The 57,404-nt window shown below is 54.9% G+C and carries 67 protein-coding genes; all 67 read left to right on the top strand.

Annotated features, from left to right (window positions below; translation table 11 throughout):
- Positions 1-90 precede the first annotated feature (90 nt).
- The gene (locus tag IPI56_10905) at positions 91-366 is read left to right on the top strand and encodes a hypothetical protein (GenBank protein ID MBK7546231.1); all 276 of its coding nucleotides are present in this window, start codon (positions 91-93) and stop codon (positions 364-366) included.
- Between the two features lie 41 nt (positions 367-407).
- Positions 408-644, top strand: a complete 237-nt coding sequence (locus IPI56_10900) for a hypothetical protein (protein MBK7546230.1) — start codon at positions 408-410, stop codon at positions 642-644.
- 9 nt (positions 645-653) lie between these two features.
- Positions 654-1,034 (top strand): VRR-NUC domain-containing protein, encoded by a 381-nt coding sequence (locus IPI56_10895; protein ID MBK7546229.1) that lies wholly within the window; start codon positions 654-656, stop codon positions 1,032-1,034.
- Positions 1,031-1,342: a hypothetical protein gene (locus tag IPI56_10890; protein MBK7546228.1), complete on the top strand. Its 312-nt coding sequence runs from the start codon at positions 1,031-1,033 to the stop codon at positions 1,340-1,342. The genes IPI56_10895 and IPI56_10890 overlap by 4 nt, the downstream gene beginning before the upstream one ends.
- A gap of 85 nt (positions 1,343-1,427) precedes the next feature.
- Positions 1,428-2,453, top strand: a complete 1,026-nt coding sequence (locus tag IPI56_10885; GenBank protein MBK7546227.1) for a DNA adenine methylase — start codon at positions 1,428-1,430, stop codon at positions 2,451-2,453.
- Between the two features lie 41 nt (positions 2,454-2,494).
- Positions 2,495-2,650, top strand: coding sequence for a hypothetical protein (locus IPI56_10880; GenBank protein MBK7546226.1), 156 nt, complete (start codon positions 2,495-2,497; stop codon positions 2,648-2,650).
- 620 nt (positions 2,651-3,270) lie between these two features.
- Complete coding sequence (locus IPI56_10875; protein MBK7546225.1) at positions 3,271-3,432, top strand: excisionase family DNA-binding protein; 162 nt, start codon at positions 3,271-3,273, stop codon at positions 3,430-3,432.
- Positions 3,429-3,662, top strand: a complete 234-nt coding sequence (locus IPI56_10870; protein MBK7546224.1) for a hypothetical protein — start codon at positions 3,429-3,431, stop codon at positions 3,660-3,662. The genes IPI56_10875 and IPI56_10870 overlap by 4 nt, the downstream gene beginning before the upstream one ends.
- A 65-nt stretch (positions 3,663-3,727) precedes the next feature.
- Entirely contained in the window at positions 3,728-4,345 is a 618-nt protein-coding gene (locus tag IPI56_10865; GenBank protein MBK7546223.1) for a DNA cytosine methyltransferase, read from the top strand.
- 80 nt (positions 4,346-4,425) lie between these two features.
- Positions 4,426-4,899 carry an HNH endonuclease gene (locus IPI56_10860; protein MBK7546222.1) on the top strand — a complete coding sequence of 158 codons (474 nt, stop codon included), beginning with the start codon at positions 4,426-4,428 and terminating at the stop codon, positions 4,897-4,899.
- 34 nt (positions 4,900-4,933) lie between these two features.
- Positions 4,934-5,155: a hypothetical protein gene (locus tag IPI56_10855; protein MBK7546221.1), complete on the top strand. Its 222-nt coding sequence runs from the start codon at positions 4,934-4,936 to the stop codon at positions 5,153-5,155.
- Positions 5,156-5,167: 12 nt separating this feature from the next.
- A complete protein-coding gene (locus IPI56_10850; GenBank protein ID MBK7546220.1) occupies positions 5,168-5,482 on the top strand; it encodes a hypothetical protein in 315 nt (104 codons plus the stop codon).
- 123 nt (positions 5,483-5,605) lie between these two features.
- On the top strand, positions 5,606-7,003 hold the full coding sequence (locus IPI56_10845) for a hypothetical protein (protein MBK7546219.1): 1,398 nt from the start codon (positions 5,606-5,608) through the stop codon (positions 7,001-7,003).
- Positions 7,004-7,118: 115 nt separating this feature from the next.
- Positions 7,119-7,400: a hypothetical protein gene (locus IPI56_10840; GenBank protein ID MBK7546218.1), complete on the top strand. Its 282-nt coding sequence runs from the start codon at positions 7,119-7,121 to the stop codon at positions 7,398-7,400.
- Positions 7,397-7,576, top strand: coding sequence for a hypothetical protein (locus tag IPI56_10835; GenBank protein MBK7546217.1), 180 nt, complete (start codon positions 7,397-7,399; stop codon positions 7,574-7,576). The genes IPI56_10840 and IPI56_10835 overlap by 4 nt, the downstream gene beginning before the upstream one ends.
- A 2,391-nt stretch (positions 7,577-9,967) precedes the next feature.
- Positions 9,968-10,174: a hypothetical protein gene (locus IPI56_10830; GenBank protein ID MBK7546216.1), complete on the top strand. Its 207-nt coding sequence runs from the start codon at positions 9,968-9,970 to the stop codon at positions 10,172-10,174.
- Positions 10,171-11,517, top strand: a complete 1,347-nt coding sequence (locus IPI56_10825; GenBank protein ID MBK7546215.1) for a hypothetical protein — start codon at positions 10,171-10,173, stop codon at positions 11,515-11,517. The genes IPI56_10830 and IPI56_10825 overlap by 4 nt, the downstream gene beginning before the upstream one ends.
- The gene (locus tag IPI56_10820) at positions 11,514-12,509 is read left to right on the top strand and encodes a hypothetical protein (GenBank protein ID MBK7546214.1); all 996 of its coding nucleotides are present in this window, start codon (positions 11,514-11,516) and stop codon (positions 12,507-12,509) included. The genes IPI56_10825 and IPI56_10820 overlap by 4 nt, the downstream gene beginning before the upstream one ends.
- Positions 12,419-13,522: a hypothetical protein gene (locus IPI56_10815; GenBank protein ID MBK7546213.1), complete on the top strand. Its 1,104-nt coding sequence runs from the start codon at positions 12,419-12,421 to the stop codon at positions 13,520-13,522. Before IPI56_10820 ends, IPI56_10815 begins: the two co-directional genes overlap by 91 nt.
- Positions 13,500-13,814: a hypothetical protein gene (locus tag IPI56_10810; GenBank protein ID MBK7546212.1), complete on the top strand. Its 315-nt coding sequence runs from the start codon at positions 13,500-13,502 to the stop codon at positions 13,812-13,814. Before IPI56_10815 ends, IPI56_10810 begins: the two co-directional genes overlap by 23 nt.
- A gap of 4 nt (positions 13,815-13,818) precedes the next feature.
- On the top strand, positions 13,819-14,922 hold the full coding sequence (locus IPI56_10805) for a hypothetical protein (protein ID MBK7546211.1): 1,104 nt from the start codon (positions 13,819-13,821) through the stop codon (positions 14,920-14,922).
- Between the two features lie 19 nt (positions 14,923-14,941).
- Entirely contained in the window at positions 14,942-16,048 is a 1,107-nt protein-coding gene (locus IPI56_10800; protein MBK7546210.1) for a N4-gp56 family major capsid protein, read from the top strand.
- A gap of 11 nt (positions 16,049-16,059) precedes the next feature.
- Positions 16,060-16,362 (top strand): hypothetical protein, encoded by a 303-nt coding sequence (locus tag IPI56_10795; protein MBK7546209.1) that lies wholly within the window; start codon positions 16,060-16,062, stop codon positions 16,360-16,362.
- A 409-nt stretch (positions 16,363-16,771) separates the two neighbouring features.
- Positions 16,772-17,287: a hypothetical protein gene (locus IPI56_10790; protein ID MBK7546208.1), complete on the top strand. Its 516-nt coding sequence runs from the start codon at positions 16,772-16,774 to the stop codon at positions 17,285-17,287.
- 3 nt (positions 17,288-17,290) lie between these two features.
- Positions 17,291-17,482, top strand: coding sequence for a hypothetical protein (locus IPI56_10785; GenBank protein ID MBK7546207.1), 192 nt, complete (start codon positions 17,291-17,293; stop codon positions 17,480-17,482).
- Positions 17,482-18,735 (top strand): hypothetical protein, encoded by a 1,254-nt coding sequence (locus IPI56_10780; GenBank protein ID MBK7546206.1) that lies wholly within the window; start codon positions 17,482-17,484, stop codon positions 18,733-18,735. Before IPI56_10785 ends, IPI56_10780 begins: the two co-directional genes overlap by 1 nt.
- Positions 18,732-20,291 carry a hypothetical protein gene (locus IPI56_10775; protein ID MBK7546205.1) on the top strand — a complete coding sequence of 520 codons (1,560 nt, stop codon included), beginning with the start codon at positions 18,732-18,734 and terminating at the stop codon, positions 20,289-20,291. Before IPI56_10780 ends, IPI56_10775 begins: the two co-directional genes overlap by 4 nt.
- A gap of 796 nt (positions 20,292-21,087) precedes the next feature.
- Positions 21,088-21,552, top strand: a complete 465-nt coding sequence (locus tag IPI56_10770; protein MBK7546204.1) for a hypothetical protein — start codon at positions 21,088-21,090, stop codon at positions 21,550-21,552.
- Positions 21,549-22,298, top strand: coding sequence for a hypothetical protein (locus IPI56_10765; GenBank protein MBK7546203.1), 750 nt, complete (start codon positions 21,549-21,551; stop codon positions 22,296-22,298). The genes IPI56_10770 and IPI56_10765 overlap by 4 nt, the downstream gene beginning before the upstream one ends.
- Entirely contained in the window at positions 22,299-23,264 is a 966-nt protein-coding gene (locus tag IPI56_10760; protein ID MBK7546202.1) for a hypothetical protein, read from the top strand.
- A 9-nt stretch (positions 23,265-23,273) separates the two neighbouring features.
- The gene (locus IPI56_10755; protein ID MBK7546201.1) at positions 23,274-23,924 is read left to right on the top strand and encodes a hypothetical protein; all 651 of its coding nucleotides are present in this window, start codon (positions 23,274-23,276) and stop codon (positions 23,922-23,924) included.
- Positions 23,924-25,459: a hypothetical protein gene (locus tag IPI56_10750; GenBank protein MBK7546200.1), complete on the top strand. Its 1,536-nt coding sequence runs from the start codon at positions 23,924-23,926 to the stop codon at positions 25,457-25,459. Before IPI56_10755 ends, IPI56_10750 begins: the two co-directional genes overlap by 1 nt.
- Positions 25,460-25,794: 335 nt before the next feature.
- Positions 25,795-26,961: a hypothetical protein gene (locus IPI56_10745; GenBank protein ID MBK7546199.1), complete on the top strand. Its 1,167-nt coding sequence runs from the start codon at positions 25,795-25,797 to the stop codon at positions 26,959-26,961.
- A gap of 79 nt (positions 26,962-27,040) precedes the next feature.
- Positions 27,041-27,943, top strand: a complete 903-nt coding sequence (locus IPI56_10740) for a hypothetical protein (protein ID MBK7546198.1) — start codon at positions 27,041-27,043, stop codon at positions 27,941-27,943.
- A gap of 1 nt (position 27,944) precedes the next feature.
- Positions 27,945-28,805: a hypothetical protein gene (locus tag IPI56_10735; GenBank protein MBK7546197.1), complete on the top strand. Its 861-nt coding sequence runs from the start codon at positions 27,945-27,947 to the stop codon at positions 28,803-28,805.
- Complete coding sequence (locus IPI56_10730) at positions 28,775-34,225, top strand: hypothetical protein (protein ID MBK7546196.1); 5,451 nt, start codon at positions 28,775-28,777, stop codon at positions 34,223-34,225. The genes IPI56_10735 and IPI56_10730 overlap by 31 nt, the downstream gene beginning before the upstream one ends.
- A complete protein-coding gene (locus IPI56_10725) occupies positions 34,212-35,666 on the top strand; it encodes a hypothetical protein (protein ID MBK7546195.1) in 1,455 nt (484 codons plus the stop codon). The genes IPI56_10730 and IPI56_10725 overlap by 14 nt, the downstream gene beginning before the upstream one ends.
- Positions 35,663-36,067 (top strand): hypothetical protein, encoded by a 405-nt coding sequence (locus IPI56_10720; GenBank protein ID MBK7546194.1) that lies wholly within the window; start codon positions 35,663-35,665, stop codon positions 36,065-36,067. Before IPI56_10725 ends, IPI56_10720 begins: the two co-directional genes overlap by 4 nt.
- Positions 36,068-36,388: 321 nt before the next feature.
- Positions 36,389-36,703, top strand: coding sequence for a hypothetical protein (locus tag IPI56_10715; GenBank protein MBK7546193.1), 315 nt, complete (start codon positions 36,389-36,391; stop codon positions 36,701-36,703).
- 204 nt (positions 36,704-36,907) lie between these two features.
- Positions 36,908-37,276 carry a M15 family metallopeptidase gene (locus tag IPI56_10710; protein MBK7546192.1) on the top strand — a complete coding sequence of 123 codons (369 nt, stop codon included), beginning with the start codon at positions 36,908-36,910 and terminating at the stop codon, positions 37,274-37,276.
- A gap of 84 nt (positions 37,277-37,360) precedes the next feature.
- The gene (locus tag IPI56_10705) at positions 37,361-37,627 is read left to right on the top strand and encodes a hypothetical protein (protein ID MBK7546191.1); all 267 of its coding nucleotides are present in this window, start codon (positions 37,361-37,363) and stop codon (positions 37,625-37,627) included.
- A 764-nt stretch (positions 37,628-38,391) separates the two neighbouring features.
- Entirely contained in the window at positions 38,392-38,604 is a 213-nt protein-coding gene (locus tag IPI56_10700; GenBank protein MBK7546190.1) for a hypothetical protein, read from the top strand.
- Positions 38,601-38,846 (top strand): hypothetical protein, encoded by a 246-nt coding sequence (locus tag IPI56_10695; GenBank protein MBK7546189.1) that lies wholly within the window; start codon positions 38,601-38,603, stop codon positions 38,844-38,846. The genes IPI56_10700 and IPI56_10695 overlap by 4 nt, the downstream gene beginning before the upstream one ends.
- Positions 38,847-39,285: 439 nt before the next feature.
- Entirely contained in the window at positions 39,286-39,882 is a 597-nt protein-coding gene (locus IPI56_10690) for a hypothetical protein (protein ID MBK7546188.1), read from the top strand.
- The gene (locus IPI56_10685; GenBank protein ID MBK7546187.1) at positions 39,882-40,631 is read left to right on the top strand and encodes a hypothetical protein; all 750 of its coding nucleotides are present in this window, start codon (positions 39,882-39,884) and stop codon (positions 40,629-40,631) included. The genes IPI56_10690 and IPI56_10685 overlap by 1 nt, the downstream gene beginning before the upstream one ends.
- Entirely contained in the window at positions 40,631-40,948 is a 318-nt protein-coding gene (locus IPI56_10680; protein ID MBK7546186.1) for a hypothetical protein, read from the top strand. The genes IPI56_10685 and IPI56_10680 overlap by 1 nt, the downstream gene beginning before the upstream one ends.
- Positions 40,949-41,185, top strand: coding sequence for a hypothetical protein (locus IPI56_10675; protein MBK7546185.1), 237 nt, complete (start codon positions 40,949-40,951; stop codon positions 41,183-41,185). It abuts the gene before it with no gap.
- A 9-nt stretch (positions 41,186-41,194) separates the two neighbouring features.
- Entirely contained in the window at positions 41,195-41,575 is a 381-nt protein-coding gene (locus IPI56_10670; protein ID MBK7546184.1) for a VRR-NUC domain-containing protein, read from the top strand.
- Positions 41,572-41,883: a hypothetical protein gene (locus IPI56_10665; protein MBK7546183.1), complete on the top strand. Its 312-nt coding sequence runs from the start codon at positions 41,572-41,574 to the stop codon at positions 41,881-41,883. Before IPI56_10670 ends, IPI56_10665 begins: the two co-directional genes overlap by 4 nt.
- Before the next feature lie 85 nt (positions 41,884-41,968).
- Entirely contained in the window at positions 41,969-42,169 is a 201-nt protein-coding gene (locus tag IPI56_10660) for a hypothetical protein (protein ID MBK7546182.1), read from the top strand.
- 621 nt (positions 42,170-42,790) lie between these two features.
- Positions 42,791-42,952, top strand: coding sequence for an excisionase family DNA-binding protein (locus IPI56_10655; protein ID MBK7546181.1), 162 nt, complete (start codon positions 42,791-42,793; stop codon positions 42,950-42,952).
- A complete protein-coding gene (locus IPI56_10650; protein MBK7546180.1) occupies positions 42,949-43,185 on the top strand; it encodes a hypothetical protein in 237 nt (78 codons plus the stop codon). The genes IPI56_10655 and IPI56_10650 overlap by 4 nt, the downstream gene beginning before the upstream one ends.
- Positions 43,185-43,406, top strand: coding sequence for a hypothetical protein (locus IPI56_10645; GenBank protein ID MBK7546179.1), 222 nt, complete (start codon positions 43,185-43,187; stop codon positions 43,404-43,406). Before IPI56_10650 ends, IPI56_10645 begins: the two co-directional genes overlap by 1 nt.
- A gap of 12 nt (positions 43,407-43,418) precedes the next feature.
- On the top strand, positions 43,419-43,733 hold the full coding sequence (locus tag IPI56_10640) for a hypothetical protein (protein MBK7546178.1): 315 nt from the start codon (positions 43,419-43,421) through the stop codon (positions 43,731-43,733).
- The gene (locus tag IPI56_10635) at positions 43,687-45,285 is read left to right on the top strand and encodes a hypothetical protein (protein ID MBK7546177.1); all 1,599 of its coding nucleotides are present in this window, start codon (positions 43,687-43,689) and stop codon (positions 45,283-45,285) included. The genes IPI56_10640 and IPI56_10635 overlap by 47 nt, the downstream gene beginning before the upstream one ends.
- 106 nt (positions 45,286-45,391) lie before the next feature.
- The gene (locus IPI56_10630) at positions 45,392-45,694 is read left to right on the top strand and encodes a hypothetical protein (protein MBK7546176.1); all 303 of its coding nucleotides are present in this window, start codon (positions 45,392-45,394) and stop codon (positions 45,692-45,694) included.
- Between the two features lie 173 nt (positions 45,695-45,867).
- Entirely contained in the window at positions 45,868-46,389 is a 522-nt protein-coding gene (locus tag IPI56_10625; GenBank protein MBK7546175.1) for a hypothetical protein, read from the top strand.
- Positions 46,376-46,693, top strand: coding sequence for a hypothetical protein (locus IPI56_10620; protein ID MBK7546174.1), 318 nt, complete (start codon positions 46,376-46,378; stop codon positions 46,691-46,693). The genes IPI56_10625 and IPI56_10620 overlap by 14 nt, the downstream gene beginning before the upstream one ends.
- A gap of 1,785 nt (positions 46,694-48,478) precedes the next feature.
- A complete protein-coding gene (locus IPI56_10615; protein ID MBK7546173.1) occupies positions 48,479-48,685 on the top strand; it encodes a helix-turn-helix domain-containing protein in 207 nt (68 codons plus the stop codon).
- A 193-nt stretch (positions 48,686-48,878) separates the two neighbouring features.
- Entirely contained in the window at positions 48,879-49,085 is a 207-nt protein-coding gene (locus tag IPI56_10610; protein ID MBK7546172.1) for a hypothetical protein, read from the top strand.
- 111 nt (positions 49,086-49,196) lie between these two features.
- Positions 49,197-50,279 (top strand): hypothetical protein, encoded by a 1,083-nt coding sequence (locus tag IPI56_10605; GenBank protein MBK7546171.1) that lies wholly within the window; start codon positions 49,197-49,199, stop codon positions 50,277-50,279.
- A 147-nt stretch (positions 50,280-50,426) separates the two neighbouring features.
- On the top strand, positions 50,427-52,502 hold the full coding sequence (locus IPI56_10600) for a hypothetical protein (GenBank protein MBK7546170.1): 2,076 nt from the start codon (positions 50,427-50,429) through the stop codon (positions 52,500-52,502).
- Positions 52,457-52,726 (top strand): hypothetical protein, encoded by a 270-nt coding sequence (locus tag IPI56_10595; protein ID MBK7546169.1) that lies wholly within the window; start codon positions 52,457-52,459, stop codon positions 52,724-52,726. The genes IPI56_10600 and IPI56_10595 overlap by 46 nt, the downstream gene beginning before the upstream one ends.
- Positions 52,727-52,730: 4 nt before the next feature.
- The gene (locus IPI56_10590) at positions 52,731-53,651 is read left to right on the top strand and encodes a hypothetical protein (protein ID MBK7546168.1); all 921 of its coding nucleotides are present in this window, start codon (positions 52,731-52,733) and stop codon (positions 53,649-53,651) included.
- Positions 53,652-53,852: 201 nt separating this feature from the next.
- A complete protein-coding gene (locus IPI56_10585) occupies positions 53,853-54,959 on the top strand; it encodes a N4-gp56 family major capsid protein (GenBank protein MBK7546167.1) in 1,107 nt (368 codons plus the stop codon).
- An 888-nt stretch (positions 54,960-55,847) separates the two neighbouring features.
- Positions 55,848-56,198 (top strand): hypothetical protein, encoded by a 351-nt coding sequence (locus IPI56_10580; protein ID MBK7546166.1) that lies wholly within the window; start codon positions 55,848-55,850, stop codon positions 56,196-56,198.
- A gap of 223 nt (positions 56,199-56,421) precedes the next feature.
- Positions 56,422-56,604: a hypothetical protein gene (locus IPI56_10575; GenBank protein MBK7546165.1), complete on the top strand. Its 183-nt coding sequence runs from the start codon at positions 56,422-56,424 to the stop codon at positions 56,602-56,604.
- Positions 56,605-57,404 lie beyond the last annotated feature (800 nt).

Below are 57,404 nucleotides of genomic sequence, written 5' to 3'. Positions count from 1 at the left end.
GTGTTCGAGAATGAGACAGCGGGGGGCCAAACCGCTTCAACGGGAGTTCCCGCTTTCCATCTCAATACGTCTACCGAAGGACGCGAAATAATGGAAGTCAGCGCCCCATACGACGGGGGTCTTGAAGGCGAGCTTTCAAGCCTTCCCGACCTTGTGGCGGACGCCCTGGCCGTTTGGAAGAAGGCCGAGGCCGATAAGCGGCGAGAGGCGGCTCGTCTTTACCTGATGTTCAAGGCGAAGCTTGCCGGACGTGAAACCACGGCGACGGAGTTGCGGGCAATGGTGGACAACGACGAGGGCTATTACATTATGTGCCTGGACTGCGTAACGGCTGAAAGCGCCCACGTCCGCCTCTATGAAAGCTGATGGCCGCGAAGCGGGCGGCGTCGATGCGGGCGGCGTTCTGAATGAGCCAAAACGAAGCAATTCTTTGGCGATTAAAACGCGGCGATGTTCTGACCCCGATTGACGCTCTGAACGACCCGGAAATTCGGAGTATGCGCCTGGCCGCGAGGATCGGAGAATTGCTTGATATGGGTTATGACATTAGGAAAGCTAACCAAAAGACGGAGACCGGGAAGACGGTGACAGCCTACTATATGCCATCGAAGGAAAAGAACGGACAACTTGGTATGGGGTTCTAAGGGGGGTTGATGAACATCGAACATGGGCATCAGGTGGCTTTGGTGAACTGGTGGGCTCTGGAAGCGAACAGGCGGGGGATTGACGCCCGCACTTTGGTTGCCATTCCGAACCAAGGCCGAGCCGGTGGGTGGAGGCAAGCCCGGCGCGGGGCGTACATGAAGGCGGAAGGCCAGCGCGCGGGGATGCCTGATCTCGTCCTCTTCATCCCGTCCCAGGGCTACCACGGGTTGGCGATAGAACTAAAGGCCCCATCCAAGACGGCCCGGCTGTCTCCGGCGCAAAACGAGATGATGAAAATCCTCTCTGGCCAGGGGTACGTCGCGGTTGTCGCCTGGGGGTGGGAAGACGCGAAGGACCAGATCTTGAGCTACCTGGGGGCGGCGAGATGAACCACGAAGGATTCCAAACATTGTTTGACGAAATAACGGCCCATGAACGCCAGACGCTCTGCGCCAAGGCTGGTGAATACGCATCCGGGAAGAACCGACTAGAGAACTTTTACGGTGGGGCCGCGATTGCCGGAACTACTCCGGGAATTGCTCTTTGGGGGTATCTCACAAAACACCTCGTCTCATGCCGAGAAATTGCGAATGGCAAAAGAGTCAGCCGCGCCATGCTTCGTGAAAAGATAGGGGACGCCCGGAATTACCTTGTCCTCTTGGAGGCCCTGGTGATTGAACAGGGGCTTGCCGAATGAAACACCTCCTGGCCGACCTCTGGCTTTTGGTTATCGTCCCGGCGACGCCGTGGGCGGTTCTGGCGTGGTTCCTATTGAGGGCGCGATGAACGATGTTATCGGGGATGATGATTTTTCGGCCCCATTCCCGTATTTTGGCGGCAAATCCACAGTCGCATCCGTTGTTTGGGACGCTATTGGCGATGTTCCGCACTACATCGAGCCGTTCTTCGGGTCCGGTGCGGTTTTGTTGGCCCGCCCACGATTCAAACAGACTGACAACGTAGAGACGGTGAATGATAAAGACGGTTTCGTCTGCAATGTTTGGCGGGCGTTGCGATTTTCTCCAGACGAGACGGCGCGGTGGTGCGACTGGCCCGTGAACCATGCGGACTTGATCGCACGCAAAGCCGCGTTGATTAAAAACGAGGCGAGGCTCTTGGAAAACCTGTGTGCCGACGAAAAGTGGCACGACCCGATCATGGCCGGGTATTGGATTTGGGCGGCGTCGTGCTGGATCGGGTCCGGGCTGACAAGACCGGGCCAAATACCCGACGTCAGTCACGGCGGGATGGGCGTCCACGCGAAGGGCCAAATACCCCACGTCGGCAGCGGCGGGATGGGCGTCCACGCGAAGAGCAAAAGACCCCACGTCAGAGAAGGCGGGAAGGGCGTCGGTTGGGAAGTGTTCAACGGTAACATTTACAAGAATTTCCGCGCTTTATCGGAACGTCTGCGGTTCGTCCGTGTTGTCTGCGGCGACTGGACCCGCGTTTGCGGCGGGAACTGGCAAAACAACATGGGGACCGTCGGGATGTTCTTCGACCCGCCGTATTCCGTGGAGGATCGGAACACGGATGTTTACCACCACGATTCAACTACCGTCGGGAAAGACGTTGAAAAGTGGTGTCTTGAGCGCGGTCGGTTGCCGGATTACCGTATCGTCGTCGCCGGGTATTCAGACGAATACAAGAGCTTGGTGGCTGACGGATGGCGTGTCAATGCGTGGTCCGCCCAGGGTGGGTATGGGAATATCGCAAAGGATGGATCGGACGCCAGGGGAAAAGCGAACAGGCACCGGGAGACGTTATTCATGTCGCCACATTGCCTTTCCTCTGATCTTTTCCGATGAGTTGCAACGGACTACACCACTCGTGCCCGTGCCGATCCGCGATGACCGAGGAAATGGAGGACGTTTTGCGGATCATGCTGATCGGACTGGACAACTACCGAAAGACGCTGACGCCGAGCGAGTGCAAAACCCTGCGGGGATACGTCCCTTGCCTTGAGTTGGCGGCGAGTGTTTTGAGACGAATGGAGAAGGTTTGATTTACCTAGCTCATGGACGAAACAATTTGCCTGGGAGCGCGCTACCACCCAATCAGTGGAAAGCTATCTGGTGAAATTCCAGAACCAGGCTCCACTTTACCGACGGAGAAAAAAAACTTGACATTGCTCCAAAAGAATAATATTTTATGAGTGTAAGTCATAGCCGACTGGAACGGCTCTCGCCTGCAAAAAGATCCTCTTGTGGGGTCTGGGACGTGTGCAGGCGCACATTCCAGCCCAGATTCCACAAGGGGATTTTTATTTCCCGGATCACGTCGGGATTCACAAATAGCGTGGTTGAGGTTGTAACGGCTTCGAAACCGAACAATAGCCGTCCGCGAAAGGGGCAGGGCTCTGGAAGGGGCATTCACAAGAGTGGTCCTTCCAGTGCCCGTAGGCAGGGAACAAGCGAACCCTCCCACCTACACGCCCCCTACAGCGGGGTCGGGAACATGCCAAACCTACCGCCGAGGGGAGCCCCGGGGCGGAGTAAGGGTCGGCCTTAATGTTCCGTCAGAGGCGATAAATCTTTGAACCCCGACCTACTGGGTTCGCAAAAAACGATGTGTGACGATTTGTGACGATGTGTGACATTACCGTCGAAGGATTTGTGACATTTAGTGAAAACGCCCAGTGGTTTTTTAACACTTCAGCAGGTTGCTTTTTTGCTCTCCCTGCGTAGAGAAACACTTTGCCGGTGGGTTAGGTGCGGGCGGATTAAGTCGTGGAAGCCTGGAAAGGTTCGCTACATAGCCCTGGATGATGTTAAAAAATTTCTATGAACTTCGACGAATTCATCGCGGCCCTAAAAGCCCGCCGTCCGGAATGGTTCGCCGCAAACGCACAAAACCGCCCCCAGGAGCCTGCGGCGGTAAAGAAGGCCCCGGAGGCCGTAAAGGTGGAAAACGTGCCACAGACCACCCCGAAACCCCCTGCCGCTGATGCGGTAGACGAAGGGTGGGATGCCGCTGAACTCGTGGAAAGTGAGGAGACCGAATGGTGGAACTTGTAGATCGGACGGGGGAGTCTGTTTGAGTGCGAACGCTCCATTTGTTTGCGGGGGCCGGCGGTGGTCTGTTGGCCGATTTAATCCTTGGACATGAGCCAATTGCCGCTGTTGAATGGGACCCCTATTGTTGCCAAATCCTCCGGGAACGAGCCGCCGAAGGATGGTTCCCAGGCTTGCAAGTGTTCGAGGGAGATATTCGGCTGTTCGACGCATCCGCTTGGAAAGGACGAGTGGATTGCGTCTCAGCGGGTTTCCCTTGCCAGCCTCATTCGGTCGCTGGAAAAAGACGTGGAGCGTTGGACGACCGAAATCTCTGGCCTGAGGTTGTGCGAGTCCTTGGGGAGATTCGGCCCCGATGGTTCTTTGGAGAGAACGTCCCGGGACTTGTTTCCAACGGGTTCATTGGGACCGTCCTCGGTGATTTGGCCCTCCTCGGGTATGACGCGCGGTGGACGTGTTTGGGCGCTGACCAGGTTGGTGCCCCGCACAGGCGAGATAGATGGTGGTGCCTGGCCAACGCCACGGGCAAACAAACTCTCAGGGACAGGGAGCTTTTCCCCACGCCCGCGGGATGGGCCAACGCCGTTTTGCACAAAGTCAACACGGAGGGGGAAGGGGAACCTTGGAGAATGGTTGGTGGAAAACTGAACCCGACGTGGGTAGAGTGGCTAATGGGTGGCCTCTAGGGTGGACCGTCTCAAAGGGTTGGGCAACGGGCAAGTCCCACCGTGTGCGGCGGCCGCGTGGATCATCTTAGGGGGACCGAGTGATACTTTCTAAACAATGCCAACAATGCCGTCGGGAATTCAAGAGAGACCCGCATTTAGGCTTTGCACATTGGAACACCCAGCGTTTTTGTTCTCGTAGATGCGCGGGGAGAAGTTTGCCTACGAAGGCAGAATATAAGAGGACTTCATGGGGTGATTTGAAAAGGCCATTGCACAGGGTTTTGATGGAAGGCTTTCTTGGTCGTAAGTTAACAAAGGATGAATTGGTTCATCATAAAAACGGCGACAAACACGATAACCGTATAGAAAACCTTGAGATTATGACGGCCCTTGATCATGGTCGACTTCACAACCTAAAGTATCCGCTAACTAAGCAATGCGTCGTCTGCGGTTCAACATTTACGCCGCACAAAACGAAGCGCAAACGTCAAAAGACATGTAGTCCGACTTGCAAGATAGCTTTGCTGACGCGACTCAATAAGTCCCGCTCCAAGCGGCCCTCGCTTTTATGACCCTCATGGGGATTTTTAAAAGGACGGTGGATTGATGGAACCGATGGACTTGAAGCCTGGAATGGTCGTTCAGCTTCGGCCGGAATACCAGCCGGACGTGTTCGGCGGCGCGTTCATGGTGGTGACGGAACCGAAGCCGTGGGGAGCGCAAGGGTATTGTCACTGCCTCAAGGGGCGATCCGTTGCCTACCTACGGCCCAAGTGGGCGGATATGGAGTTGATTGGAATGGCGGCGTGGGGCGTAAAGATAAAATAAAAGGAGAATGAAATGAAAGTTTCTAACCAGCACGGCGACTTGTTGCTTGTTTCGGTTGTGTGTGTTCCCAAAGGGGCGAAGGAAATAAAGGCCGTCAAAGGGTTTGTCTTGGAGCGTGGGGAAGGTGTCCACACGCACATCCTTGAGGACGTAGAGGGAGTCATGCTCTTTGAACACAACGGTGACATTTACGTCCGCGTCGAAAAATCGGCCAGGATCAACCACGAGGAACACGGGATACAGACGCTGAAACCTGGTATTTATAAGAAGGCGATTGAACGTGTTTACGACTACGAAACCGAAGAAACTCGAAATGTCATCGACTGAGGTGTGGACTATGAAAATTGTTCGAACTCCGACGCGAGCCTCGGGAGGCATTACGTCAGAAGAGAAAATGCGGATGGGTGCGCTTGTTGAAAAGTGGAAATCCATCGCTTTTAAAACGGGGCGGTGCGACGTTACAAAGATCACGGACGCTATCGAAAGGCTCTACGCTTCTGCGGGTTTAAAAAAGCCGCGTGTTGTTGTGGTTCCGTCCCCTTCGTGATGGCTTGTGCCTACGGGGTGGCTTCCTGTTGGTGGGCCTTGCGTGGTAAGCTTAAATCCGTCGAAGCCACCGCCTCCGACACCGAAGCCGCCACCCGCGCCGCCACATTCGACGCCACCGACGCCGCCACCGACGCCACCGACGCCGCCACCGACGCCGCCACATTCGACGCCACTCGCGAAGCTACCGTCGCCGCCACCCGTGCCGCCACCCGTGCCGCCACCTTCGACGCCACTGCCGCCGCCACCGACGCCGCCACCCGCGTCGCCACCGACGCCGCCACCCGCGCCGCCACATTCGACGCCACCGACGCCGCCACCAACGCCGCCACATTCGACGCCACTCGCGAAGCTACCGTCGCCGCCACCCGTGCCGCCACCAACGCCGCCACCACACTGCCGACGCCACCGACGCCGCCACCCGCGCCGCCACATTCGACGCCACCGACGCCGCCACATTCGTCGCCACCCGCGACGCCACCGACGCCGCCACCGACGCCCACCGACGCCGCCACCGACGCCACCGACGCCGCCACCAAACAAAAAAAAGACTGGTTGGTTTATCTCGCTAAGAAGTTTGTAGGGGCTCGTTTTCGGGCAGCTCTTGAGGGAGTAAAAAAGTGGGCCGATGTGTACCAAGGTGGAAACATGTGGGCGATGTTACCCTGTTACGTCGAGGCCATGCGGGACGTGATCGGCCTTACAGGGCTCCCGGTTTGGGAACAGTACAAGGCGTGGGAGGACGCGGCGACCTACGGTGGTTTCCGTGTCATGCACGAAAAGTTTTGCATCGTATCTGACTTCCCCGAGGTGCTTAAAACAGACTCGAGGGGAAGGGCGCACTGCGCAACCGGTCCATCCCACCGGTGGCGCGACGGTTTCGAGATTTACCACCTAAACGGCATTCGTGTTCCAAAGTGGCTCGTTATGACCGATGCCGGGAAGATCGACCCGATGCTTGCGCTCAACGAAAAGAACGTCGATGTTCAGCGTGAAATAATCCGGAAAATTGGCGCGGAGAGGATGCTAAAGGCGGTCGGAGCAAAGACAGTTGATACCTTCGTGGACTGCCACACAAAGGGCGGGAACGTCTACGAACTAAAAGAGCTTCTTGTTGGGCAGATCAGCCGAAAGTACCTTTACTACGAACACGCCTCGGTTCCTGGATACTGGTATGCACAGGCCGTCCCCCCTAACACTAAACGGGCGATTCACGCCCGCGCGTGGATTCTTGGGATGGACTCTCCGGAACAGAAGACCGATGAGGAAATCCGCGCGTTCCTTCCAGAGGTGGTGTCATGACCGACCGTGAAGGGGGAGGAATGACTGACGATAAGGTTATTTGCCCATTTTGCGGTGGCGACCAATTTGCCCACATCATTATTGGGAATAGGATTTTTTGGTGCGAGGAGGCAAAATGACCGATAAGAGCGAGGGGCCGACTAATCCTTACGGGCATGAGGACTGCGACGATATATGCGGGTGTGGGGACAAGTGCAAGATTTCCGCGTGGGACAATGGCTACGCCGCCGGGTTCAAGGCGGGGCTGGACGAGGAGATTGCGAAGGTGGAAAGGCTTCGCTTCGTGCTGAAAGAATTGCACGCCTTAGTGTGGGGTGAGGCTCCCTCGCTTCTATGCGAAGATTCTGGGGGGGATGCACTGCTCGATTGTAAAATCCTGGAGGTGTTGGAGCCATGACCGTAAAAGAACTTATCCAAGCCCTTCTCGACGAAGATTTAGATAACGATGTGGTAATCGAAGTCGCTGGATCGTTTTGGGGGATCGTTCCCGTTGACGGGATTTCTGCGGTTTCTTCGCAAAGGAAAAGCAGAACGGTTTTGGCCCCCGATGCCGATCTAATGCTCAAGCCATGACCCGCCCCAAGAAGCCGCCGTTAAAGAGGTCGTAACGAAAGCCGTGGAGGAGTTCCGGGAGAGGGGGAAATAAAATGACCAAAAATAATGCGATGATCCACGTCTCGTTTCATCCTGGGGTGGGCAGATTTTCAGGCATCGAGTATTGCGATGTGTGTGGGTACTCTAAACAGTTCATTGCTGCGACGAAAATGCCGTGTAGGAGAAAAAAAACGGTCCGCGATCGAAAAGCTTTGACAGGCCCACGGCTTAGGCCATTGCGGGGCGCGGATGGGACACCCACACCCACCGCCGTTTGCCAGGGGCATTTATGCTCGCTGGCATCGAATGGGTTACCGGAACGAAGGCCATCGGGAGAACCGATCTGTTAAACGCCTGCCCCACGTTACGGGGCAAGATTTGACGGCGGTGTGGAAGGACACACAACGGAATGACCTAAACGAATGGGCGCGTGGACGCTGTTGTCAGAGTGCGGTCATTCACAGAGCCGGTATCAAGCCCGGCCCGTCAAAGAAGTGCGTCAGCCCCACGTTACGGGGAGCCCTGGGCATGGCTATAAACTGCCCATAATTTAAGGAGGATCATTTGCGCGGACTTTGCGATGGGATCAATACCCCAGGAGAAGATATGCCTTGGGATTTCACCTGGGATAGGTGGTCTCCTGGAACCTACATCTGGAAGAACGGCAACATTGTTGTCTTGTCGAGCCTTATCGCCGCCAACCCCGGCAACGGGAGCCTTCGCCTTCTCTGGGATGGACTTACAGAGGCCGGGTACGAAATCCAAGTACCAACACCGTTTCCAGTGGTTTGTGGCTTTCTGGAACGGAGAGGGTGGGGGCCGACGGTTTTCCACGACCCGCAAACTGACCAAGTTGTTGAGCTTTGGGTAAAGGAGTAACGAGTGAAAAGTTCCACATATCACTGCCCTAAGACGCTATTCGTCCTCGAAGTCAAATGCGGGGACTCGTTCCCTTGGGAATTTGATGATGCGTTCAATACCCGAGAGGAGGCCCTGGACTTCGCCAACACCCACGTTCGGTACTGGCCTAAGCACTCTATTCGCATCGTTGAATACCATAGGAGACGATCAGTCGAATGAAAAGTTCCACAAACAAAGGCACCAAGACGATCTTCGTCGTCGAAGGTAAGTGGGGGGAATCGTACCGATGGGTTTTCGGCGATGCGTTCGAGACCCGAGAGAAGGCAAAAGAATTTTCCAACAACTACGTTCGGCACTGGCCCGGTCACAGGCTCCGCATAGTGCAATTCAGCAGATTAAGTGTTCTCGAAAGCGTATCTGCGGAATGAAAAAGGCCAAATACCCCGAGTGGATCTGCTCGTCCTGCGCCGAACAGAACGGAGGAAAGATGCCGGAAACCCACCTCGCCTGTTGGCACGTTGACGAATGTGGGGTATGCGGGCACATAAAGACCGTGACACAGCCCAGGGATTTCGGGTATCCAAAGATAAAGAAAAGGACGGTGTAATGGAACCAGCACAAGCATGGGTAGGCCGATCCGAGGTCAGTGGGTGGACATTTGTCGATCTCCGTGGTTCAAACAAGCACCTGGTCTGCCAGCAGTGCGATAAACGCGGCCAAGAGATGTTCGTAAAGTACGTCACCGTACAGGCCAACGGCAACAGTTCCGCCCTGGTGGTCTCCGTCCGCGATGGCGGGTGCCTTCCCCACAACGGGGACGATGTGGGGGCTCCGTTGGGGAACAGGAACTGGAAGGGCTTTCCCGAGACAGGAGGAAACCGCAAAAATGCCACAAAGTAGATCCGCGCCATCCGCTTGGACGTTCGAACCAGAACCCTCAAGAATGCACACCCCATGCGATACCTGCCACAAAATCCGTCAAGGCATGTTCTACAAGCTAATCCGCCACCCTTCCGGGGCCTACAGTACCACTAAAGCCCAATGCGGTCCCTGCCTTTACCGCAAAGACAACGAAAAGCCGGGTTCAAAAGAAGGGGGGCGAAACCCAATATGCGATACTGGAAAAACTACAACGATTGGAAAAGAGTCACCCTCATCGAGCAGGGGCACTCCCAAAAGAAGTGGCAAGAGACCTAAGCATCAGCGTCTGGACAGTTTACCGCGCCAACAAGCGTTTTGTTCCACGTGGAAATGCGCCAAAAACTGCCAATCAAAAGGTTTGCAAGAACTGCGGAGCCCATGTAGAATTTAACTAGGCGATAGGCCCCACGGAGGGGTCTTGTCGCCATTTTTGTTTAAGCCTATCGCCCATCCCTGCCGCGCTGAAAAGCGTTGCAGGGATCAATTTTTTCCACAATGAATAACCAGAACCTTCGCCCAATCCCTAAAGAGAAAGTTGGAAGAGGTGGCCCTCGTCCCGGTTCGGGTAGGAAGCCGTTGGCGGCTACCGTGCTGAAAGAGAGGCTCGGCGATTACGCCGATGACGCAATCAAGGCTTTCAAATTCTGCTCTGAATTGATGAACGATCCGACGGCGGAAAAGAACGTGAGGCTTGCCGCCGCGCGTGAAGTGATGGACAGACTATGGGGGAAATCCACCCAACAGGTTGAACACAGCGGTGAAATAAGTGGGCGCATCGTCGTGGTGCGAGCGTGATTGAAGTTAAGAACATTGAAGAAGCAAAAGTAACAGACGCCGATAAAGTTTTCCACCTCTTAAAGCCGCAGGACAATTTCATATTTTCCGAAGCTCGGTTCCCAGCCTATGTGGGCGCGTGGGGCACTGGTAAATCGTTTGCTGGCATTCAACGGGCGATGATCCTTTCCGAAGAGAGCCCGAAGAACCTTGGCGTTATCTTCCGACGGGAATATACGGATTTGCGTGATTCCACTTGCAAAGATTTTGAGAAGTATACGGGTGTTAAGATTTCTTCCGAGCGGTCTGTGGAGTTCCCGAACAAATCAGAAATCCTGTTTCGTCACCTCGAAGAAATTCACGGCGTTGTTCAAAACATGAACCTGGGGTGGTTCTGGATTGAGCAGGCGGAAGAACTTGAAACCGATGAGACGTTCAACGTCCTACGCGGCCGATTGCGCCGGGACGTTAAACGAAGAACGGGATTTTTAACGGCAAACACGAACGGGAATAACTGGATTTACCGAACGTGGAAAGTTGGATCGGACAAAGACTACGACCTTCACGAAGCAACAAGTTTCGACGCCGAGAAATATCTGCCTGCGGACACGATAGCCGATTGGAAAAAGCTGGAACAGTCGTCCCCGAAGATTTACCGACGTTTTGTACTCAATTCGTGGGAAGAGTCTGACACCTCCGACATTATTATTCACCCGGATTGGGTGGAGAAGGCCAAGAAACGCGACCTCATTACGCACGTTCCATTTCGACGCATCGTCTCGTGTGATGTGGCGCGTTACGGCGACGATAAGACGGTCGTTTACGCCATTGAGAACGGGAAGGTGTTGGACAAGGCGTCTTGGGAGAAGAAGGACACGATGGAGACGGTGGGGCGGTTGTTGATGTTCGCGCACAAGAACGGCGCGATTGGCAGTTTTGCCATTGACGAGATTGGAGTCGGCGGCGGTGTTGTGGATCGATTGCGTGAGCTTGGGCACCACGTTATCCCGGTTAATGCGTCCGAGCGCGTGGAGGGTGGTGGGTATTATAACCGCCGAGCCGAGATCTACGGGAAGGGCGCTGACATGTTCCGTGACGGGTTCGTTCAGATGCTTTCCAACGATTCGGAGGCCACCGAAGAGCTTTGTTGGGCGAAGTACAAGGAAGTGAAGTCGTCAGGCGAGTTCAAGGTTGAAGCCAAGGAAGACATTAAGAAACGGTACGGCCGGTCCCCTGACCACGCGGACGCTTTGCTGATTGGGTTGTGGGCGATGGGGCAAGCGAAAGTTCACTCGAAGGTTGATCAGTACGAGTTGCGGCGGGCCGCAAAGGTTAGTGAAAACCCAGTGGGGGTTTTGGGATGAGCTACGGAAAAGAAAAAGATTTAAATTGCGATCGTTCGATCAAAGACCTGCAACGGGCTTACCGGGACAAATCGAAGTTGATAAAGCGGGAAAAAGAGGATTTTCTTTGGTGCCTTGGTAAGCAGTGGACTGACGAAGATCTTGCCAATTTGGCCCAGGCCGGGATCAAGCCGGTGACGGACAACCGGATTCAGGCAAACCTTTTCCTTTTGACCGGGCTTGAGAGGCAGAACCGAACCGATTTCAAAGCGTTTCCGGAGGGGCAAGAGGACGACATTAAGGCGGAGATTGCAACAGGGTTGTTTAAACACGCAATCAAGACAAGCGATTTCGGTGCCAAATCGTCCGACCAGTTCAAAGACGGGGCAACGTGCGGGGAATCGTTCCTTGAAATGTATCTGGACAACACAGAGAACATCCTAAACGGAAAGCCGTGCTGGAAAAAGCTAGACGGTGCGGTTGTTTTGATTGATCCCGATTCGAGGGAGTACGACCTCACAGACGCCAAATACGTTTACAAGCTAAGCATTGACCTGTGCGAGGACGCTGTTGTCGCTCTTTACCCGGAAAAAGAGAAGCAGATTTGCGACATGAACGGGGCCAAGCTCGATTATGGCATGGGCGACGATGCCAACCACGTCCAACGGGAGGATTACGGAAAGAGCGGCGGGGACACGATGGGCCTTCCAGAAGAAAAGACCTACGACCTCATTGAGCGGTATTACAAGAAATGGGTCAAGCACTATTTCATTGGCGACCGTGAGACCGGTGAGATAACGGAAGCAAAGGACAAAGAGGCGGCGCAGTCGTTTATTGATAGCTATGTTGGCCAAATCGAAAGCGATGATGCCGTGTACCAGTCCGGCGTTGTCACCGCGTCCGTAACCGGCCAGCAACCCCAATGGCACCACCCAAGCGCAACCCGGATCGGTTCACCATCATTGAGCGCAAAGTTCCCGAAATCTGGTTGTTTGCGCATTTGCCTGGCATGAGCGAACCATTGGCGAACGAACGCGCCTGGTTCTATCCGAAGTGGAAGTCCTACCCTTTTATCCCCTACTACGCACGGTTCTCGACGGCTCCGCTGACTGGCGAAGACCGCCACCTCCTGGTGCAGGGAATCGTGCATGGCGTGAAAGACGCGCAGGAACGGCATAACAAAGCCTCGACGTTGATGCTTCGCCACCTCAATACGTCGTCCAACAGTGGTTGGTTAACAGAAGAGGACGCATGGGTGGACCGTGCGCAAGTGCAAAACTTCGGGTCCGCGCCCGGCGTGAACCTTGAATACAAGCAGGGCCGACAGAAGCCGGAACGGATCTATCCGACGCCCTTGTCGCAGGGCCACGCGGCGCTGACGGCGGAGAGTGCCGAAGACATCAAGGCACAGCTTGGGATTAACGCTGACTTGCTGGCATCGCAGGAGGGTGGTGCGGAATCAGGACGTGCCATCGCCTTGCGCCAAAAACAAGGTCTTCTGATGGTTCAGGAATTGTTCGACAACCTGTCCAGGACGCGGCAGATCGCAGGTCGTTTCCTGTTATCGCAGTTGGGCGAGATTTACGACACAGAGACAGCGAAAAATGTTTTAGGACAAGCGTTTCTTGAAAAGAGTTTTCCGCCTCTGATGCTGGCGAATCCTCAAACGGGTCAACCCGAACCGATGACGGACGAAGATGGTCAACCCATGAGCTATGACGACGGCATGGCGGAAGTTGCAATCGCCGAAGTGCTGAAAGGCGATCTGTGGAAATACGACGTCAACGTGGGCGAATCCGTGTCCAGCGAGACGATTCGGATGGCACAGATGGCGGAATTAAAAGAGTTTGCGGCTGCGTACCCAGGCCTTATTCCTCCCGAGGTTTTGATCGATCAGAGCCAGTTGCCACGGGAGACGAAGGAACGGGTCACGCAGTCAATTAAACAAGCGCAGGCGGCGGCCATGTCTGGACCCGTTGGCCCTGCGAATCCAGGAGGAAACAATGCCCCCCAAGGGTTGGCGTAAAAATACGGCGCAAGACGCGCCGGTGGAATCGAAAGAAATTCAAACTGTTCAGGCGATCGAGCCTGTGAAAGTGGAAAAACCTGTTTCAACGGTGGACCGGGTCGCAGGGACTGTTTATCCGCCCGAAATCGAGAAATCGCGTGAAGTTCTAAAGCACCCGATTGCGCCAGGCCAGGCGTTTTTTGAAGCACCTGACGGGTTTGTGATTGTGGGCGAAGAAAGCAAAGACCGCGCGTTTTATCGTGCCGGAAACAATGGAAAAGGGTTTTGGATCAACAGGATGCGAGGTTAACGCCATGAGCGAAAATACAACGGAAACCATCGAACTGACGGCTCCCGAGGTTGCGAATGTTGAAGTCGAATCGAAACCGACGCGCGAGGTTTTGAAAGAGCGCGGATGGACGAAAGATGAACTGGACGCCGCCGAGAAGCGCGGGATGGTGGCAAAAGAAGAAGTGAAGGAAGAAAAGAAAGAACCAGTCCAGGAAGTTGTTGAACCGAAGGAAGAGCCTAAGGCAGAAGAGAAGGTTGAAGAAGAGGTGCAGGAAAAGAAACCGACCGGTTTACCCGATTTTACGTTTAAGACGCCGGAGCAGGAAAAGGCGTGGGCTGACGCTTTTGGGCCTGGGACGCCGCAACGCGGTCTTTATTTCAGGATGAAAAGTGAACGGCGCGAACGCCAAAAGATCGAGGCTGAACGTGACCTCCTTGCGCGCGAGGTTGAAGAGTTGCGGGCGCGGACAAATCCAGCGGTTAAGAGTTCGGAATCGGAAGGTGATATGGCGTCCCTTCTGTCTGACGAGACTGGCGGAGAAGAAGACAAACCTTTGACGTTGCGGCAATTAAAAGAAATGGAAGCGAAGAAAGCCAAAGAAGAGCAGGAAATGACGGCGCGGCAGGTTCGGTTAACGGAGGTTCACCGAGAGCAAGAAGAGTACGCGCGGACTGTATACCAAGATTTTGACGACGCTGTTGTCCGGGCGCGTGAAGTGATGCAAAACCTGGACGAAGTTGTGCCTGAAAAATGGAGACAGTCAAAGGTTGTAAAGTTAATGAAAGATTTGCAGGTGGCTGCACGAGAGGCGGATAAGTTGGGTCCAGACGATTACAACGCGGCTCATATCGCCTACGAAATCGCGCAGTACCACCCCGATCACGGGAAGCCAAAGGCTGAAAAACCCGAAAAGGCGAACGGGGGCCATACGCCCGAAGCGATGAAGCGCATAGAACAAAACACCCAAAGACGCGCGTCCAGCGCGAGCGTGGCATCTGGTTCTGGATCAAGAACCATCTCTGTTGACGAGATCGGCCTTAAAGAACTCAATGCCATGACTTCCGTTGAACGTTGGAAGTTCCGGGAAAAACACCCGGACCGCTACGAGCGGATCGTCCGAGGGTAAAACCTAAAGGAGACGAACAATGGCTAATACTGTAAGCATTGACGCGCTTCGTCAAGAGCTATGGTCAAAAGAGCTTCTTGATGACGTGATGAAAGATGTTGAAAACGTGACCCGGTTCATGGGCGAAGGTGCCGACAACGTGATCCAGGTGTCCCGCGACCTAGAGAAATCCAAAGGCGACCAGCAGACGTTTGGTTTGGTGGCGCGTTTGGGTGGCGACGGCGTGACCGGTGACGACGAGTTGGAAGGCAACGAAGAGTCGCTGAGCAGCTATGCGGAAGTGGTCGCTATCGACCAAATCCGTAATGCTGTGCGTCTGACGGGTCGGTTGGACAACCAGAAGGTCGTGTACGATCAAATCGGCAAAGCTAAAGAGAACCTGCGCGTGTGGATGAAAGAGTTCATCGCCCGCCAGATTTTCTTGAAACTTGGCGGCGTGACCAACACGACCCTTGTCGATACCAATGGCAAAGTCATTGGTGGTCGCGCGTTGTGGTCCAACACGGCTGACTTCATTCCCGATGCGGACGAAGCGGCTGGCGTCGGTGCGCGGTATCTGTGCGCCGAAACGACCGGGACGGACGGGCTTGCTGATGCGGACATCATGACTCTTGACTTGGTGACCAAAGCGGCGACTCTGGCGAAACTCGCGGAACCGAAGATCCAACCCTTGAGCGTTGGCGGGGATGACTTCTATGTCATGTACCTGCACCCTCTCTCGGCGCGCGATATTCGGATGTCCAGCGACTGGAAAACGGCGGTTGAAAACGCGCAGATGCGTGGCGACAAAAACCCCGTGTTCCGTGGCGCGTTGGGCTTTTGGTCCAACGTGTTGCTCCTGGAAAACGAGTACGTGCCTTGGCTGGACATTTCGGTCTCTGGCAACTCGTTCCGTGGCGCGGCTGTCGGTACGGACTGCGCGGCCGACTGTGCGCGTAACTTGCTTGTTGGTCGTCAGGCGATCCTGATGGCCCAGGCGTCCAGCAAAGACGCCCTTGTGGTCGAGAACTTCGATTACAAGAACAAGGAAGGCGTTGCCGGAAACTTCATCGGTGGCCTGCAGAAGACGATGTTTAACTCCAAGGAATTTGGGGTTATCGCCGTCGACGCCGCCGCGAAGCTCTAAGGAGAGATCACATGGCCGCTATTACTGGAACCTTGAGCAAACGGACGGAGTTCGCTGGCGACTACAAGATGTTGGTTGTCACCTGCGTTCCCACGTCCGCTTCGGATACCGTGACGCTGACGGCTGCGACGCACGGGATCACCGAAATCGCCGCTGTTATTCCCTTGATTACTGCGGGGAACGATGCGGCGTTGCAGACTGCCTACGCGAGCGTGAGCGGGTTGGTTATCACCCTGACCACTGCCGCCTCGGGTGGCACTGCCGCGACCGACTGGACCGGGGCGACTGTTGCCCTGATCGTCATTGGTCGTTAAATGAATTGACTGTACTCCGGCGTATATCCGGAGCGAGAGGGTGGAATGCCCTCTCAAATTTGATTGAGAGGTGAGCAATGGGCGTTGTTCGGCGCGGTAACGGGTACGGTGTCCGGCAAGTGTTCGACCCCGTGGAGCGTATGTGGACGTTCCAGTCGCCTGAAATTGTTACCGAGCCCATGAGGACCGCGATGGTCAACAACGTGCTGGCCATACAGAACGGGAGGCGGGTTGACTGCCTCCGAAAGTTTGGACCTGGTCCGAGAAACGACGCTTTTCTTGACTCGATCAGGGCCTTGGAAGAGGGACGATACCGTGTTGTGGTGTCGAACCGAGACAATGAGGTTTTTGCATTCAAGCAGACAGTAGGAACGGGGAAGGCTTTTAGCCTCCCGACAGGAGGCTGACAATGGCACAGACGTTTAACTTGCATTGCGCGGGCGTGGCTTTTGCCGCTACCAAAAACATGGCGGCGGTTCTGAACGGACACGCGACGGAAGTTTTGAAGATTCGGGAAGCCGGTCTGTCGAACGCACAGACGGCGGCGGTCACGGGCGTGGTGTGCCAGATGGAGTGTCGTTTATACACGGGGACCGCAACGCTGACGGCCCCGACGGCGGTCACGCCGGTGTCTTTGGACACGACGAACAGCGCTCCGACGACGGCGACGTATGGTCACGCCGGGACCATCGGGGGGACCGCGAACACGCTGGATACGTGGATTTGGTCTTCTGACGAAGCGGCGGCGTCCACGGCGACTTCTGACGAGCTGGAATGCTTCTTGCCATTGAACAAAGTTTATCAATGGATTCCCCATTCCGACATTCAGCCGATCACGTTGCGGCAAGACAAGATGTTTATGCTTTACAACGTTTCCGGCGCTGCGGGACTGTTGCACAGCCGGATTCTTTTCACGAAGGAGTAAGACATGGCGACGTTGGCCGATATTTGGGGACAGCCGGGGCGGATTATAACGAACGTGGCAAAACGGCCGAGCGGCATTTATGTGTCTTTTGGGCACAAAACCTACGCCGCCGCCGTAGACGCGGCTCGTGAAGGGCAACCGCTTCTTGCCGCTGACGAGATCGCTGACGATTGGGTGGTTGCCGAGGCTCCTTGATGGAAACATTCCGCCTACACGACGAAGTTAAGGAGTGGGCTTTCTCTATAGAAATGCCCACAACGGCTGTTACCGGCCATCCTTACCTGACGCATGTGTCGACGTTGGCGGTGTTTAACAAAACGGGGAGCGGTAAGTTGGTTCGTGTTCGGCAAATCAAAGCGGAACGGTTGTTGGCGCAGACGACCGCCACGGCGGTTGGAACCAACATTGCCCTGCAAAGGATCACGGCGCACACGGTGACGGACGAAATCATGCCAGCCTACACCATCGACACCAATAACGCGGACCTGCCTTCGCAGGTTGTGATGTGTCGGCGACCGGCGGCGATCACGACCACGGGGACGGCCATTGACACACTGTGCGCTGTCCCGTGCGCAAACGAGACGCGGGCGTTGGGGTCGTTCTCGTCGCGGATGGGCCTGTCTGATCTTCACGACATTGTAGACCAATGGGGCGGCGGATCTGGCGACGCGCAAAAGATCGTCCTGCGCGAAGGGCAGGGGATCGCCCTTGACACGGCGAACGTGACGAACGCTTACCCCCATTGGCTGGAAGCCGGTGTGAGTGTCCGAGTCGTTTCGACCGGGGCCTGTTATCGGTACAAGTTTCCGTGTTACATTTCTCCGTTGCCGCTTTTGAGTTTGATGAACGGGAGTGGCTCCGGTGTTGTTTTGGAAGTTTTCCGCGTGACGCTCCGCGAAATCGGGACGGACGTACGTCCGCAGGTGACCGTGGAGCGGATTGACAGCATTGACGAAACCAGCGGGTATACGGCAACGGCGGACCCGTTTGATACCGCGAACAGCCTGGACGCGAACATTGTCGTTCGAGGGAACGTGAAAGTGACTATGGACGGGAGCAAACGGGGAGCCTTTATCGTGATCCCTCACCATGCGTACAAGGTCGGGGCCGGGAGGGGGGTTGGCCCTGGCCTGGCGGGTTTCCATCCGCAAGTGCAAGACGTATACCACACTTCGCAACCGTTCGGTGGGCGTCATCCACATGACAGCCTCTACGATATCTGTTTAAGGGAAGGCGAGGGAATTGGGATGTTTCAGCGAACAGCGAGCGGCCGGATCTATTTCGATCTCATGATACAGATTACTGTAGAGGGAGTAACAGGTGGGTATCCGCCGATTAACAAGGTTGAAAACGCTTACATTTATGGCCCGAACGAAGAATACACAGGGACGCTTGTGGCTGGCGGCGGCGGAAACACATACAGCCGAGGGCGGGTGGTGAACCGATGAGCCTTTTGAAGCAATCGACGGCGCTGGATAAGATGGTGTTCATGACCGACTCGGCGGACCATTTGGCCGGGAAAACAGGGTTGACGCTTACCATTACGGCGTCAAAGAATGGGGCGGCGTTCGCATCAATCAGCCCTACGGTGACGGAGCGCGGTAACGGTTGGTATTCAATCGCTTTGACTTCGAGCCACACAGACACGCTTGGGGATCTGGCTTTGCACGTTACGGGGACGGCGGCAGACCCTTCCGATCTGGTTTGGCAAGTTGTTTCGGGTCTTCCAGGTGAAACGGTAACTTTGGCGGCGGTGACGCACACGGGGGCTGTTATTCCTACGGTGACGACATTGACGGGTCACACACCGCAAACGGGCGATGCTTATGTGCGGCTTGGGGCTCCCGCCGGAGCGTCCGTTAGCGCGGACGTCGCGGCAGTGAAAGCGGAAACGGCGTCGATTCAGTCGGACACAAACGACATTCAAACGCGTCTCCCGGCGGCGTTGGTTGGCGGGCGCATGGATTCGAACATGAGCGCTATTGACAACCAGGCGACGAACGGGAACAACGCGACGTTGAACCTTAAGCAGTTGAACATCATTAATAATGCTGGAACGGCGTTAGTGGCAGAGTCTACCGGAAGCGATGGGCACGGGGCGCACATTGTCGGAAATAACACGGGCAAGGGAATTTATGTCCAGTCTCCAAGCGGGAACGGTGTTCATGTGGAGTCGGTAGGGTCGACTGGAATGCGGATTGAGTCGACGACGGGCGGAGTGGGCCTTTATGTTCTTGGTGGGTCTGTCGGGAATGACGCCATGACAGTCCAGGCTCGTGGCACTAATGGAGTAAATTACGGAATCAGGGCGATCGGGACAAACAACGGAAGTGGGATTCGCGCAGAGGGCAACGGAACCGGATCGGGGATATCCGCTGTTGGTGGAACGACGGGGGATGGGATTGATGCGTCCGGAGGTGCGACGTCCGGAAAAGGCATCGACGCAAATGGGACAGGCGGGGCTGCGGACATTGAAGGCAATGTCACCGGGAACCTCTCGGGAACGATTGGGGGCCTGACAGCCAGTGCATTGGCGGATATGTTCGACACAGACAGCGGGACAACGTTCGCTTCGGCAGTCGCCGGATCTGTTGTTAAGGAAATCGCTGACAACGCCGGTGGTGGTTCTGCACCGACAGCGGCGCAAGTGGCCGATGCTGTTTGGGACGAAGCGCGGGCTGACCACGTTGCTGCGGGGTCGTTTGGGGAAGGTGTCAAAGTGTCAAGCCGCGTGAACATGAAGAAGAACACGGCATTTTCTGGATTCATGTTTACGATGTACGACAGCACAACGAACCTGCCAAAGACGGGCCTAAGCGTAACGGCGCAACGAGCCATTGATGGAGGCGGGTACGCCACTTGCGCGAACAGCGTTTCTGAAATATCCGCTGGGACCTACAAGATCGATTTGTCTGCGGGCGACCTTAATGGGAACTGCATAAAATTAAAGTTCACGTCGTCTGGAGCTTTGCAGCAGGACTTCACTGTGGTGACGCAAGAGTGATTAGAAACTGGCGTACACGGGCGACTTTGTTTGTTGGGTCGATTATTGATTGGCTTGGGTTGGGTTCTGGTGGTGGTGAGGTTTGGAGTTTCCGTATACCGGAAGGCGACTCGGACGCATGGTCAAAACGTGCGGTTGGTTCAACGGCATGGACGACGCGGACGCCCGATCCTGCGTTTGCGTGGCAGTACAGAACAAACAACCAAATCGCGCAAGCGGGTCGTGGGGTGTGGATGGATTTTGTGTTTATGGGCTTTGGATACATGATGTGGAACCCGAGATATCCGAACGCGAATGTGAACGGAGACTTTTGGGTTAAGCGCACAACGTCAACAGTGAGTTGGAGCCGGAGGTAAATATGGGTTTAACGGAATCGGAATATCCTGAATTAAGGGCTGAACTGGACGCAGATCCGGCGGGACTTGGGTATGCTGGTAAATTTGGGATCGAAATAGAGGCGATGATGAATTTGGTTGCAACCAACAACACGGACCCGTTTAGGCGCGTTTTGCGCACCCGTGTGGAGTCCTGGGGAGATAATCGGGGCAACGACATACGGGCAATACATTGGCTTGACCGCTGACCAAAAGCAGTTGTACGGTGCGATTATCGCGTGTGGTCATGTTGATCCGAGTGACGCGACGATTAGGACACATTTTGCGCAACTATTCCCAAGCGGAGCAAGCCGGACACAGTTGGAAGTGTTGCAGTGGCGTGGATCGTCTAGGGCGGAAGCGTTGTTCGGTGATGGGGTGGTGGTTCGATATTGGGATATTGACCAAGCGAGGGCTCTCTAATGGCCAATGCTATTCCGGAAAAGTTTTCAACACCTGCGGCGTTTACGATTACGGTGGCGAACTTGGCGAGTTCGACAGTCGGAGTAGGTCAGCAATCGACTTTGATAACGAACACGCAGGGATACAAAAGGATTTATGCGTACATAAAGCTGAAATTGGGTTCAACGACTCCAACGGGGAACCGCTTCGCTTACGTTTACGCAATTCGTGGGGACGGGACGACCCGTGACGATGGGGCCGGTGCTTCGGATGCGGGCTGGACACGGCTGAACGCTGACGAGGTGCGTACCATCGGCAACAAGGCGAGCCCTGCGGCTGGCGATTTGATTTACGGAGTGGCCGTTATTGAGAACCCGGGGCCGGAGTGGGGGATTGGTATTGTCCACGATACGGGTGTGAATTTGGACTCGACGGGTGGCAACCACTACTTGTATTGGGTCGGCGTCTATCCAGAGGTGCAATGATGCTCCAAGGGACGCGGTTCGGGAAGATTCTTGAAACACGTGGCGGAATGTTCGGGTACACGATGGGGAGCGGGCAAACATCTTCTTTTGTTGGAGGGCGTGGAAGTTTGGTGCGTGTTGGGGAACCGACTCGGGCATACGGGAAATACGGGCAATGCGCCGTATTCAACGGGACGAACCAGGCGTACACACTCCCGTCGTTCAATGTCGGTCCGGGGTGTTCGTTCGGTGTGCGGTTCAAGCACACGGCGACGACGGCAAGCATGACCTTAATGGATTTCCCGCTGTCGGTAGGTGGCGGGATAGTGATTTATATGAGGGCGAACGAGGGCGGGACCGGGAAAATCAACATTGCCGGATTGTCTCCGTTTTTTAACGTGGTAAGTTCTTCAAGCAGTTTCAATGACGGTCTTTGGCATAGTGCGGTTGGCGTGTACGGTTCAAACAGTGGGACAATGACGCTCTTTGTTGATGGGAAGCAAGAGGGGAGTGTTGCGGCGACGGTTCCCAGGTTTCTGTCCGATTACCCACGGGTGGCCTCGGAGCGGTGGTTTGGAGCCGATTACAGTTGGTACAACGGGAGTCTAGCTGATCCGTTTTGCGTTCAAACCATTTTGACGTTGCAAGATGTCCGACTTTACCACACGGACATGGGGAAATATGGTGAAGACAACCCGTCACTTGCGTTTCCGTTCGTGCGGGCGCGACCTTGGGTGTATTACCAACAGATGCGGAGGGCCGCCTAGATGTTCTTAAGACAAAGCACGGCATCGCAGTCGGTAGCCATCGGTCCTTTTGTGGATGAAACGGATTTTAAAACAGCGGAAACGGCGCTGACTATCAACAATACCGATATTAAGCTGGTGGTTAACGGTGGGGCATCGGCGAACAAGAACAGCGGTGGCGGGACGCACCGCGTCAATGGAGTTTACGGTATCACCCTGGACGCAACGGACACGGCAACAGTTGGCGAGATGGAGATTACCGTTGTTGTTTCCGGGGCGTTGCCGGTGTTCCACAAATACCGGGTTTTGGAGGAGGCCGTGTACGACGCTTTGTTTGCGGCGTCGGCTCCTGGGTACGTGGCGAATGCTTCGGTAAATGTGGCGCAGATTAGTGGAGACGCGACGGCGGCGGACAACGCCGAATCGTTCTTTGACGGGACAGGGTACGCCGGAACAAACAACGTGATGCCGACAACCACGACCGTGACAAACGGCGTGACGGTGACGACCAACAACGATAAGACGGGGTATGCACTCTCTGCTGGCGGTGTCCAGGCCGTATGGGACGCTTTAAGCGCGGCGTTATCAACCGCCGGAAGCATTGGGAAGCGCATTGTTGATTATCTGACGGGGGACAGTTACACGCGGCTTGGCGCTCCGGCGGGAGCATCGATTGCGGATGACATTTCAAACGTGAGCGGCGGAACGCTCAGCATTCGGCCAGTTAAAAACGCGGTCTTCAGCAATTTCATGTTTCCAATGTACGACGCCACGACCAAAGCGCCTCTTGCTGGACTGACAGTAACGGCGCAAAGAGCCATTGACGGTGGGGGGTTTGCTTCGTGCGCGAACGCCGTTTCTTCTGTTGGCAGTGGCGTTTACAAGATCGACCTTGCGGCGGCCGACTTGAACGGCGACAAGGTTATGTTCAAATTCACGGCGACAGGGGCCGACGTTCAGCTTGTGGAACTGTTTACCCAGGGATAAGGGGGATCTATGGATTTGATGACAGGATCGGAGCTTTACGACTACATCGTTCGGACGTTTAAACGAACGGACAAAGAAACGGAAATTTACGAAGCCATTACAGACACCATCCTCGATTTGCAGGTTCGGTTCGGTTTTGACGCCCAAAAGGTCGAAGCCTATACCACTGCTGGTATAACGGCGCTTGGCGACTACAAGTTGGACCTGCCGGACGATTTCGGATCGATCGTTGGAGACGTCCGATTCGCGGATGGGAACGCTTCGTGGGGTTTGCAGAAACGGTCAAAGCTCGAATTTAATGAGCGGTTCCCTGACCCGGACGATGACGACGCGATCACGGGTCAACCAACGGACTACTGCATTTTCGGGAAACAAATTCTTTTGGGGCCTGTCCCGGATCGGACGGATTACATTTACCAACTCGATTATACGACCGTCCTTGCTGATCCAGTTACGAGCGCAACATCGTCTGTTCCGTTTTCGGATATCGGGAGAGAATGTTTGCGGTACGGCGTTTTAGGACGAATATACGACGCCCTTGATGAGGATGGATTGGCAACAAAGAACTACACGCTTTATGAGAAAGAAGTTCAAAAGCTCAAGATACGTGATCTGCGAAACGAGCAAGAAGTATTTACGGTGAAGCAGGTGGAGGTTTAATGCCGGTCAAGCTAAACATACCGCTCCCGTCAAAGGGCCTTGTCGTTGACAGGCCTGGCGAATTCGTTGACACCCGTTCTTTGACAAACACATGGAACATGGATGTCCGCCGAAATCTTATTCAAAAACGGGTTGGGACGATGGCGATTGGATCGTCCCTTGGCGAACGGATAATGCGGTATTTCGAGCTTGTTGTTGGCACTACGACACGATTAATCCGTGTTGGACTCACAGAGGTCGAAGCGTTGAACAAAGCAACAAGCACGTGGGCCAGCGTGACCGCTTCGGCGATGACCGGGACGATTGACACCCCCATTAGTTACACATTCCCGCTTCTCGCGGGGGCAAAAATTGCCGTTTTCACGAACGGCACTGACGCCATTAGAAAGATCTCTGCGGCGGGCAATGACGCCAGCCTTGGGGGGACGCCACCCAAAGCGAAGTACGTCAAAGCTGTCGGGCCTTATTTGGTGCTTGGGTACATCACTGACGGTGGAAACACTTACTACAGTCGCGTTCAATGGAGCGAGACTGGTGATCCGGAAACGTGGTCTGGCGGAAACGCTGGCAGCATTGATCTTATTGAAGATCCCGGGAACATTACCGGGTTTGGACTCTTTGGGAACCATCTCGCCGTCCACAAACACGAGTCCATATACGTCGGTCAGCTCGTATCGACGGCGGATGTGTTTCGGTTTGATCGACGTCCAACAGGCATCGGGACAGCGGCGGAGGCGACGATTGCGAACCTTCCGAACGGGGAGCATGTGTTTTTGGCCTACGATGGGATACATACTTTCGACGGTTCTTTCGCGCCGTTGATAGAGGCCCCGATCCAAGAAGAAATCCGCGACTCTGTTAATCCGGCGGCCATCCACCGGTCGTTTGGTTTGGTCATCGAGGAAATCGGTGAATACTGGTGCGCCGTCCCTCTTGGAAACTCCGCAATCCCTGACACCATATACAAATACAATTGGAAAACAGGGCAGGTCTACAAAGACGTTCGAGCGAACATGACGGCAATGTCCTTGTACATCAATACATCCGAAGCAACGTGGGACTCTATGGCGGGGACGTGGGATTCGCAGACGACCGCGTGGGATTCAGCGTCTTTCCAGTCATCGAGCAAGCGCATCGTTTTTGGAGATTCGTCTGGCAATTCCACGTACTTGGTGAATGGCACGTCGTCCGACAACGGGACGGCGATATCGGCCAATTTTGAAACCAAAGATTTCAACGCGAACGATTACGGGTTGCCCGACCTGGACACGATGATGCGGTGGAAGGGCATCGAAATGTGGGCAACCGGGAGTACAGTCACTGTTGAGTATTCCATTGATGGCGGGGAGTCTTGGGTGGCGGCCGGGACTAAAACGCTTGGGAGTTACTATCCGACGGACGCATCGCCGATCAATGTTTATGTCGACGTTGTTTCTTCCCGGATACGGTTTCGGTTCTCAAACGGAACGGTAAACGAGACGTTCCTAATTAAGAAGTACCAAGTGGAAGCGACTTCGCGGGAGGCCCGCAAATGACGAGATACGCGGACCCGCTTTTGCCGCGCGGGAACGATCTCACGCCATCCATTTACGAGTGGTCCCTTGTGTTGCGCGCGATCCTCGATAGGGGTCTATCGTTTTCAGACAATGCGGATGTGTCCATCGTTTCCGTAACGTCACACGGAACACCGGGAACCGAATTTTCCATCGCTCACGGGTTGGGAAAAGTTCCGACTGGATATATCGTCACAAAACAGGCGGCGGCTGGAAGCGTTTACGACGGAGCAACATCGAACACAGCGACAACGCTATATTTGAAATCGGACGCGGCAAGCACTTCATTTACTTTGATGGTTTTTTAGGAGGCAAGCATGACCTGGAATACAGCGGTCCCGGCAGGTTCTGACAATATCAATTTGGGCGACAACGTCATTCGAGAATTTAAAACCGACGTTGAAACGGCGTTGACGGAAGAGGGTGTGTTCCCCGGCGCGGACACGGCGAACCCGGTTTATAAGTGGACGGGAAAGCGCGGAAACACGGCGGCGCGGCCCGCGTCTCCGTCTACCGGAGAACTCTATTTCAACACGCAGTTGGAGCAGTTGGAATACTATGACGGCGCGTCGTGGACTGGTTACAAACTTGTTCCCACGAATGGGATCTTGACAGCCAACATCACGGACGCAAACGTGACGGCTGATAAGCTGGCCACCGACGCCGTGACGACGGTTAAGATCACGGACGCCAACGTGACAAGGGCGAAGCTGGCCGCTGGTGCTGTTGGATCTATCAACTATACCACGAAGACGGGGAGCTACACGGCAACCACGGACGATGACGCAATTCTCTGTAGTGGAGCCGCGTTTACTGTCACACTGTATGCCGCATCTGGCAACACCGGGCGAGTGCTGACGATAAAGAAAACGGACTCTTCCTTGACGAATATCATCACAATCGACGGAAACAGTACGGAGACGATTGACGGGTCGTTAACGACAACGTTGAACACAATAAACGAAACCGTTGTGTTGGTGTGTGACGGGACGAACTGGCAGATCTTGGATCGAAAGACTGAAACGGGATGGGTGGACGGCGGAGCCATTACGATAACGGCAACGACCACGAACCCGAACAAAGCATCGTCGCCTGACGTTGACAAGGTGGTTTGGCGGCGCGTCGGGAACTCCGCCGAAATTATTTGGCGGTACAAACATAGCAACACAACGGGGGCGTCGAGTGGGAGCGGGACGTATTTGTTTGCGCTCCCTTCAAGCCTGTCGGTTGATACGACGCTTTTCCCAACAAGCACGGCGACAACCGAGAGCGATCTGTACGCGACCCTTGTTGGTTACTCCGGGATCGGCTCCGATGCGGACACGGAATATGTCGGCGCAATGTGTCTATACGATTCCACGAAAGTGTCGATGCGCAGCTATACCGGGTTCTCTTTCGGAAGCGGACACTTTGCGTTGGCGTCTTTCAACCAGCTTGGTTTTTCCTTTTCGATTGTCGTCCCAATTAGTGGGTGGAATCAGTAATTCGCTTTTTCTGTTAAGAATTTCTACGGCTCTTGGATGCCGATCAATTAAATGAAAAATTGTCGTCCAGGAGGATTTTATGGCATTTTGGGCTCCGTTTTTAGCGAGCGCAGCAGCGCAGGGGGTTGGTTCTCTATTCGGTAAAAAGAAAACAAGCCAGGTTCCGTTAGAAACTGCGGAACAGAAGTTGGCCCGTCAGAAGTTGATGGGGTTTGCCGAATCCGGGAAATTCGGTGATTTCCAGGCTGGTGAAGCCGTCCCGCTTGGGTACGGGGATTACGGTGTCACGGGGTACGAACAACAGGGGCTTTCAAACCTTCAACAGTTGCTATCCCAAGACATTCCGGAGCAGTACCGACTCGGGGACGACGCTTTACAGGCATACCTCGCCACTGACCCGACGGACGTTTCCGCGCAATTCGACCCATTCAAACAACAGACGGAACGGCAAATTGCCGACTCGAACCGTGCGTTGAAACGCAATGCCGGGTTTGCTGGTGGTCTTTATTCCACGAACACCATCCGGCAGTTGGGCGATATCCAAGCCAGAGGGAACGAAACACTAACGTCCGAACTGGCGCGGCTTACCGACAGCGCGCTGAATCGCCGTCTGCAAGCGATCCCGTTGGCCTACCAGAGCGCGGAAGCAAAACGAAACGCCGCAATACAGAACGTTGCTGCGAGCCAACAGTACGGTTCTTTAACGCGCAAGTTGAACGACGCTGCGATCAAGGCGCGAGATGCCGAACTCTTGCGGCGTCGGCAGGAGTTGCAGTTACCGATCCAAGCCGCGCAGAGTGTTGCCGGACAGTCTTCGCAATTCGGTGTTCCGTCCGTCACGACAAGCCCCTACCAAGATCTGATGAAGATGGTTGGTCAGGTTGGTGGTAGCTACTTGTCCAATAAGCTATTTTCTGGCGGGGGCGGCGGGGGCGGCGGGGGCGGCGGTTGGGACGATTATAGTGACCTTTGGGAGGTTTAAAATGGCCGCCTCCGTTCACGAACTCCTAGCCGCAGCGCAAGCCGATAAGAGCCCCTTCATTTCCATGCTGGAAGGAGCAGCGCAAGGATTCCAGAGCCAGCAAATGCACCCGCTCGATGTTCAGTCGAAACAGTTGGCAATTCAGCGCCAGCAACAGGCGCTTGAGTTCGACAAGATGCTTCGGACCGCTTACGAACAAACGATCAAGAACCAGCTTAACGATACCGCGCCCGAGGATGGTGGCCAGACGCCACAACAGAAGTTCGATACGGTTGTTTCTATCGGGAAAGGCGGTCCCCGCGTTTCCCAGGTGCCAAGAAAAAAGGGGCAAGCGACACCCAACAAACAGCAATCGGTATATGAAGACGAACAAGGGCGAAGCCGACGCGGGGCTTTCGACCCGGCGACCGGGCAGGTTATTCGAACCGAACAAGACCCAATCGTTCCTATGAACAAACCCAAACCGGCTGCCGGACAGAAACCATCAGATGGTGCTGTGCGTCCGAAATCTCCGTCACAGATGCAAAGCGAAAACACAAAAGCCTTCAAAATGGCTGTCGATTGGTACGTGAAAGCGAACCCGAACATGGCTGTGACTGATCCGTTTTCCGGTCGTGTCATCGACACGCGCATGACCTATTCGGACACGCAGACCGAAGAGTTTACGGGCCTCTTTGAGCGCGCCAAGAAACTGATCGCGGAGGGTGTGTTAACCGACCCCGCTTCAAATCAACCCCCGGCGTCTCCCTCTGCGCCATCCTCTGAAAATGTTCAGTCTCCGGAGCAATACCTTAAGTCAATCGGGGCCAAGATAACCCCCGCGAACATTGAATGGGCAAAGAAAAAGACGGGTGGGAAATAATGGCTGGAAGAAAACCAGAGTTCGATATCCCTCCGGACGGGTACGAAACAGCGCCTGTTGCTGTTGCTGACGACGCGCCGCCGGACGGGTACGAAGGCCCATCCACTGGGTACAAGGGTGTTGGGGCGAGCGGATCATGGGACCAGCCGCAACCGGCGGTTGTTCCGCAACCGGTGGTTCCTCATATACAGATGCCACAAAACCCGGACGCCATGTCCACATACAAGGAAGCGTTGACCGCGTACCTTGTCGGGAACCGCGACCTTGCCAAAGCGAAGGCGGAAGCGGCGTTAAGCCTTGACACTGGATTGACGGAAGCGAAAAACATGCTGACCCGGATGCGCGTCAATCCGTTGGCAGGGACAAACGCGCCGAGGCCGGAATATTCACCGCAAAAATTCACCGACTACACGGTCGGCCAAATGGCGGCGGACACGTACAACGCTATTGACCAGTCACCGGTGGTTCGGACACTTGGATCTGGCGTGGCACGTATCGGGGCAGGTCTTTCGCGTGTTCCGAATCTTGCCGCCAACATTTTTGCGTTGCCGTACAACACCATCGTTACTTTGACGGGCAATGAAGACATGGCCCAACGGTCGCCGAAGATGTTTGAAAAAGAAGCCCGATGGTGGGACGAAAAGGCGACGCAGTTAAGCGAAGGTTTTAGAAGATGGGGATCAAAAGGCGAAGATTTTGTGTCCGTTGCGAAACGGAAAGACCCAGGCGAGATTGCTTCCTACATCGCTTACAAAGTCCTAGAAGAAGCCCCGCAACAGGCGATTGTCATTGGAACGACGATGGCCGGGATTCCAGCCGCTGGATTATCTTACATGGGGGCATCCTCTTCCGCCCAGGAACTTGCGGCAACGCCTGAAAACGTGAATCCAGCGGCCGCTACCGTCAACGCCATTGTTAATGGGACCGTTGAAGCAGCCCTTGAACAAACTCCTGCCCTTATGGGGAAATGGTCAAAAGCCATTGAGGAAGCTGTTGGGAAGAAAGGGCGGGGCGAGGTTATAAAAGCTGTCGCAAAAACTATCGGATCTTCTATTGTCCAAGAAGGATTAGTTGAAGAAGCACCGACAGAGTACCTGCAATCGGCGTCGAGAGTAATGACCGGCGTTGATCCAAACGCCATGCAGGGTGTTGGCGGTCGGATGATCGAAGCGGCAACGATTGGCGGTGTTATGGGTGGCGGCATGACGGCCCCGGCCGCGATTGGGTCTGGTATTCAAATGGGGGCCGGAAAGCTCGGTCCCGGTGATTTCCCGCCTGACGGATTCAATGAAAACAACACACCACAAGGGCCTATTCCGCCAAGTTCTATTGGCCAAAGTGTTGCCCCCCTTGACATAAAACAGAATCCGAATTATTCTCTGGGTGATGAGTCCGCGCGACTGGCTGGATCTTCTGATTCTGTCGTTAACGTCCCGGGCGTTTTGGATCTTCGCCGGGGCGCTGATGCTCCCGTCGTTCCTGCTGATCGGGTATTACCTTCTGCAATGCCCGCCGATGCGAACATCCCCGCGCCGGTTCAGTCTCCCGGCAATTATGAACGGGTGGCTTTACCGCAGTCTCCGGCAATTCCGAATCTTGAACAACCTGCACCAGCGGAAAGCCAATCGGCACTTCCGCAACCTCCACAACTAGACCAACAGCAGCCCAAATACCAAGCAGAGCCAGAAAAGGCTTCTGTTTTCTATTCCCAACTACAACGGACATTAAACGAAAAGATGCCCAACGCCGCCCCCGTGGCGATGGTGCGCAACCTCATTGATCCGGCCAAGGGGAACGTGAAGGCGGAAGAGGTCGAGTGGTCTGGGATCAATGAGTTCCTCGAAGGCAAAGAGAAGGTCACGAAGGTGGAACTGCTGGACTTCTTGAAACAGAACCAGGTGCAGGTGAAGGAGGTGGTGAAGGGCGACTCCCTTGAATCGAATATGAATTTGCAAGTCAATGGGGATAATGATGCGGGTTGGTTCGTCGATGACATGGCGGATGATTCGGATGGCGCCTACAATGCCGGTCCGTTTGAATCAGAAATGCAAGCTGAGCGATTTATTGAACGGATGCGCGGGGAAGGTCTCGGGTCAAAGGAAACCAAATTCTCCAACTACCAGCTCCCCGGCGGCGAGAACTACCGGGAGATTTTGCTGACGTTGCCCCAACAGGTTAAAAAACGTCCGATGGTTATAAGGAAAACCGACGGTGGGCATCCGTGGAAAATTTTCGTTGAAGGTGAGACGCAACATCACTCCTCATTCAAAACAGAGGAAGAAGCAAAAGAAGCACTCCAACGATGGGGCGATACTTTTACGGAGAAAATTGGTGAACAATTCAAATCCTCTCATTTCGACGAACCCAACATCATCGCCCACGTCCGAATGAACGACCGCACGACCGCCGACGGGAAGAAGACGCTGTTTATTGAAGAGGTGCAGAGTGATTGGCATCAATTAGGCAGGGATAAAGGCTACCGTCAGGAAGGAGTAATTTCCGATTATCAATTAAAGAGAGATCCGCTTGGGCAAAATGAATGGATTGCGACAATCGCCGGGAGACAATCAATTTGGCAGGGCGAAAATGAGGCGGCAGTTCGTAATCAAATTGAAGATGGATTAAGGCGGAACCCTGCTGTCAACGGCGTCCCCAACGCCCCATTCAAAAAGACATGGCACGAACTGGCCCTGAAGCGGATGTTGCGGTGGGCGGTGGACAACGGCTACGACGGGATCGCCTGGACGACGGGGGAACAACAGGCGGAACGGTATGACCTTTCAAAGCAGATTGACGGGGTTCGGTGGAACGATAAGACGGAGACACTCCAAGCATGGCGGGGGAAGGAAAACGTCATTGAGCAGTATAACGTCAAGGCTGAAAAACTGGCCGATTATGTTGGGAAAGAAGTAGCAAAGAAGCTCGTAGATTCGGCCCCCGGCAAGGGTGGAAATCGGATCGTTACCGGCGAAGGTCTCAAAGTCGGCGGCGAAGGCATGAAGGGCTTTTACGACCAGATCATCCCTTCTTTCCTGAACAAATACACGAAGAAATGGGGCGGAAAAGTATCCGTGGCCGACATCACGGCACCGGAGAACAGATACCAGATCATAGAGAGAGATGGTCTTTATGTCGTAAAGCGCGGGAATTTCACGATCGACAATTTCAAATCAATCCCAGAAGCCGAAGCGTGGATCTCGGATCACACGCCGACAGAGGAATTGGGTGTCCACACACTCGAAATCACTCCTTCCATGCGGGAATCCGTGGCCCAGGGCCAACCGATGTTTCAGGCCGACCGCCCGACATCGGGGACAACCGAAGGCCAATCCGAAGCCTTGACCGCGTTTAACAAAATCATTTCGGCCAACAAGATGACCGACGCCGTGTTCGCCGAGTTGGTTGATTCTATTAAGGTGGACCGCGCGGCGTTTCGGAAAGGGTACGGGACCGAGTATTCGGCGGACAAGTTTGCCATTCGAGGTGCGACGTACCCGATTAGGAACCACCCGACAATTCGGGCTTTGGTCCGGTTTGCCAAGGGAGCCCACCAGGGGACCGGGTATCACGAGGCGATGCACGTCATTTTAAACAACGTCCTGACGGTTCAGGAACGGCAAGTCTTGATGGACAAGTTTGGAACCGAAGAGCAGGCGGCCGAGGCGTTTGCCCGGTACGAGGCGAAGCGGACGGGCATGGAGAAGCCGAGCCGGATCAAGGCGATATTCGACAAGATTCTTGAATTGCTTGGACAGTTGCGGAGCTACATGGCCGGGAAAGGGTGGAAGACGGCGGAGGATGTGTTCAAGTCTGTGGAGCAGGGGCGGACGGAACGGCGGCGCGCGGCGGGGCGTGGGGAGGCTAAATACCAGGCGGAAAAACAGAAAGACCAAACGGGAACAGAAGCCTTTAAGCGGTGGTTCGGCGACTCCAAAGTCGTCGATGCCGATGGGAAACCGTTGGTGGTTTATCATGGGACATCCGAGAAAGGATTGTCGGGTGACGCCTTTAGCAAGGATTTGCTCGGGGCCGTAACAAAATCGCGCTCAGCGAAGGCCGGGTTCTATTTTGTCGCAAACAAGGACGCCGCCGCAGGGTACAGCAGACTGGCGAACTCGAAGCCAGTTCAAGACCTAATCGACAAATCAAACGCCGCAGAACGTGCTGGCAAATTCGATCTTGCGAATCGCCTTATGGTCCAGGCTGAAAAACTTGAACAGACGGCCAGCCCCAAAGAGAATGTTGTCGGGGCATACCTCTCCATTCAAAAACCGTTTGAATTCGATGCCAGCGAGCAAAGGTTTCTGGACATTCAGAACGAAATCCACGATGCAATCCGCGAGGCGAAAACCGGCGGATATGATGGGATTGTTTTTCGGAATCTGATCGACAACGCAGATTGGGGGAGCGAACGCGCACTTGACCACTGGGTTGCCTTTGAGCCAACCCAAATCAAATCCGCCACCGGGAACGCCGGGACTTTTGACCCAGAGAACCCGAGCATTTTGTATCAGGCGGAACGGGTTGAAAGCGATAAGGCCATGCTCCCGAACGGTGGGTATGTCCCACTGGCGAAACTATCAAAACTCCAACGCATTTACCGTGGATGGTTGACCACGGATCGTGGGGTTGGGCAAGCCATTGATCGCGCGAACGAAGAGCGGATCGGAAAGATCATGGAGACAGCGTTTGACGCTCCGGTAACGGGGAAACAGTTGCTTAAGTACTTCAAAGAGAACCCGTCCGATGATCTCCGGCAGGCGGTCTTTGAGGCATTAACAGGACAACGGTCGATCTTTGAACTTCCGGCCGATATTACCGGGATAGTCCAGAAGATGCGCGAAGACGTTGACGCCTTGTCCCGCGTGATCGCACAGACGGCAGCGCCAAACGACCGATTGAAGGCCGTCATTGAACGGAACCTCGGGCGATACCTTGGGCGGCATTACAAGCTGTTTGAGCGAAAGAACTGGCGACCGTCCAACGAAGTCATTTCCCGCGCCAAGGCGAAATTGCGTGAAATGCACCCGAACACGATTGGAAAAGCATCGAGCCAAGAACTAAACGGAATCATCGAAAACATCATTTCCAAAGGGGACGTAACTTTCCACCGTGGGGATCGGCGGATCGACATTCCACAAAATCACTTCGTCAAGCGGAAGGACATTCCCAAAGAGATCCGCGACCTGTACGGGGAGATCACCGATCCCGTTTGGGCTTACCTCAAAACGATGGCCGATCAATCCACAGTGGCGCACAACGCTGATTTCCTATCGAAGATTTCCGGGATGGAGGGCGTGTTCAAAGACAAGCCTGATGAGACGCATTTTAAGCAGATCCCCGACGTCGCCCGATGGGGCGCGGTTCGCGGCAAGTTCACGACCCAAGAAGTTAACGATTTCCTGATTGGAAGCCATTGATCCGGTGGATAGCGGCCTGTTTCGATTTGTCGAAAAGCTCATCGTCAATCCGTTCAAATGGACTAAGACGGTCGCATCTCTCCCATCTCATCCCAGGAACTTCATTGGGAATACGATGTTTTCTGTGTTGGCTGGAAACACAATTACAAACCCGGCGAACATTCCCTATTACTGGAAAGCCCTTCGTGTAATTATGGGGAAGGAAGGGAAATACAGAGGGACATGGAAAGAGCTTGTTCGGGCGCGGGTTGCCGATACGCAGTTTTGGGGATCGGAGATGCCGAAGCTGATGGCGGAAATGATCTCGGACCCGGTGAGTTGGCCGGACAAGATCATGAACACGGTCAAATGGCCCGTGGAGAAGTTGGGCGAACTTTACAACAACGAAGACCTAATTTATCGGGTTTCCGCATTTCTGAAATACCGTGATAACGGGATGACGATAAACCAGGCCGCGCAAGAAGTGGACAAATGGTTTACGAACTACGCGAGGTTGCCGAAAGCCGTAAAGACGGCCCGGCGCATCGGTGTGTTTGGCCCCTTTCTATCATTCAAAGCGAACACGGCTCGGATTTTAATAAACGCCGCGAAAGAATCCGGGGAAGGAATAAAGAAGGGGAACCCGGCCCCCGCTCTTCGGTTGGCATTTGTTGTGTCGTTTATTCCGCTGTTGCAAATGGCAATGCGAACAGTTTTTGATATCGACGACGACGAGAAAAAGAACCTCGACAAGTTGCAGGACATGGGACCGATTTACAAAAGGAACTCGACGCCGATCTACTACCGAACGGCGGAGGGATCAATCAAGGCATTTGATCTCGGTTATATCTGGCCGACGGGCGAATTTGACAAGGCGGCGAGAGCGGCGCTTGTTGGTGACGCGGAAAGTTTCACAGATTCCATCGACTTGTTTCAGCATCCGCTTTTTGATGCTTATAGCATCCTTTTCAATAACTTCAACACGCGCAACCGGCAGAATGTGGCAAACGTCAACGATCCGATGCCGAGACGGGCGGCAGACAAGATGGCCGAATTAGCGCGAATGCTTTACGTCCCGGCCTCGTCTCCTATTCCTTCAATCCGTGGCATGGCGAAAGGCCAATACGAGCCGGGTCTGTTAACCGGATACCAAATCAAGACTTTGTACGACGCTTATCACGGCGTAGAGGATCGGTTTGGGCGGACGAGGGAAGTACCGGAAGAGTTGCGGGCCTTCTTTACCGGTATCCGGACTTGGGAGATCCGCCCGGATGACACCAAGAAAGCGTTTCGGATGCGGAAGGCGGGGGAATTCCAAGAAGCGAAGCGCGAACTGCGTCGGTACATGCGGATGCCAGGGATCTCCCAAGAAGAAAAAGAACGGCGAATGGACGACTGGAAACGTCGGGTTGCAAAAATAAGAAGCGATGTTGAGTCCAGTAACAGTGTAAAACTGAAATGACCGACCGCCGAGCCACAGATCCGGATGAGGGCGACTTCGTCGGGAAGCGATCCCGGAAATGGAAGGGCGTTACGGCGGGGGTTATCACGGCGGTTGCAACGGCGGTCGGGGCGTACTTCGCCGGGGTGGACAAAGGCGTGGGCGGTGCGGACGGCGACAGGGTGACGCGGGAAGTGGTGCAAAACCTTGTGGTTTTGAAGTCCAGCCTGGACGACCTCAACACGACATTGAGGATCTTCGCCGAGGACAGGGACGCGAATTTGGAAGTGGCGCGGGAAACGCGGGCCGAGGTGGGGCGGTTGGCGCGGCGTGTTTCCGTCGAAGAAAACGCGGTGGATCGGCACAGCGAGATCATGGGAAAGCTGGACGATTTTGAGAAAAAAGGGGTAAAACGACGATGACCGAAGAAACGGAGAAACTGCTCAAGGAACTCGTGCGGCTTGTCGTCGAAGAAAGACAGCTTTTGATAAACCACATCCGCCTGACGGAACCGAGATCGACGGACAACGACTTGTTCCTTGCCGGGCTTCGGACGGCTTTGGAGTCTCTCGGAAAACGGGTGTCCTCCATAACCGAAGCCATCGACAAACTTAACCAAAACAACGCGCAATCGGCGGCGCAACTAAAGACTGTTGAAGATCTGGTTCGGCCCCTACACGCTTTCGCGTATAGTGTCGTCCAGCGGTGTCCAAACTGCACGAGCCCAACCAGAGGACACAACGATGACACTCGACCATGTGTGTGAGCGGGTACGGTTTTACGTCGGGCTCTGGAACGAATTGCCTGTCATCGCCCAGGGGGTTGTGGTTCTGATCGTGTCATTCGCTTGTTCGTTCGTGCTTGTCATCTTCTGGATGCTCCGGGGAACGATGGGGATTGATATTTGCAAGGCGTGCGGGCGCATGTGGGACGATACGGATCAAAGTTTTGTTGGTCAACAGGTGTTCGGTGATGCCGAACGCGGGCCGAATCTTTGCCCGGACTGTAAAGACAAGATGGTGGTGGAAGAACGCCGCCATTGGGACGCGCGGTCGTGACGGAATACCTGCACATCAGGCCCCGCGCGGGCGGGCACAACGACACGGGGCGGGCCAGCGATTGCCCATGCGAGCCGGAGATACGTTTGATCCACGGCGTTCCGTGGCTCCGGGTGGCTGTCCATCGCGGGGTCGGCGTGGCGCGGCTGGAAGCTGAACTGCGGATGCTGACCCACGCCTACAGAGTTTACGGAGGAGGAACGGATGCCTAAGTTTGGGAAACGGTCAAAGAAGGAACTGGCGACGGCGCACCCGGACCTACAACGGCTTTTCAATGCGGTCATCGAAAGAATCGACTGCGCCGTGATTTGCGGACACCGGGGACACGCCGACCAAGACAAGGCTTTCGCCGAAGGGAAGTCGAAGCTGGAATGGCCAAATAGCAAGCACAACAAGGTCCCGGCCCTGGCCGTCGATGTTGTGCCTTTTCCGATAGACTGGAACGACCTTGCCAGATTCGACGCCCTGGCAGCTGTTGTGAAGGCGGAGGCGAAGCGGCTTAATATCAAAGTGGAGTGCGGGATCGACTGGAAAAAGTTTCCGGATGCGCCGCATTACCAGATGCCAGGATGAACTTGGCTGAATGGTTTTTACGGAAGCTGGAGTCGGCGCGGTTTTCGTGGAGCATGACCTTGCCGACGTTTTCGAGGAGGAACGATGGGCCTAAAGGATTGGATCGTAAAAATAGCTGTCAAGAAATTGGCAAAGAAAATAAAACTACAGGAGGGCGTCATGGACAAAAAGAAATGGTATCTCTCGAAAACGCTGTGGTCAAACGTGGTGGTGGTTCTGATTGGGACTTATGAACTGGTGAAGGCGAACATTGTCCCAGGGCTTCCGGGGATTCCGCCCATCGTTCTGACGATTCTTGGGGCTCTTGGGATCTATTCCCGTGCAACGGCGACAAAGCAGATCGGCCTCTAAAAAGAAATCCCGCCGAAACCGGCAACCGTGTGGTTGTAGAACCCGCACGGAATGCCGGTCAATCGGCGGGGTTTTTTACATTAACTGCGCCAAAAAATAGTTTTCCGACGGTGTCCCGACGGTAGAATAGGGGGTTGAAAAGAAACCGAACCTATGGCATACTCAAGTCATGGGAAACCTCGAACGCCCATATAAAACGACACCCGACATTCTGCATTCGCGGAATGGCGGGTTAACTATTTCCCCATCGTGGTTCGAGGGTCGGGCAACCGACTTCCACGGTGGGGTTTCTTTTTGTGGTGAGAAGTTCGGAAAAATGACAATCATAGAACCAGTGCTTGTTCTCGTGAGTGGTAAGAAAACGGAACTTTGGCGCGGCGTGTGCGACTGCGGGAATGAAATTTTCAGGAGGTTAAGTAATTTCATCCGTGGAGATCACAAATCCTGTGGGTGTGAAAGATATAAAGGCAAACACGCGGTTCTTCGGAAAGCAAATCCTTCAGAATTTGTGTCTTGGTGCTGTATGATAAGAAGGTGTTTGAATGTGAAACACGAAAAATTCAAATACTATGGCGGACGGGGAATAAAAGTTTGCGCTCGATGGGAAGACTCGTTCGCTCTATTTTTAAGTGACATGGGGAAGAAACCGACACCGAGGCACACGATTGACAGGATTAATTGTAACGGAGATTATGAACCTTCGAATTGCAGATGGGCAACCCCGAAACAACAAGCGAAAAACAAACTCAAAACAGGAGGCCGTCATGTCTGAGCATATATTGCCTAACTGCATTCTCCGGGCCACGGTGGACGGGTACAAACGGTTGTACAACGCAACGGACTCGGTCGAGGAACGCCTTTCGCTCTGGCGGAAAGAAGCCCGGTTGAAAGCGGAGATGGAGAAGCGGGTCTGGAAAAACGACGAGCAAAACCGCAACTATGCACGGGCGTTGCTCAAATCGGGGGTGCGGCCATGATCTTCACACCCCAAGAAAACAACGACTTCGCCCGCGCCGAGTCCCGGTGGCTTACCCCGCCGGACGTTGCCGAACTTCCGCAACCGAAGGACAAGTGCGACTGTGGGCACATTGCCGACGACCACCACGGGGTCGCCATGCTCTGCTGGAAGCCAAACTGTGACTGTGGCGGGTTCGTCGTTCCGGGCAAGGCGCGGGATCGGTTCTTCTACGAAGACCTGAAAAACAACGGAGCCGACTGATGAGCCGGATAGCGATCCACCGGGATACCATGCCTTTCTGTTTCCAGTGCGGCTGGCGGCCTGTCCCGGAGAACGGAAGGCGGTGCCCGGCGTGTATCCGCCGTTCGCAACGCGGGAAGTGGAGCGAGGTGGCCAAGGTGGTCTACGCCCTGATCATTTCGGCTCTGCTGGCGATGGCGGCAAAGTGGGCTTTTGCGACGAACAAACAGATCTCGGCGGAGGCCGTAAGGGTGTCCCATTACAGCGAGGCCCGGGTGGCTACGGGACTTCAAAGCCACCCCTCCGCCCCATGTTGCAACACCGCGACCGCGCCGCACAAGCGCGGAGTGACCACGGGGTTCTCCTGCAGAGACACCGTGCGGAACCGGGCTGGACGCACACCGTCGGCCCGGAAGATTTAAAAAGCGCGAGCGGCGCATAAACGCAAAAGGAGAAGCAAATGGTCATGGTTAACGAAGGGGCTGGCAGTTTCGAGAATCCCGAACCGGGAAGCTACGCGGCGGTATGCAATCAGGTCATTGATTTAGGAACCCAAGAAGGTGAATATCAGGGCAACAAGATCAAGCGGCGGCAGGTAATTCTTGGGTGGGAACTGACCGAGAAGAATTCCAAGGGCGAACCGTTTCGTGTGAGTTCATTCTATACCGCGTCACTGTCCGAGAAATCAAAACTTCGGCCCATGCTTGAATCATGGCGCGGCGCGGCGTTCTCCACGGAAGAGTTGAAAGGGTTCCCTCTTTCAAAGCTGTTGGGGAAACCGTGCCTTGTATCCCTGATCTTGAACGAAAAACAGCGGATTCGAGTTTCCAGCGTTTCCAAGCTACCGAAGGGTATGCCCGCTCCGACCAACACGACTCCCATTGTCGACTTCGACTTGGACAAATACGACTCCATTGCGTTTTCAAAGCTGTCCCCCAAACTTCAGGACATGGTTAAAAAGTCTCCGGAATACGCCAAGGCGACGAGCGGCGGGCATGAGGTTGAGCCGGAACATGACGCCCAGGAGCCGGACGTTGAACCCGAGGCCGGATTCTGATGAAAAAGGAAATCGTCGATATCGACCCGGCGCGGGGGGTGTTCCGCGTTACGACGGACAACGAGCGGTTTTACATCCGCCCGTCGAAGAACAAGACGACCGGACTCCCGGACTACGAATACGCCCCGTCGGTGACATACATCACATCGTTCTACCCAAAGGGTCCACAGTTAACTAAGTGGATCGCCGAGCAGGGTGGGACGAAGCAGAGAAGAAAAACGGACGCCGGAGCGCGTGGGTCGCGTATCCATGCCGCCGTCGCCGCCTTGGTGGGTGGCGGAACCGTCACGCCGGACATGAAGTTTGACGGCGTGGAACTGGCGGTGGACGAATACGCCGCCGTCCTAAACTTTCGGGACTGGTTCGAGGCGACGCGGCCGGAAGTGTTGGGGTCGGAGTTTCTTATCTGGAACGACGAACACAACTACGCCGGGACGGTCGATCTCAAAGTCAAGATAAACGGAGAAGTTTGGGTTATTGACCTGAAAAGCTCAAAATCCGTCTATCCTGAATACGCTCTCCAGCTGTCCGCCTACAAGAAGTGCATCCCCGACGCCACGCGGATCGGGGTTTTGCAGGTAGGGTATACACGATCCAAAAGCGGCTGGAAGTTTACAGAGCTTGATGACAAGTTTGACGTTTTCCTGGCGACGAAGCGGGTGTTCGAGAATGAGACAGCGGGGGCCAAACCGCTTCAACGGGAGTTCCCGCTTTCCATCTCAATACGTCTACCGAAGGACGCGAAATAATGGAAGTCAGCGCCCCATACGACGGGGGTCTTGAAGGCGAGCTTTCAAGCCTTCCCGACCTTGTGGCGGACGCTCTGGCCGTTTGGAAGAAGGCCGAGGCCGATAAGCGGCGAGAGGCGGCTCGTCTTTACCTGATGTTCAAGGCGAAGCTTGCCGGACGTGAAACCACGGCGACGGAGTTGCGGGCAATGGTGGACAACGACGAGGGCTATTACATTATGTGCCTGGACTGCGTAACGGCTGAAAGCGCCCACGTCCGCCTCTATGAAAAGCTGATGGCCGCGAAGCGGGCGGCGTCGATGCGGGCGGCGTTCTGAATGAGCCAAAACGAAGCAATTCTTTGGCGATTAAAACGCGGCGATGTTCTGACCCCGATTGACGCTCTGAACGACCCGGAAATTCGGAGTATGCGCCTGGCCGCGAGGATCGGAGAATTGCTTGATATGGGTTATGACATTAGGAAAGCTAACCAAAAGACGGAGACCGGGAAGACGGTGACAGCCTACTATATGCCATCGAAGGAAAAGAACGGACAACTTGGTATGGGGTTCTAAGGGGGGTTGATGAACATCGAACATGGGCATCAGGTGGCTTTGGTGAACTGGTGGGCTCTGGAAGCGAACAGGCGGGGGATTGACGCCCGCACTTTGGTTGCCATTCCGAACCAAGGCCGAGCCGGTGGGTGGAGGCAAGCCCGGCGCGGGGCGTACATGAAGGCGGAAGGCCAGCGCGCGGGGATGCCTGATCTCGTCCTCTTCATCCCGGCCCAGGGGAACCACGGGATGGTGATTGAACTGAAGGCCCCATCCAAGACGGCCCGGCTGTCTCCGGCGCAAAACGAGATGATGAAAATCCTCTCTGGCCAGGGGTACGTCGCGGTTGTCGCCTGGGGGTGGGAAGACGCGAAGGACCAGATCTTGAGCTACCTGGGGGCGGCGCGATGAACCACGAAGGATTCCAAACATTGTTTGACGAAATAACGGCCCATGAACGCCAGACGCTCTGCGCCAAGGCCGGGGAATACGCATCCGGGCAGAACCGACTAGAGAACTTTTACGGTGGGGCCGCGATTGCCGGAACCACTCCGGGCGTCGCTCTTTGGGGGTATCTCACAAAACACCTCGTCTCATGCCGAGAAATTGCGAATGGCAAAAGAGTCAGCCGCGCCATGCTTCGTGAAAAGATCGGGGACGCCCGGAATTACCTTGTCCTCTTGGAGGCCCTGGTGATTGAACAGGGTCTTGCCGAGTGAAGCACCTCTTGGCCGACCTCTGGCTTTTGGTTATCGTCCCGGCTACGCCGTGGGCGGTTCTGGCGTGGTTTCTCTTGAGGGCCCGATGAGTTGCAACGGACTGCACCACTCGTGCCCGTGCCGGTCAGCGATGACCGAGGAAATGGAGGACGTTTTGCGGATCATGCTTATCGGACTGGACAACTACCGAAAGACGCTGACGCCGAGCGAGTGCAAAACCCTGCGGGGGTACGTACCATGTTTGGAATCGGCGGCGAGTGTTTTGAGGAGAATGGAAAAGGTTTGATTTACCTAGTTCATGGACGAAACAATTTGCCTGGGAGCGCGCTACCACCCAATCAGTGGAAAGCTATCTGGTGAAATTCCAGAACCAGGCTCCACTTTACCGACGGAGAAAAAAAACTTGACATTGCTCCAAAAGAATAATATTTTATGAGTGTAAGTCATAGCCGACTGGAACGGCTCTCGCCTGCAAAAAGATCCTCTTGTGGGGTCTGGGACGTGTGCAGGCGCACATTCCAGCCCAGATTCCACAAGGGGATTTTTATTTCCCGGATCACGTCGGGATTCACAAATAGCGTGGTTGAGGTTGTAACGGCTTCCGAAACCGAACAATAGCCGTCCGCGAAAGGGGCAGGGCTCTGGAAGGGGCATTCACAAGAGTGGTCCTTCCAGTGCCCGTAGGCAGGGAACAAGCGAACCCTCCCACCTACACGCCCCCTACAGCGGGGTCGGGAACATGCCAAACCTACCGCCGAGGGGAGCCCCGGGGCGGAGTAAGGGTCGGCCTTAATGTTCCGTCAGAGGCGATAAATCTTTGAACCCCGACCTACTGGGTTCGCAAAAAACGATGTGTGACGATTTGTGACGATGTGTGACATTACCGTCGAAGGATTTGTGACATTTAGTGAAAACGCCCAGTGGTTTTTTAACACTTCAGCAGGTTGCTTTTTTGCTCTCCCTGCGTAGAGAAACACTTTGCCGGTGGGTTAGGTGCGGGCGGATTAAGTCGTGGAAGCCTGGAAAGGTTCGCTACATAGCCCTGGATGATGTTAAAAAATTTCTATGAACTTCGACGAATTCATCGCGGCCCTAAAAGCCCGCCGTCCGGAATGGTTCGCCGCAAACGCACAAAACCGCCCCCAGGAGCCTGTGGCGGTAAAGAAGGCCCCGGAGGTCGTGAAGATGGAAAACGTGCCACAGACCACCCCGAAACCCCCTGCCGCTGATGCGGTAGAGGATGGTTGGGACGGGGTGGAAGTGGTGGAGAGCGATGAGTCGGACAACTGGTGGGACCGTTGATGGAACCGATGGACTTGAAGCCGGGGATGGTCGTTCAGCTTCGGCCGGAATACCAGCCGGACGTGTTCGGCGGCGCGTTCATGGTGGTGACGGAACCGAAGCCGTGGGGAGCGCAAGGGTATTGTCACTGCCTCAAGGGGCGATCCGTTGCCTATATACGGCCCAAGTGGGCGGATATGGAGTTGATTGGAATGGCGGCGTGGCTCGCAAAGATAAAATAAAAGGAGAATGAAATGAAAGTTTCTAACCAGCACGGCGACTTGTTGCTTGTTTCGGTTGTGTGTGTTCCCAAAGGGGCGAAGGAAATAAAGGCCGTCAAAGGGTTTGTCTTGGAGCGTGGGGAAGGTGTCCACACGCACATCCTTGAGGACGTAGAGGGAGTCATGCTCTTTGAACACAACGGTGACATTTACGTCCGCGTCGAAAAATCGGCCAGGATCAACCACGAGGAACACGGGATACAGACGCTGAAACCTGGTATTTATAAGAAGGCGATTGAACGTGTTTACGACTACGAAACCGAAGAAACTCGAAATGTCATCGACTGAGGTGTGGACTATGAAAATTGTTCGAACTCCGACGCGAGCCTCGGGAGGCATTACGTCAGAAGAGAAAATGCGGATGGGTGCGCTTGTTGAAAAGTGGAAATCCATCGCTTTTAAAACGGGGCGGTGCGACGTTACAAAGATCACGGACGCTATCGAAAGGCTCTACGCTTCTGCGGGTTTAAAAAAGCCGCGTGTTGTTGTGGTTCCGTCCCCCTTCGTGATGGCTTGTGCCTACGGGGTGGCTTCCTGTTGGTGGGCCTTGCGTGGTAAGCTTAAATCCGTCGAAGCCACCGCCTCCGACACCGAAGCCGCCACCCGCGCCGCCACATTCGACGCCACCGACGCCGCCACCGACGCCACCGACGCCGCCACCGACGCCGCCACATTCGACGCCACTCGCGAAGCTACCGTCGCCGCCACCCGTGCCGCCACCCGTGCCGCCACCTTCGACGCCACTGCCGCCGCCACCGACGCCGCCACCCGCGTCGCCACCGACGCCGCCACCCGCGCCGCCACATTCGACGCCACCGACGCCGCCACCAACGCCGCCACATTCGACGCCACTCGCGAAGCTACCGTCGCCGCCACCCGTGCCGCCACCAACGCCGCCACCCGCGCCGCCACATTCGACGCCACCGACGCCGCCACATTCGACGCCACATTCGACGCCACCGACGCCGCCACATTCGTCGCCACCCGCGACGCCACCGACGCCGCCACCCGCGCCGCCACATTCGACGCCACCGACGCCGCCACCGACGCCACCGACGCCGCCACCAAACAAAAAAAAGACTGGTTGGTTTATCTCGCTAAGAAGTTTGTAGGGGCTCGTTTTCGGGCAGCTCTTGAGGGAGTAAAAAAGTGGGCCGATGTGTACCAAGGTGGAAACATGTGGGCGATGTTACCCTGTTACGTCGAGGCCATGCGGGACGTGATCGGCCTTACAGGGCTCCCGGTTTGGGAACAGTACAAGGCGTGGGAGGACGCGGCGACCTACGGTGGTTTCCGTGTCATGCACGAAAAGTTTTGCATCGTATCTGACTTCCCCGAGGTGCTTAAAACAGACTCGAGGGGAAGGGCGCACTGCGCAACCGGTCCATCCCACCGGTGGCGCGACGGTTTCGAGATTTACCACCTAAACGGCATTCGTGTTCCAAAGTGGCTCGTTATGACCGATGCCGGGAAGATCGACCCGATGCTTGCGCTCAACGAAAAGAACGTCGATGTTCAGCGTGAAATAATCCGGAAAATTGGCGCGGAGAGGATGCTAAAGGCGGTCGGAGCAAAGACAGTTGATACCTTCGTGGACTGCCACACAAAGGGCGGGAACGTCTACGAACTAAAAGAGCTTCTTGTTGGGCAGATCAGCCGAAAGTACCTTTACTACGAACACGCCTCGGTTCCTGGATACTGGTATGCACAGGCCGTCCCCCTAACACTAAACGGGCGATTCACGCCCGCGCGTGGATTCTTGGGATGGACTCTCCGGAACAGAAGACCGATGAGGAAATCCGCGCGTTCCTTCCAGAGGTGGTGTCATGACCGACCGTGAAGGGGGGAGGAATGACTGACGATAAGGTTATTTGCCCATTTTGCGGTGGCGACCAATTTGCCCACATCATTATTGGGAATAGGATTTTTTGGTGCGAGGAGGCAAAATGACCGATAAGAGCGAGGGGCCGACTAATCCTTACGGGCATGAGGACTGCGACGATATATCCGGGTGTGGGGACAAGTGCAAGATTTCCGCGTGGGACAATGGCTACGCCGCCGGGTTCAAGGCGGGGCTGGAACGGAAACCCAAAAAGCCAACAGAACGAAAGGACATCATCGTCGGGTGTCCTGGGCAGAAGAACCTTGACGAATGGGGCAGAGTGATACAAATCTGCCCGGTCTGCGGTCGCGTGGATGTTTCCAAGAACGATGGACATGAACCGGGGTTTTACAGCTCCGAGGATTAATCATGACCGACCGTGCGCGGAATGGGGGGAGGAAATGATGCTCCTAGATCTTGTTGTGCGCGTGGATATTGTTGGCCTTCTTGTAGGTTTTTTGATTGGGCTTGTACTTATAGCGGCCCTGGAAATTCTGTTATCTAGCAGGGGGGATAAATGAAAGTTAAAATCCGGCTGGATTGGCGAAAGGTTTGGAACTCCGTAACTTTTTGTGGGAGACAAAGCTGTCACTCGCTCTGCCGACACGAACAAGGCTCTATAAAAAGGGCCGTAGAAAAGCAGTTAAAAGGGGCGGGGCGGTTTCTATCGGCCATATTGGGGGACAAATGACCAAAAGTCATGCGACGTTGAGGGAGTTTTTTAATGACGCAATAAGTTTTGTTTTTGGTCCGAGGAGAGACGAGCAGGACATAATGGATGAATTGTGGAACTCAGGGATGCGGCCAAGTTTTTTCATGCCGACCGCGACTGCAGAGTTCTCGACTGCTGACGGTGTTTCACACTGCGAAGAAATCGAGGGTGTTTTCCCGTCGGTTATTCGCCGAGGTGTTTACAGAACGGCCGATGTTGTTGCCGGGGATGGGGATATCCCAACCCGACATGATGATTCTTCTTTCGTCAGAACATACCGGCATGTTAACACCCGTAAAACAGGAACCTATACTCTTGTTTTTCACGAGGTTTTAAATGACCGACCGTGAGCCGTTTGCTGAGATCTTTCATAACCTCAGCGGTTCCGAAAATGATCGTGGATATTCACTGATCTTTGATGGAACTGTTGTCCCTGCCCTTCTGACAAAGATGGATGCGGAGGACAGGGCATACATTATCAACGCCGCCTTCAACAAGAGGCTGGACGAGGAGATTGCGAAGGTGGAAAGGCTTCGCTTCGTGCTGAAAGAATTGCACGCCTTAGTGTGGGGTGAGGCTCCCTCGCTTCTATGCGAAGATTCTGGGGGGGATGCACTGCTCGATTGTAAAATCCTGGAGGTGTTGGAGCCATGACCGTAAAAGAACTTATCCAAGCCCTTCTCGACGAAGATTTAGATAACGATGTGGTAATCGAAGTCGCTGGATCGTTTTGGGGGATCGTTCCCGTTGACGGGATTTCTGCGGTTTCTTCGCAAAGGAAAAGCAGAACGGTTTTGGCCCCCCGATGCCGATCTAATGCTCAAGCCATGACCCGCCCCAAGAAGCCGCCGTTAAAGAGGTCGTAACGAAAGCCGTGGAGGAGTTCCGGGAGAGGGGGAAATAAAATGACCAAAAATAATGCGATGAACCACGTCTCGTTTCATCTTGGGGTGGGCAGATTTTCAGGCATCGAGTATTGCGATGTGTGTGGGTACTCTAAACAGTTCATTGCTGCGACGAAAATGCCGTGTAGGAGAAAAAACGGTCCGCGATCGAAAAGCTTTGACAGGCCCACGGCTTAGGCCATTGCGGGGCGCGGATGGGACACCCACACCCACCGCCGTTTGCCAGGGGCATTTATGCTCGCTGGCATCGAATGGGTTACCGGAACGAAGGCCATCGGGAGAACCGATCTGTTAAACGCCTGCCCCACGTTACGGGGCAAGATTTGACGGCGGTGTGGAAGGACACACAACGGAATGACCTAAACGAATGGGCGCGTGGACGCTGTTGTCAGAGTGCGGTCGTTCACAGAGCCGGTATCAAGCCCGGCCCGTCAAATAAGCACGGGCAAGTTAAACGCAGCCTCTGCGCAGACGATGGATCTGCGAGTCATCACAAGCCGTGGACCCGCGGTTTGTGCGTCAGCCCCACGTTACGGGGCAAGATTTGCCGGGGAAAAGCCGTGCCACGGACGCTTAGATCGACACCGGGGCGGTTTCCTTGACTGGATACCCGGCTCCATTTTGAAGGAGGCGTAACGATGAAAAGTTCCACAAACAAAGGCACCAAGACGATCTTCGTCGTCGAAGGTAAGTGGGGGGAATCGTACCGATGGGTTTTCGGCGATGCGTTCGAGACCCGAGAGAAGGCAAAAGAATTTTCCAACAACTACGTTCGGCACTGGCCCGGTCACAGGCTCCGCATAGTGCAATTCAGCAGATTAAGTGTTCTCGAAAGCGTATCTGCGGAATGAAAAAGGCCAAATACCCCGAGTGGATCTGCTCGTCCTGCGCCGAACAGAACGGAGGAAAGATGCCGGAAACCCACCTCGCCTGTTGGCACGTTGACGAATGTGGGGTATGCGGGCACATAAAGACCGTGACACAGCCCAGGGATTTCGGGTATCCAAAGATAAAGAAAAGGACGGTGTAATGGAACCAGCACAAGCATGGGTAGGCCGATCCGAGGTCAGTGGGTGGACATTTGTCGATCTCCGTGGTTCAAACAAGCACCTGGTCTGCCAGCAGTGCGATAAACGCGGCCAAGAGATGTTCGTAAAGTACGTCACCGTACAGGCCAACGGCAACAGTTCCGCCCTGGTGGTCTCCGTCCGCGATGGCGGGTGCCTTCCCCACAACGGGGACGATGTGGGGGGCTCCGTTGGGGAACAGGAACTGGAAGGGCTTTCCCGAGACAGGAGGAAACCGCAAAAATGCCACAAAGTAGATCCGCGCCATCCGCTTGGACGTTCGAACCAGAACCCTCAAGAATGCACACCCCATGCGATACCTGCCACAAAATCCGTCAAGGCATGTTCTACAAGCTAATCCGCCACCCTTCCGGGGCCTACAGTACCACTAAAGCCCAATGCGGTCCCTGCCTTTACCGCAAAGACAACGAAAAGCCGGGTTCAAAAAAAGGGGGGCGAAACCCAATATGCGATACTGGAAAAACTACAACGATTGGAAAATAGTCACCCTCATCGATCAGGGGCACTCCCCAAAAGAAGTGGCAAGAGACCTAAGCATCAGCGTCTGGACAGTTTACCGCGCCAACAAGCGTTTTGTTCCACGTGGAAATGCGCCAAAAACTGCCAATCAAAAGGTTTGCAAGAACTGCGGAGCCCATGTAGAATTTAACTAGGCGATAGGCCCCACGGAGGGGTCTTGTCGCCATTTTTGTTTAAGCCTATCGCCCATCCCTGCCGCGCTGAAAAGCGTTGCAGGGATCAATTTTTTCCACAATGAATAACCAGAACCTTCGCCCAATCCCTAAAGAGAAAGTTGGAAGAGGTGGCCCTCGTCCCGGTTCGGGTAGGAAGCCGTTGGCGGCTACCGTGCTGAAAGAGAGGCTCGGCGATTACGCCGATGACGCAATCAAGGCTTTCAAATTTTGCTCTGAATTGATGAACGATCCGACGGCGGAAAAGAACGTGAGGCTTGCCGCCGCGCGTGAAGTGATGGACAGACTATGGGGGAAATCCACCCAACAGGTTGAACACAGCGGTGAAATAAGTGGGCGCATCGTCGTGGTGCGAGCGTGATTGAAGTTAAGAACATTGAAGAAGCAAAAGTAACAGACGCCGATAAAGTTTTCCACCTCTTAAAGCCGCAGGACAATTTCATATTTTCCGGAAGCTCGGTTCCCAGCCTATGTGGGCGCGTGGGGCACTGGTAAATCGTTTGCTGGCATTCAACGGGCGATGATCCTTTCCGAAGAGAGCCCGAAGAACCTTGGCGTTATCTTCCGACGGGAATATACGGATTTGCGTGATTCCACTTGCAAAGATTTTGAGAAGTATACGGGTGTTAAGATTTCTTCCGAGCGGTCTGTGGAGTTCCCGAACAAATCAGAAATCCTGTTTCGTCACCTCGAAGAAATTCACGGCGTTGTTCAAAACATGAACCTGGGGTGGTTCTGGATTGAGCAGGCGGAAGAACTTGAAACCGATGAGACGTTCAACGTCCTACGCGGCCGATTGCGCCGGGACGTTAAACGAAGAACGGGATTTTTAACGGCAAACACGAACGGGAATAACTGGATTTACCGAACGTGGAAAGTTGGATCGGACAAAGACTACGACCTTCACGAAGCAACAAGTTTCGACGCCGAGAAATATCTGCCTGCGGACACGATAGCCGATTGGAAAAAGCTGGAACAGTCGTCCCCGAAGATTTACCGACGTTTTGTACTCAATTCGTGGGAAGAGTCTGACACCTCCGACATTATTATTCACCCGGATTGGGTGGAGAAGGCCAAGAAACGCGACCTCATTACGCACGTTCCATTTCGACGCATCGTCTCGTGTGATGTGGCGCGTTACGGCGACGATAAGACGGTCGTTTACGCCATTGAGAACGGGAAGGTGTTGGACAAGGCGTCTTGGGAGAAGAAGGACACGATGGAGACGGTGGGGCGGTTGTTGATGTTCGCGCACAAGAACGGCGCGATTGGCAGTTTTGCCATTGACGAGATTGGAGTCGGCGGCGGTGTTGTGGATCGATTGCGTGAGCTTGGGCACCACGTTATCCCGGTTAATGCGTCCGAGCGCGTGGAGGGTGGTGGGTATTATAACCGCCGAGCCGAGATCTACGGGAAGGGCGCTGACATGTTCCGTGACGGGTTCGTTCAGATGCTTTCCAACGATTCGGAGGCCACCGAAGAGCTTTGTTGGGCGAAGTACAAGGAAGTGAAGTCGTCAGGCGAGTTCAAGGTTGGAAGCCAAGGAAGACATTAAGAAACGGTACGGCCGGTCCCCTGACCACGCGGACGCTTTGCTGATTGGGTTGTGGGCGATGGGGCAAGCGAAAGTTCACTCGAAGGTTGATCAGTACGAGTTGCGGCGGGCCGCAAAGGTTAGTGAAAACCCAGTGGGGGTTTTGGGATGAGCTACGGAAAAGAAAAAGATTTAAATTGCGATCGTTCGATCAAAGACCTGCAACGGGCTTACCGGGACAAATCGAAGTTGATAAAGCGGGAAAAAGAGGATTTTCTTTGGTGCCTTGGTAAGCAGTGGACTGACGAAGATCTTGCCAATTTGGCCCAGGCCGGGATCAAGCCGGTGACGGACAACCGGATTCAGGCAAACCTTTTCCTTTTGACCGGGCTTGAGAGGCAGAACCGAACCGATTTCAAAGCGTTTCCGGAGGGGCAAGAGGACGACATTAAGGCGGAGATTGCAACAGGGTTGTTTAAACACGCAATCAAGACAAGCGATTTCGGTGCCAAATCGTCCGACCAGTTCAAAGACGGGGCAACGTGCGGGGAATCGTTCCTTGAAATGTATCTGGACAACACAGAGAACATCCTAAACGGAAAGCCGTGCTGGAAAAAGCTAGACGGTGCGGTTGTTTTGATTGATCCCGATTCGAGGGAGTACGACCTCACAGACGCCAAATACGTTTACAAGCTAAGCATTGACCTGTGCGAGGACGCTGTTGTCGCTCTTTACCCGGAAAAAGAGAAGCAGATTTGCGACATGAACGGGGCCAAGCTCGATTATGGCATGGGCGACGATGCCAACCACGTCCAACGGGAGGATTACGGAAAGAGCGGCGGGGACACGATGGGCCTTCCAGAAGAAAAGACCTACGACCTCATTGAGCGGTATTACAAGAAATGGGTCAAGCACTATTTCATTGGCGACCGTGAGACCGGTGAGATAACGGAAGCAAAGGACAAAGAGGCGGCGCAGTCGTTTATTGATAGCTATGTTGGCCAAATCGAAAGCGATGATGCCGTGTACCAGTCCGGCGTTGTCACCGCGTCCGTAACCGGCCAGCAACCCCCAATGGCACCACCCAAGCGCAACCCGGATCGGTTCACCATCATTGAGCGCAAAGTTCCCGAAATCTGGTTGTTTGCGCATTTGCCTGGCATGAGCGAACCATTGGCGAACGAACGCGCCTGGTTCTATCCGAAGTGGAAGTCCTACCCTTTTATCCCCTACTACGCACGGTTCTCGACGGCTCCGCTGACTGGCGAAGACCGCCACCTCCTGGTGCAGGGAATCGTGCATGGCGTGAAAGACGCGCAGGAACGGCATAACAAAGCCTCGACGTTGATGCTTCGCCACCTCAATACGTCGTCCAACAGTGGTTGGTTAACAGAAGAGGACGCATGGGTGGACCGTGCGCAAGTGCAAAACTTCGGGTCCGCGCCCGGCGTGAACCTTGAATACAAGCAGGGCCGACAGAAGCCGGAACGGATCTATCCGACGCCCTTGTCGCAGGGCCACGCGGCGCTGACGGCGGAGAGTGCCGAAGACATCAAGGCACAGCTTGGGATTAACGCTGACTTGCTGGCATCGCAGGAGGGTGGTGCGGAATCAGGACGTGCCATCGCCTTGCGCCAAAAACAAGGTCTTCTGATGGTTCAGGAATTGTTCGACAACCTGTCCAGGACGCGGCAGATCGCAGGTCGTTTCCTGTTATCGCAGTTGGGCGAGATTTACGACACAGAGACAGCGAAAAATGTTTTAGGACAAGCGTTTCTTGAAAAGAGTTTTCCGCCTCTGATGCTGGCGAATCCTCAAACGGGTCAACCCGAACCGATGACGGACGAAGATGGTCAACCCATGAGCTATGACGACGGCATGGCGGAAGTTGCAATCGCCGAAGTGCTGAAAGGCGATCTGTGGAAATACGACGTCAACGTGGGCGAATCCGTGTCCAGCGAGACGATTCGGATGGCACAGATGGCGGAATTGAAAGAGTTTGCGGCTGCGTACCCAGGCCTTATTCCTCCCGAGGTTTTGATCGATCAGAGCCAGTTGCCACGGGAGACGAAGGAACGGGTCACGCAGTCAATTAAACAAGCGCAGGCGGCGGCCATGTCTGGACCCGTTGGCCCTGCGAATCCAGGAGGAAACAATGCCCCCAAGGGTTGGCGTAAAATACGGCGCAAGACGCGCCGGTGGAATCGAAAGAAATTCAAACAGTTCAGGCGATCGAGCCTGTGAAAGTGGAAAAACCTGTTTCAACGGTGGACCGGGTCGCAGGGACTGTTTATCCGCCCGAAATCGAGAAATCGCGTGAAGTTCTAAAGCACCCGATTGCGCCAGGCCAGGCGTTTTTTGAAGCACCTGACGGGTTTGTGATTGTGGGAGAAGACAGCAGGGACCGCGCGTTTTATCGTGCCGGGAACAACGGAAAAGGGTTGTGGATCAACAGGATGCGAGGTTAACGCCATGAGCGAAAATACAACGGAAACCATCGAACTGACGGCTCCCGAGGTTGCGAATGTTGAAGTCGAATCGAAACCGACGCGCGAGGTTTTGAAAGAGCGCGGATGGACGAAAGATGAACTGGACGCCGCCGAGAAGCGCGGGATGGTGGCAAAAGAAGAAGTGAAGGAAGAAAAGAAAGAACCAGTCCAGGAAGTTGTTGAACCGAAGGAAGAGCCTAAGGCAGAAGAGAAGGTTGAAGAAGAGGTGCAGGAAAAGAAACCGACCGGTTTACCCGATTTTACGTTTAAGACGCCGGAGCAGGAAAAGGCGTGGGCTGACGCTTTTGGGCCTGGGACGCCGCAACGCGGTCTTTATTTCAGGATGAAAAGTGAACGGCGCGAACGCCAAAAGATCGAGGCTGAACGTGACCTCCTTGCGCGCGAGGTTGAAGAGTTGCGGGCGCGGACAAATCCAGCGGTTAAGAGTTCGGAATCGGAAGGTGATATGGCGTCCCTTCTGTCTGACGAGACTGGCGGAGAAGAAGACAAACCTTTGACGTTGCGGCAATTAAAAGAAATGGAAGCGAAGAAAGCCAAAGAAGAGCAGGAAATGACGGCGCGGCAGGTTCGGTTAACGGAGGTTCACCGAGAGCAAGAAGAGTACGCGCGGACTGTATACCAAGATTTTGACGACGCTGTTGTCCGGGCGCGTGAAGTGATGCAAAACCTGGACGAAGTTGTGCCTGAAAAATGGAGACAGTCAAAGGTTGTAAAGTTAATGAAAGATTTGCAGGTGGCTGCACGAGAGGCGGATAAGTTGGGTCCAGACGATTACAACGCGGCTCATATCGCCTACGAAATCGCGCAGTACCACCCCGATCACGGAAGCCAAAGGCTGAAAAACCCGAAAAGGCGAACGGGGGCCATACGCCCGAAGCGATGAAGCGCATAGAACAAAACACCCAAAGACGCGCGTCCAGCGCGAGCGTGGCATCTGGTTCTGGATCAAGAACCATCTCTGTTGACGAGATCGGCCTTAAAGAACTCAATGCCATGACTTCCGTTGAACGTTGGAAGTTCCGGGAAAAACACCCGGACCGCTACGAGCGGATCGTCCGAGGGTAAAACCTAAAGGAGACGAACAATGGCTAATACTGTAAGCATTGACGCGCTTCGTCAAGAGCTATGGTCAAAAGAGCTTCTTGATGACGTGATGAAAGATGTTGAAAACGTGACCCGGTTCATGGGCGAAGGTGCCGACAACGTGATCCAGGTGTCCCGCGACCTAGAGAAATCCAAAGGCGACCAGCAGACGTTTGGTTTGGTGGCGCGTTTGGGTGGCGACGGCGTGACCGGCGACGATGAGTTGGAAGGCAACGAAGAGTCGATGAGCAGCTATGCGGAAGTGGTCGCTATCGACCAAATCCGTAATGCTGTGCGTCTGACGGGTCGGTTGGACAACCAGAAGGTCGTGTACGATCAAATCGGCAAAGCTAAAGAGAACCTGCGCGTGTGGATGAAAGAGTTCATCGCCCGCCAGATTTTCTTGAAACTTGGCGGCGTGACCAACACGACCCTTGTCGATACCAATGGCAAAGTCATTGGTGGTCGCGCGTTGTGGTCCAACACGGCTGACTTCATTCCCGATGCGGACGAAGCGGCTGGCGTCGGTGCGCGGTATCTGTGCGCCGAAACGACCGGGACGGACGGGCTTGCTGATGCGGACATCATGACTCTTGACTTGGTGACCAAAGCGGCGACTCTGGCGAAACTCGCGGAACCGAAGATCCAACCCTTGAGCGTTGGCGGGGATGACTTCTATGTCATGTACCTGCACCCTCTCTCGGCGCGCGATATTCGGATGTCCAGCGACTGGAAAACGGCGGTTGAAAACGCGCAGATGCGTGGCGACAAAAACCCCGTGTTCCGTGGCGCGTTGGGCTTTTGGTCCAACGTGTTGCTCCTGGAAAACGAGTACGTGCCTTGGCTGGACATTTCGGTCTCTGGCAACTCGTTCCGTGGCGCGGCTGTCGGTACGGACTGCGCGGCCGACTGTGCGCGTAACTTGCTTGTTGGTCGTCAGGCGATCCTGATGGCCCAGGCGTCCAGCAAAGACGCCCTTGTGGTCGAGAACTTCGATTACAAGAACAAGGAAGGCGTTGCCGGAAACTTCATCGGTGGCCTGCAGAAGACGATGTTTAACTCCAAGGAATTTGGGGTTATCGCCGTCGACGCCGCCGCGAAGCTCTAAGGAGAGATCACATGGCCGCTATTACTGGAACCTTGAGCAAACGGACGGAGTTCGCTGGCGACTACAAGATGTTGGTTGTCACCTGCGTTCCCACGTCCGCTTCGGATACCGTGACGCTGACGGCTGCGACGCACGGGATCACCGAAATCGCCGCTGTTATTCCCTTTGATTACTGCGGGGAACGATGCGGCGTTGCAGACTGCCTACGCGAGCGTGAGCGGGTTGGTTATCACCCTGACCACTGCCGCCTCGGGTGGCACTGCCGCGACCGACTGGACCGGGGCGACTGTTGCCCTGATCGTCATTGGTCGTTAAATGAATTGACTGTACTCCGGCGTATATCCGGAGCGAGAGGGTGGAATGCCCTCTCAAATTTGATTGAGAGGTGAGCAATGGGCGTTGTTCGGCGCGGTAACGGGTACGGTGTCCGGCAAGTGTTCGACCCCGTGGAGCGTATGTGGACGTTCCAGTCACCTGAAATTGTTACCGAGCCCATGAAGTCCGCGATGGTCAAGAACGTGCTGGGCGTACAGAACGGGAGGCGGGTTGACTGCCTCCGAAAGTTTGGACCTGGTCCGAGAAACGACGCTTTTCTTGACTCGATCAGGGCCTTGGAAGAGGGACGATACCGTGTTGTGGTGTCGAACCGAGACAATGAGGTTTTTGCATTCAAGCAGACAGTAGGAACGGGGAAGGCTTTTAGCCTCCCGACAGGAGGCTGACAATGGCACAGACGTTTAACTTGCATTGCGCGGGCGTGGCTTTTGCCGCTACCAAAAACATGGCGGCGGTTCTGAACGGACACGCGACGGAAGTTTTGAAGATTCGGGAAGCCGGTCTGTCGAACGCACAGACGGCGGCGGTCACGGGCGTGGTGTGCCAGATGGAGTGTCGTTTATACACGGGGACCGCAACGCTGACAACCCCGACGGCGGTCACGCCGGTTTCTTTGACACGACGAACAGCGCTCCGACGACGGCGACGTATGGTCACGCCGGGACCATCGGGGGGACCGCGAACACGCTGGATACGTGGATTTGGTCTTCTGACGAAGCGGCGGCGTCCACGGCGACTTCCGACGAGCTGGAATGCTTCTTGCCCTTGAACAAAGTTTATCAATGGATTCCACATTCCGACATTCAGCCGATCACGTTGCGGCAAGACAAGATGTTTATGCTTTACAACGTTTCCGGCGCTGCGGGACTGTTGCACAGCCGGATTCTTTTCACGAAGGAGTAAGACATGGCGACGTTGGCCGATATTTCGGGGACAGCCGGGGCGGATTATAACGAACGTGGCAAAACGGCCGAGCGGCATTTATGTGTCTTTTGGGCACAAAACCTACGCCGCCGCCGTAGACGCGGCTCGTGAAGGGCAACCGCTTGCCGCTGATGAGATCGCTGACGATTGGGTGGTTGCCGAGGCTCCTGATGGAAACATTCCGCCTACACGACGAAGTTAAGTGGGCTTTCTCTATAGAAATGCCCACAACGGCTGTTACCGCCATCCTTACCCGACGCATGTGTCGACGTTGGCGCTGTTTAACAAAACGGGGAGCGGTAAGTTGGTTCGTGTTCGGCAAATCAAAGCGGAACGGGGGTTGGCGCAGACGACCACCACGGCGTTGGAACCAACATTGCCCTGAAAAGGATCACGGCGCACACGGTGACGGACGAGATCATGCCAGCATACACCATCGACACCAATAACGCGGACCTGCCTTCGCAGGTTGTGATGTGTCGGCGACCGGCGGCGATCACGACCACGGGGACGGCCATTGACACACTGTGCGCTGTCCCGTGCGCAAACGAGACGCGGGCGTTGGGGTCGTTCTCGTCGCGGATGGGCCTGTCTGATCTTCACGACATTGTAAACCAATGGAGTGGCGGATCTGGCGACGCGCAAAAGATCGTCTTACGCGAAGGGGAGGGGATCGCCCTTGACACGGCGGGCGTGACGAACGCTTACCCCATCGGATACCTGTGTGAGTGTCCGAGTCGTTTCGACCGGGGCCTGTTATCGGTACAAGTTTCATTGTTACATTTCTCCGTTGCCTTTTTTGAGTTTTATGAACGGGAGCGGCTCCGGTGTTGTTTGGAAGTTTTCCGCGTGACGCCCGCGAATCGGGACGTGACGTACTGCCGCAGGTGACCGTGGAGCTGATCGACAGCATTGATGAAACAAGGGTATACGGCAAACGGCGGACCCATTTGATACCGCGAACAGCCTGACGCGAACATTGTCGTTCGCGGGAACGTGAAAGTGATCAGCGGACGGGAGCAAACGGGGAGCCTTTATCGTGATCCCTCACCATGCGTATAAGGCTGGGGCCGATGGGGGTTGGTCCTGGCCTGGCTGGTTTCCATCCACAGGTGCAAGACGTGGCACCACACTTGCAGCCGTTCGGTGGGCGTCATCCACATGACAGCCTCATTACGATATCTG

It is taken from the genome of Elusimicrobiota bacterium (genome assembly GCA_016706425.1).
Classification (GTDB): domain Bacteria; phylum Elusimicrobiota; class Elusimicrobia; order FEN-1173; family FEN-1173; genus JADJJR01.
This window is presented reverse-complemented; position numbering and strand designations above follow the sequence as displayed.

Bases quoted from the DNA above. Each gene is read 5' to 3' on its own strand.
- IPI56_10905 (MBK7546231.1), top strand. From the start codon at position 91: ATGGAAGTCAGCGCCCCATACGACGGGGGTCTTGAAGGCGAGCTTTCA.
- IPI56_10900 (MBK7546230.1), top strand. From the start codon at position 408: ATGAGCCAAAACGAAGCAATTCTTTGGCGATTAAAACGCGGCGATGTT.
- IPI56_10895 (MBK7546229.1), top strand. From the start codon at position 654: ATGAACATCGAACATGGGCATCAGGTGGCTTTGGTGAACTGGTGGGCT.
- IPI56_10890 (MBK7546228.1), top strand. From the start codon at position 1,031: ATGAACCACGAAGGATTCCAAACATTGTTTGACGAAATAACGGCCCAT.
- IPI56_10885 (MBK7546227.1), top strand. From the start codon at position 1,428: ATGAACGATGTTATCGGGGATGATGATTTTTCGGCCCCATTCCCGTAT.
- IPI56_10880 (MBK7546226.1), top strand. From the start codon at position 2,495: ATGACCGAGGAAATGGAGGACGTTTTGCGGATCATGCTGATCGGACTG.
- IPI56_10870 (MBK7546224.1), top strand. From the start codon at position 3,429: ATGAACTTCGACGAATTCATCGCGGCCCTAAAAGCCCGCCGTCCGGAA.
- IPI56_10855 (MBK7546221.1), top strand. From the start codon at position 4,934: ATGGAACCGATGGACTTGAAGCCTGGAATGGTCGTTCAGCTTCGGCCG.
- IPI56_10850 (MBK7546220.1), top strand. From the start codon at position 5,168: ATGAAAGTTTCTAACCAGCACGGCGACTTGTTGCTTGTTTCGGTTGTG.
- IPI56_10840 (MBK7546218.1), top strand. From the start codon at position 7,119: ATGACCGATAAGAGCGAGGGGCCGACTAATCCTTACGGGCATGAGGAC.
- IPI56_10835 (MBK7546217.1), top strand. From the start codon at position 7,397: ATGACCGTAAAAGAACTTATCCAAGCCCTTCTCGACGAAGATTTAGAT.
- IPI56_10820 (MBK7546214.1), top strand. From the start codon at position 11,514: ATGAGCTACGGAAAAGAAAAAGATTTAAATTGCGATCGTTCGATCAAA.
- IPI56_10815 (MBK7546213.1), top strand. From the start codon at position 12,419: ATGGCACCACCCAAGCGCAACCCGGATCGGTTCACCATCATTGAGCGC.
- IPI56_10810 (MBK7546212.1), top strand. From the start codon at position 13,500: ATGCCCCCCAAGGGTTGGCGTAAAAATACGGCGCAAGACGCGCCGGTG.
- IPI56_10805 (MBK7546211.1), top strand. From the start codon at position 13,819: ATGAGCGAAAATACAACGGAAACCATCGAACTGACGGCTCCCGAGGTT.
- IPI56_10800 (MBK7546210.1), top strand. From the start codon at position 14,942: ATGGCTAATACTGTAAGCATTGACGCGCTTCGTCAAGAGCTATGGTCA.
- IPI56_10795 (MBK7546209.1), top strand. From the start codon at position 16,060: ATGGCCGCTATTACTGGAACCTTGAGCAAACGGACGGAGTTCGCTGGC.
- IPI56_10790 (MBK7546208.1), top strand. From the start codon at position 16,772: ATGGCACAGACGTTTAACTTGCATTGCGCGGGCGTGGCTTTTGCCGCT.
- IPI56_10785 (MBK7546207.1), top strand. From the start codon at position 17,291: ATGGCGACGTTGGCCGATATTTGGGGACAGCCGGGGCGGATTATAACG.
- IPI56_10780 (MBK7546206.1), top strand. From the start codon at position 17,482: ATGGAAACATTCCGCCTACACGACGAAGTTAAGGAGTGGGCTTTCTCT.
- IPI56_10775 (MBK7546205.1), top strand. From the start codon at position 18,732: ATGAGCCTTTTGAAGCAATCGACGGCGCTGGATAAGATGGTGTTCATG.
- IPI56_10770 (MBK7546204.1), top strand. From the start codon at position 21,088: ATGGCCAATGCTATTCCGGAAAAGTTTTCAACACCTGCGGCGTTTACG.
- IPI56_10765 (MBK7546203.1), top strand. From the start codon at position 21,549: ATGATGCTCCAAGGGACGCGGTTCGGGAAGATTCTTGAAACACGTGGC.
- IPI56_10760 (MBK7546202.1), top strand. From the start codon at position 22,299: ATGTTCTTAAGACAAAGCACGGCATCGCAGTCGGTAGCCATCGGTCCT.
- IPI56_10755 (MBK7546201.1), top strand. From the start codon at position 23,274: ATGGATTTGATGACAGGATCGGAGCTTTACGACTACATCGTTCGGACG.
- IPI56_10750 (MBK7546200.1), top strand. From the start codon at position 23,924: ATGCCGGTCAAGCTAAACATACCGCTCCCGTCAAAGGGCCTTGTCGTT.
- IPI56_10745 (MBK7546199.1), top strand. From the start codon at position 25,795: ATGACCTGGAATACAGCGGTCCCGGCAGGTTCTGACAATATCAATTTG.
- IPI56_10740 (MBK7546198.1), top strand. From the start codon at position 27,041: ATGGCATTTTGGGCTCCGTTTTTAGCGAGCGCAGCAGCGCAGGGGGTT.
- IPI56_10735 (MBK7546197.1), top strand. From the start codon at position 27,945: ATGGCCGCCTCCGTTCACGAACTCCTAGCCGCAGCGCAAGCCGATAAG.
- IPI56_10730 (MBK7546196.1), top strand. From the start codon at position 28,775: ATGGGCAAAGAAAAAGACGGGTGGGAAATAATGGCTGGAAGAAAACCA.
- IPI56_10720 (MBK7546194.1), top strand. From the start codon at position 35,663: ATGACCGACCGCCGAGCCACAGATCCGGATGAGGGCGACTTCGTCGGG.
- IPI56_10715 (MBK7546193.1), top strand. From the start codon at position 36,389: ATGACACTCGACCATGTGTGTGAGCGGGTACGGTTTTACGTCGGGCTC.
- IPI56_10710 (MBK7546192.1), top strand. From the start codon at position 36,908: ATGCCTAAGTTTGGGAAACGGTCAAAGAAGGAACTGGCGACGGCGCAC.
- IPI56_10705 (MBK7546191.1), top strand. From the start codon at position 37,361: ATGGGCCTAAAGGATTGGATCGTAAAAATAGCTGTCAAGAAATTGGCA.
- IPI56_10700 (MBK7546190.1), top strand. From the start codon at position 38,392: ATGTCTGAGCATATATTGCCTAACTGCATTCTCCGGGCCACGGTGGAC.
- IPI56_10695 (MBK7546189.1), top strand. From the start codon at position 38,601: ATGATCTTCACACCCCAAGAAAACAACGACTTCGCCCGCGCCGAGTCC.
- IPI56_10690 (MBK7546188.1), top strand. From the start codon at position 39,286: ATGGTCATGGTTAACGAAGGGGCTGGCAGTTTCGAGAATCCCGAACCG.
- IPI56_10685 (MBK7546187.1), top strand. From the start codon at position 39,882: ATGAAAAAGGAAATCGTCGATATCGACCCGGCGCGGGGGGTGTTCCGC.
- IPI56_10680 (MBK7546186.1), top strand. From the start codon at position 40,631: ATGGAAGTCAGCGCCCCATACGACGGGGGTCTTGAAGGCGAGCTTTCA.
- IPI56_10675 (MBK7546185.1), top strand. From the start codon at position 40,949: ATGAGCCAAAACGAAGCAATTCTTTGGCGATTAAAACGCGGCGATGTT.
- IPI56_10670 (MBK7546184.1), top strand. From the start codon at position 41,195: ATGAACATCGAACATGGGCATCAGGTGGCTTTGGTGAACTGGTGGGCT.
- IPI56_10665 (MBK7546183.1), top strand. From the start codon at position 41,572: ATGAACCACGAAGGATTCCAAACATTGTTTGACGAAATAACGGCCCAT.
- IPI56_10660 (MBK7546182.1), top strand. From the start codon at position 41,969: ATGAGTTGCAACGGACTGCACCACTCGTGCCCGTGCCGGTCAGCGATG.
- IPI56_10650 (MBK7546180.1), top strand. From the start codon at position 42,949: ATGAACTTCGACGAATTCATCGCGGCCCTAAAAGCCCGCCGTCCGGAA.
- IPI56_10645 (MBK7546179.1), top strand. From the start codon at position 43,185: ATGGAACCGATGGACTTGAAGCCGGGGATGGTCGTTCAGCTTCGGCCG.
- IPI56_10640 (MBK7546178.1), top strand. From the start codon at position 43,419: ATGAAAGTTTCTAACCAGCACGGCGACTTGTTGCTTGTTTCGGTTGTG.
- IPI56_10630 (MBK7546176.1), top strand. From the start codon at position 45,392: ATGACCGATAAGAGCGAGGGGCCGACTAATCCTTACGGGCATGAGGAC.
- IPI56_10620 (MBK7546174.1), top strand. From the start codon at position 46,376: ATGACCGACCGTGAGCCGTTTGCTGAGATCTTTCATAACCTCAGCGGT.
- IPI56_10615 (MBK7546173.1), top strand. From the start codon at position 48,479: ATGCGATACTGGAAAAACTACAACGATTGGAAAATAGTCACCCTCATC.
- IPI56_10600 (MBK7546170.1), top strand. From the start codon at position 50,427: ATGAGCTACGGAAAAGAAAAAGATTTAAATTGCGATCGTTCGATCAAA.
- IPI56_10590 (MBK7546168.1), top strand. From the start codon at position 52,731: ATGAGCGAAAATACAACGGAAACCATCGAACTGACGGCTCCCGAGGTT.
- IPI56_10585 (MBK7546167.1), top strand. From the start codon at position 53,853: ATGGCTAATACTGTAAGCATTGACGCGCTTCGTCAAGAGCTATGGTCA.